Here is a 51,066-nt window from a genome sequence, read left to right as displayed (position 1 = left end):
AGTACGTTTGACATAATTGCTTCTTTCTTCCATAATAACGATTTCTTTTTTGTATCGCTATTTCAGGACGGGACAAATAATAGAATAAAAAAGGTCATCAAATAAATTGACAACCTTTTTTATTTTAGAAGTGATTAAAAACTCACTTTATCTTTTATGTAATTTCCGTTTTGACAGAATTGTTTTAATTCATTTTTGATGAAGATTTCAATCGCTTCCGCATCTTGGTCAGGATATAGTAAATGTACATTTGCACCAGCATCTAAAGTGAAATACAAATGATTTCCTGTTTCACGACGGAATTCCCACAATTTTTCTAAAGCTGCAACTGTATTTGGTTTCATCAAAATAAACGCAGGATTCGACATCATCATCATGGCGTGCAACGTTAGGGCTTCGTGTTCCACTAATTCTCCAAATGCTTTCACATCACCAGCTTTCAGAATAGCTAATAATTTTTCTAAATTTTCATTTGCTTCTACAAAACGACGTTCCGCATATGGATGTCCATTCATCAAGTTATGACCAACAGTAGAAGAAACTGATTTTTGACCTTCGTGAATCAATAAAATGGTATCATGAAAAGTTTTGAAAACATCATGAATTTCTGCATCAGGATATTTTGTTCCAAATAAATCTGAACTTCCTTCAATGAAGTCATTTTCTCCCCATTCAACCAAACCTTTGTAAACCGAACGACAAGCACTTCCAGAACCTAAACGTGCTAAAAAAGAAGCTTTTTTCAAAGCATTTTCTTCAGATAAATTTGCGCCTAATAAATTTTCTATTTGCACTAAACATAACGCCAATGCAGACATTCCAGATGCCGAAGAAGCAATTCCAGAGCTGTGTGGGAAAGAGTTGTGCGTATGGACTTCAAATTTATAATGCTTTAAGAATGAAATATAAGCGGTAATTCGTTCAAAAAAAGTAATGATTTTTGGTGCAAAACTTTCTTTTAATTCACCTTCCAAATAAACGTCTACCTCAAAAGTATCTGAAGTTTTTGGAGAAAATCTTAATTCAGTTTCCGTGTAACTATTCGTTAATGTGTAACTGATAGAGCTATTGGTTGGAATTTGATTTTTCTTTTTTCCCCAATATTTAACCAACGCAATATTTGATGGACTTTTAGCTGAAACGCTTCCTGATGTTAATTCTGAAGCAGTTATTGAAAGTGTTGAAATGAATTGTTGTTCCATAAAACAAAAGTAAACTATTTTGTAGAATTTAGTTTTTGAAAACGAGTATAATGATAATCCACGGCATCTTTTACCGAAATGAAATTGTAATCTAATGCTTTTACGACTTTGGAATTATCGTAATTTGTCACAGATGTTAACGAATAATAATTGGCTTTCGTCATGTATTTTCCTCCAAAAATGCGACTGAAAATAGAAAGGTTTTTAATGATTTTTAACGTTAAATTCGAAACATTTTTTACAGATCGCTTGCTATTGATTGCGACATAATCAAATACTTCTTTGTATGTTTTATTTTCAGAAATTACAATGAATTTTTGATTAAAAAGTTGCTTGTCAATCAACTGAAATAAAATATTGACAACGTCTCGTACATCAACAAAAGCTGTTCCGCCAGAAGGAGCATAATCATTTTTCGAGGAATTTTGTTGGAACAAACTTTCGCTTGCGCGTTTTGTATCTAACGTCCCGATGATGACACCTGGGTTAATAATAATTACCTTAACACCTTCTTGTGAAGCGCGCCAAACTTCCATCTCAGCTCTAAATTTTGAAATAGAATACGACGAATGCGTTAAGCTATTGTTCCAAGGAGAAAGTTCATCAATCATTTTTGTAACAGGATTAATATCATCCATGGAAGCAATCGAGCTGATAAAGAAAAACTCCTTTATTCCGGTATCTATCGCTTCGTTGACCAATGCTTCTGTTCCTAAAATATTGGTATTAAAAATCTCTTCTTCTTGACGTTCATCAAATGAAACAAATGCAGCAGCGTGGTAAATTGTTTCGATTCCTTCTAATAAATTCGGAAGTTCTGTGACGTCTAACAAATCACCATCAATCCAATTGATATAGCTATAAAATTGCGATGCATTTTGTTCTGCAAAGAAATTTTCGATGGCTTTTGTGTTGGATGTTTTTCGTTTTAAAGCACGAATAGGCTGTTGCTTTTTTGCTAATTCTACCAACAAATGCGCACCAACCAAACCTGTTCCTCCCGTTACGAAAATCATACTGAATTATAAATATCTCTTTTTCTTGAACCAAAAGTAAATAAAAATTACCACTAATAACATGATAAGTAAACAAATTGGATAACCTAATTTGTAATTCAATTCGGGCATAAAATCGAAATTCATTCCATAAATACCAGCGATAAATGTTAAGGGTAAGAAAAAGGCCGAAAAAATGGTTAAAGTTTGCATGATTTCATTCGATTTCTGACCGTTAATCGAAAGATAAATAGATAGTAAACTTTGGACATCATCAACAATTTGTGAATGTAAATGCAGCATTTTTACATTCTCTTCGATTAAATCTTGAGAGGAACTTGTACGTTTATGATCTAATCGATATTCTTTCAACGCTTCTAATGTATAATCTAATATTTTTTTACAAGCGGTTGCTTCTCGTTTAATTTGATAAAGGTTTTGAAGTTTGATTCTTCTAAAATCATCCGAAAAAATCATTTGTTCTAATAAATCAACACCTTCATCCATTCTGTAAGCCGGTTGTTCGTAAGTTTTGATTGTTTCAGAAATGATTCGATACAAAATTCCTTTAATCGTTATTTTGGATAAATCAGGATTTGAAAGATATTTTTCCTGAATACGATCAAACATATCCGTTTCTTTTTGATGAACAGTCACGATAAAATCAGTTCCTATGTAAATACTGATTTTGTGACTAAATTCTCGAATGATGTTTTTCAACATGCGATGTTCTTTATCAAAAAACCGAATCAATAAAAACGAAACATTTTGATCATCTGATTCGTATTTTGGTAAATGGCCAGGTTCTAAACTATCTTCTATCGTTAATTTCTGAAAATTATATTTTGTTGCAATTTCATCTAATTCTTCTTTAGTTGGATTATGTAAATTAATCCATTTGAATTTTTCGTTTTCAAAAAGCGTTTGCATTGAAAGTGTTTTTTAATGTGTTAAATAACAAAAGATTATATTGAATAATTAAAAATATGTAATTATAAGTGGTTTTTTGTGTTAAAATTATGATTTTTTTGGAAATGTGTTAAAAAATGTTAATATTGCATTAGATAAATCAAAAACACATGAGAAAAAAAATGACTTCTTTATCATTGATCGCTTTTCTTGGGTTAAGTACACTTGTATTTGCTCAAACAAAAGGGACAGTGAATGATGCAAATGGTTTTCCAGAGTCTGACATTGAAGTTTCTGTAAAAGGAACTCAGAATATTGTGTATACAGACGAAAATGGAAATTTTGACATTGATGCTAAAGTTGGAGATATTTTAGTTATTAATGGCGAAGAGTATATAGTTACAAGTAATAATTTAGGAGTAATCAATCCTAAAAAAACTAGTACTGTAGATTTACAAGAAACTGTAGTTACAGCTTATGGTGTTCAAAAGAAAGAAACCGTAGTGGGTTCTAATGTTCAGATTAAATCTGAAGTTTTTGAAGATCGTGCATTAACTAATGTTGCAAAAGCCTTAGAAGGTGGAGCTCCTGGAGTTCAATTTTCAACTTCTACAGGACAACCTGGTTCTGGTGCTAATATTCGAATAAGAGGTATTTCTTCTTATAATTTATCAAATTCACCATTATTTGTTGTTGACGGTGCTATTTTCACAGGGTCTTTGTCTGATATTAATCCGAATGATATCGAATCGTTTAGTGTTCTAAAAGACGCTTCATCTACTTCATTATACGGATCTGCAGCTGCAAATGGAGTTGTAATGATTACGACAAAAAAGGGGAAGAAAGGAAATAAAGGGAAGTTCACATTTAGCTCGAATACCGGAGTTGTAACAAGAGGGGTGCCTGAGTATGCTAAGGTAGGAGCTGAAGATTATTATAAATTGACTTGGACATCAATGCGTAATGGTTATTTAGAATCAAACCCAAATGCTACAGTAGAACAAGCGAATCAATGGGCATCAAATAATTTGATAACTCAGAATTTGAAAAACAACATTTATAATGTTCCAAATAATGAGGTAATTATTAATGGTGAGTTGAACCCAAATGCGTCAATGTTGTATAACGACTTTGATTGGATGGATGCTGTGACTAGAGTTGGATCTCTTCAACAATATAACTTGAGTTATGCTGGTGCTTCTGATGATACAAATTACTTTGCATCTTTAGGTTATAATAATGAAGAAGGTTATATTATAAAATCTGACTTCGAAAGATATAACGCTCGTGTAAATGTAGATTCTCGTGTAAGTAAATGGTTGAAAATTGGTACAGATATAACGGGTGCATTAACAAAATCTAAACAAGCAGAAGATGGAGAAGGTTCGTCTTATATTAATCCATTTTATACTGCACGTTTTATGGGGCCAATATATTCACCGTATTTATACGATGATGAAGGGAAAAGAATGTACGATGAAAATGGTAATGTAAGATATGATGGTACTTTTACAAGAGGTCGTGGAGCAGGAGCAGGAGTAGGACGTAATGTTTTGCAAGAAACATTATTAAACGATCGTTTTCGTGAAACGAATGCTGTTTTTACCAGAACTTTTGCAGAGTTTAATTTGTTGCCAGGATTAACTTTTAGAACGAATGTTGCATATGATATCCAAAATTATAACTTCAAATCTTATCAGAACAAAGAAATTGGAGATGCAATTGGTACAGCTGCATTAGGGATTACAAGACAAAAAACAACATCATTAACTTTAAATCAAATTTTATCTTATCAAAAATCATTCGGACTACATAACTTACAAGTAGATTTAGGACACGAGTCTATTGATCGTAATATACAATATGCTTATACGAGAAAAACACACGAAGTTGTTGGAGGGATTAGAGAATTATCAAACTTTATCGTAAATACAAGTAATACTGGATACTCAATCGATTTAAGAAAAGAATCTTACTTTGGACGTGTTAATTATGATTACAATAGTACTTACTCTTTATCGGCTTCGGTAAGACAAGACCAATCTTCTCGTTTTGCACAAGGTAGAGATAAAGGAACATTCTGGTCAGCAGGTGCAGCTTGGAATATCCATAGAGAATCATTCTTGAGAGATTCAAGATTTGTTAATCTATTAAAATTAAGAACATCTTATGGAGAAGTTGGGAATGATGGAGGAATGTCCGAAGCACCAGGATATCAAGCTGATTTGAATTTATATGATTTAGGATACAATAATGGGATGAATGGAGGTATTTATTTATCTCAAATGGGTAATCCTGATTTAACATGGGAAACAAATAAGCAATTTGATGTTGCATTAGAATTTGGTTTCTTTAATAATAGAATTTCTGGTAGTGTTGAATATTACAAACGTAAAACTGAAGATTTAATTTTCGCAGTTCCAACACCAAACTCATCAGGAGTACCAGGGAATAGTTTTAACAAAAACATTGGAGATCTAGAGAATTCAGGAATTGAGATTGCTTTACAATTCGGTATTATTCGTAACGAAAACTTCCGTTGGGATTTAAATGTAGATGCATCTACAATCAAAAATGAAATCTTAACAATGCCAAATGGTCAAGAAGAAATTATTAACGGAACAAAACGTTTGGCAGTAGGTCGCTCTTTATACGATTTTTGGTTAAGAAAGTATCATGGTGTAGACCCTTCTGATGGTCGTGCATTATATGTGCAAGATCCTGAAAAAGCAAACGATACAAGTACTCGTATCATTGATGGGAAAGCCTATACTGTGAACCATAATAACGCAGAGTATGGATATGTAGGATCTTCTATTCCAGATGTATACGGAAGTTTTTCTAATAACTTTTCGTACAAAGGTTTCTTCTTGAATACATTGTTTACTTATCAAATTGGAGGACAAACTTACGATGGAAATTATGCTAACTTAATTGACACAGCACCAGATGGAGGAGCAATCCATACTGATATGCTAAATGCATGGTCAACTCCAGGACAGGTGACGAACATTCCTAAATTATCAACTAATAATGTGAGCCAAAATTTAGCAGCTTCATCACGTTGGTTGGTAGATTCAGATTATTTAGCATTTAGATCAGCAACATTTGGATACTCTTTTAAGAAAGATCAAATTGACAGATTTGGATTGTCTTCTTTAAAACTTTTCTTAAGTGGAGAAAATCTTGTAAGCTGGACAGCTAGAAAAGGTTTAGAGCCTGTGCAGTCATTTAATGGAACAACATCATACCGTTATACACCATCAAGAATTGTGAGTGTAGGGTTAAATGTTCAATTTTAAAAAAATAAACAATGAAAAAAGTAAAATATATATTAGCAGCAATAGTTTTAGGGACTTCTCTATCCTTAACATCATGTGCTGATGATTTCTTAGATACAATTCCTACTTCAGAAATTGGAGATGAAACAGCATATTCTACAGGAGAAAACTTGATGACGATTATTAACGGGATGCATAGAAATATGTATGTTAGACAAAACTCTTCACAAGGTCAAAATGGATATACAGCCCAATTAATTGTAAGTGATGTATTAGGTGATGATGTTGTGTTTCCTTCTACAGGTAACGGATGGTTCGTTTCTACATTGAGATGGTTAGATATTAACAACGAATCTTCAGGAAATATCGCTTATCCATGGAATTTTTGGTACTCTATGATGCGTAATGCAAATAATGTTATTACATATGGGCAAGATGCAGGAGGTAATCAAACATTAAAGAATAATGCAATTGGACAAGCATATGCTTACAGAGCTTTTGGCTATTTTCAATTAGTTCAATTGTATGCTAATAGATACGAAGCAGGAAAAACGAATTCTCAATTAGGAGTAGTTATTCGCTTAGATCCTTCACCAGAGTTAATGGAAGATCCTAAAGAAAGATCTACAGTAGAAGAAGTGTATAAACAAATTTGGTCAGATTTAGATCAAGCTGAAAAACAATTAACAGGTATTTCTAAATTACACAACTCACATTTTTCTTTAGATAACGTACAAGGACTTAAAGCTCGTGTCGCATTGGTGCAACAAGATTATGCGAAAGCAGCACAATATGCGGCTTTAGCAAGAAAGAATAAAACATTGATGCCATCAGAAGATTATCTGAAAGGTTTTAATGATTTTACCAATAAAGAATGGATGTGGGGAATTGCAATTCAAGATGATCAAACTGATTTCTTTGGAAACTTTCATGCATATATGTCTCGTAATTATAACTCAACACAAATTCGTCAAGCTCCAAAAGTGATGAATCATAAGTTATATGCTGCTTTTCCAACATCGGATGTTCGTGCGCAAGTAGTTGATCCAACAGGAAATCATCCAGACTTAGGTTTGCCATCGAGTTATTCAAAATACCCATATACATCTCAAAAATTTTTAACAAAAAATAAAGATAATAATGTTGCGTTGGGTGATGTTCCTTTTATGCGAGTAGCAGAAATGTACCTAATAGAAGCCGAAGCAAAATATTATTTAGGAGACGAAGCAGGTTCTAAGAGTGTTTTGACTGAATTAGCACAAGCAAGAGATACAGAATTTACATCATTTACAACATCGGGACAAGCTTATTTAGACGAGTTGTATTTACACCGTCGTATCGAATTATGGGGAGAAGGATTCAGATTCTTCGATTTAAAACGTACAAAATCTGCCCTTAATCGTCGTGATACTGGTGCTGTGGCAGCTGTTATAAACAACGTATGGGAAGTTCCGGCTACAGATTTAAGATGGACTTGGGTTATTCCTCGTTCAGAATTAAATTCTAATCCTTTATGTGAACAAAATCCTTCATAACATTTTTTTAATATAATTTTATCCTCATATAATTATATCTCAAATCAAGGTTTTCCATTTGGAAAACCTTGATTTTTTTTATCTCTTTATTCACTATTAATATTACTGAAAAATAGTAACTTTGTAACTCGTAAAATTTAGATAAAAAACACATTAAATATACTATGAATCCATTAATTGAAGAATTGACTTGGAGAGGACTGGTTCACAATATAATGCCAGGGACAGAAGAACAACTAAATAAAGAAATGACTTCTGGTTATGTAGGTTTTGATCCTACTGCAGATTCTCTTCATGTAGGAAGTTTGGTTCCGATTTTCTTATTGGTTCATTTACAACGTCACGGACATCGTCCAATTGCTTTGGTTGGTGGTGCAACAGGATTTATTGGAGATCCAACAGGTAAAGCTGCAGAAAGAAGTTTGTTAGATGAAGAAACATTAAATAAATATGTAGCTGGAATTAAAGCGCAATTATCTCGTTTCTTAGATTTTGATACGAACAATGGTAACTCAGCTTTATTGGTGAATAACTACGATTGGATGAAAAATTTCTCTTTTATTGATTTCGCTCGTAACGTAGGGAAACATATTACAGTTAACTATATGATGGCGAAAGATTCAGTAAAATCGCGTCTTTCATCAGAGTCTAATGTCGGAATGTCGTTTACAGAATTTACGTACCAATTAATTCAAGGTTACGATTATTTGCATTTATACAAAGAGTTAGGTGTTAAATTGCAAATGGGAGGTTCTGATCAATGGGGAAATATTACGACAGGAACAGAATTAATTCGACGTACAGTTCAAGGAGAAGCGTTTGCGTTTACTTGTCCATTAACAACAAAAGCTGATGGTTCTAAATTTGGTAAATCTGAAGGAGGAGAAAATATTTGGTTAGACAAAAAAAGAACATCATCGTATAAATTTTACCAATTTTGGTTAAATCAAGCAGATGCAGATGCAGAACGTTACATCAAAATTTATACTTTCTTAGAAAAAGAAGCGATTGATGATTTGATCGAACGTCACCGTCAAGAACCGCATTTACGTGAATTACAACGTAAATTAGCAACTGAGATTACGATTTTAGTTCATGGTGTCGAAGAATTGAGAAAAGCAGAAAAGGCTTCTCAGGTTTTATTCGGAAAATCGACTTCTGAAGATTTAAAAGAATTAGATGGAGAAACATTTTTATCTGTTTTCGAAGGTGTACCACAAGCAACTGTAGCGATGACAGATATCGAAGCAGGATTAGATATTGTAGCTGCGTTAGCGGATAAAACAGGTTTCTTGAAATCGAATTCTGAAGCGCGACGTGAGTTAAAAGCAAATGCAATTTCAGTTAACAAAGAAAAAGTTGCAGATGATTTTGTATTGACAACAGAAAATTTAATAGCAGATAAATACGTGTTATTACAAAAAGGTAAAAAGAACTATTTTATCTTGATTGTAGAATAAATAGAAAAACATGTTTCAAATATAAAAGCAAGCCTTTACGAGGGCTTGCTTTTTTGTTTGTATGTTTTTTCGTAGGAAATGAAAGGAATATAAAAACCTAAATAATAAACTTGATTTTAGGTTTGAAATTTATCTCAAACTCGAAATATAATTTTTAATCGCTTCAGAATAATTGCCTTCAGCTTTTTCTAAAACACGTAAAAATGCACTTCCGATAATTGCACCATTTGCAAATTCCCATGCTTTTTCTACATCTTGTTTAGTCGAGATGCCAAATCCAATTTGATGAGGTTTCGTTAACCCTAAATTCTTGATGTTTGATAAAAAATCTTCGTTATAATTAGAAGTTGTTGCTCCTGTTGTCGCAGAACTTGATACAATGTAAACAAAACCAGAAGTAGCATCGTTGATCTCTTTTACACGTTTTTCGGTTGTTAAAGGCGTAATTAAGAACGTAACATTTTGATCATACTTTTCGAAAAGTTCTTTGTGTTGAGTCAAGTAAATCTCGTAAGGCATATCGGGTAATATCAATCCAGAAACACCACTCTCTTTACAATGCTGTAAAAACTTCTCTAATCCAAATGTCATCACTTGATTATAGTAACCCATTAATACAATAGGTGCAGAAATTTCATCCTTTACATCTTTTAATTGTTCGAATAAAATATTCAATGTCATTCCATTGGCCAAAGCTTTTTCGCTCGTTGCTTGAATTGTTGGACCATCTGCTAAAGGATCAGAATATGGAATTCCGACTTCTATAATATCAACTTTGTTTTTGTCTAATTCTCTTAAAACAAATGGGGTATCCGATAAATTTGGATACCCAGCAGTTGTGTATATTGTAAGAAGACGATTATTTTTTTGACCAAATAATTGTGCTAATTTATTCATATTATTTCACTTGTTTTAATAAGATTGTGTAAACAGGGAAGTGGTCAGAGTAACCATTTGCACGATATGTATCACCACTCCACATACGATTTGGAAAACCTTTGTATGCACCTTCTGTTGCAATTAGATAATCTTTGTTAAAAACCTCTGTTTTAAAGATTTTATAAGAAGAATAATCTTTGTTTTTTGTAACCAATGATGAAGTAGATATAAATTGATCAAATAAATTCCAAGCATCACGATAAGCTAAAGTCCCAATTCCTTTTTTGTATAAAGGTAACATTGGATTATAGTAGCCGTTTTCTGTTGATTTAGAAATTTCTCCAGCAGGATTGAATGTGTTTTTGATACTTGGTGAAATAGGATCATCATTAAAATCTCCCATTGCAATTACTTTTGCATTCGGATTTTGAGCTTTTAAATCTTCAAAAATACCTTTCATCACTTTTGCAGCTTCCATACGAGCTGGCATCGAAGCTTTTTCTCCTCCACTACGAGATGGCCAGTGGTTAACTAAAAACGTAATTTCTTCTCCATCTAATAATCCAGTCACTTGTAAAATATCACGTGTGTATCGACGTCTACCATCTGCATTATAATTAAAAATAGGATGAGGTTTTGCTTCAATTACTTTGAAACGAGATTTTTGATACAATAAACCTGTGTCAACTCCTCTGGCATCAAATGAATTAAAATGAACAACACCATAATCGTATTTTTTTAAAGCCGAACTGTTTGCTAAATCTTCTAAAACTTCTTTCGTTTCAATTTCGCAAATCCCTACAATTACAGGTGCGGTATTTGTAACATCAGCGCCTAATTCGCTAATTACTTTTGAAATATTATTGATTTTTTGAAAATATTTTTGCGTATTCCATCTTTTATTCCCATTTGGTAAAAACTCTTCTTGAAGAATTAAAGGACGAATAATTTTCTTTCCTTTTATGTTTTCGTAGGTGTAACTTTGTTTGAAATCTTCTGTTTCGTACTTTGAAATGTCAGATTCTGCAATCTGGATATGATAATTTTTATCATTAAATGGTAATGTTCCGTCAATATATCCCACCGATTTTATGGTGTCAAAAATATTTTCAACATTATAAAAAGCGACTGTCGCACTCGCATATTTAGTTTGAGCTTGAGTAGTTAACGTTAAAAATAAATTAAAGATTATTAATAAAGTTAAAGATTTATTAATTTTAAACATATGTTATTAATTATGAATTTACTAAATTTGTTGTCCTATTTTTTTTAGATAGCTAATTTATAAATAAAAATTCGTTTGAATGAACAAATTATTGTTAAGTCTTTCGGTCTTTGCTGCAACTGTCGCTTTTGCACAGGCGCAGACAAAGGTTACTGGGGTGGCTAAAAATGCTGCAACTGGTGAAGAGGTTTATAACCTCACTGTACGATTAGACGGAGGCGCAGTGAATGATGCTGCGATTACTGATCGTATAGGTTATTTTCAGTTTGTTGATATTCCAGATGGAACATACAAATTACAAGTTTATGGCGTAGGGTACGACCCTTTTGAAAAAGAAATCACTGTAGCAGGACAAAAAGAGCTTGACTTAGGTGAAATTAAATTAACATTTAATCCAAATACAGCAGAAGTTGGTATTATTACATTAACAGATGATGAGTTATCTGATGATGAAAGTTCTACAGCTTCAAATTCAGGACTTTTACAATCTTCACGCGACGTTTTTGCTCGTGTATCTGCATACGAATTAGGTTCGTATTGGTTTAAACCAAGAGGTTTAGATAACAAATATAATGACGTACATTTTAATGGAGTTCGTATGAACAAAATGGATAATGGACGTGCAACCTTCAATAACTGGGGAGGTCTAAATGATGTTACTCGTCGTCCAGAAGAGTTAACATACGGATTAGAGCCTTCTAAATATGCTTTTGGAGATTTAGGAGGAGTAACAAATTTTGATACTCGTCCTTCGACAATGCGTAAAGGAGTAAGTTTAGCTTATTCTAACACCAATCGTTCGTACAGAAATCGTGTAATGGCAACCTATAACACAGGTTTGATGGATAATGGTTGGGCATTTATGGTTTCAGGAAGTAGACGTTGGGCTGAAGAAGGAATTATAGAAGGTACTTTTTATGATGCTTATGCGTACTATTTAGGTGTAGAGAAAAAGTTTAATGAAAAACATACCTTAAACTTGACAAGTTTTGGTGCACCTACTCGTCGTTCTACTGGTTCTCCAAATACACAAGAAGTGGTAGATATGAAAGGAATTTACTACAATTCGTATTGGGGATGGCAAGATGGTGAAAAACGTAACGAACGTGTGAAGAAAACCTTCGAACCAGTAAATATGTTAACGCACCATTGGAATATTAATGAAAAATCTAAATTGACAACAACACTTTCGTATCAATTTGGTAAAGAAAGTGGTTCTCGTTTAGATTGGTTTAATGCAAATAATCCATCACCAACGTATTATGGAAACATGCCAAGTTATTATCTTTTTGATCGTAACAATATCAATGGAATTCCAACAGATTTTCAGCAAGCAAACTACAATAAAGTACTTGGTCAATGGAGAAATGGAGAGATTTCTCAGTTAAATTGGGGTAATTTATATAGAGCTAATGAAAATAGTGCTACAGGAAGAGCAGCATATTGGTTGACAGCTGATGTTAACGAAGATCAAACAGCTACTGCTTACACAAATTTCCAAACAGAGTTAGCACCAAATATCGATTTGACAATCGCAGCATCTTACCAAAATACAAAATCTAAATTGTATCGTGAGATCCAAGATTTAATGGGTGCGCAATATGTGTTGAATACAGATGATTATAACTCTATAGTAGATAATGGTGTAGCACGTTATTATCGCTTTAATCTTTTAGATAACCGTGATGCTTCTGAAAGAGATAGAGTTGGAAAAGGAGACAAACAAGAGTACTACTACGAAATTAACCGTGATTATGCAGATTTATATATGCAGTCTAAAATCAAAGGAAAATTTTTAGATGTAACGATTGGAATGAAAGCTGCCTTAACGAAGTTCTATCGTGATGGTAAATTTCAAAACGAAATGTACAAAGATCGTTCTTATGGAAAAAGTAAAACGTATGATTTCGTAGATTTTGGAGTTAAATCTAATTTCTTGGTAAAATTAGACGGACGTAATTTTGTGCAATCAAATGTAATGTATCAAACAGAAGCACCAACTTCTGATGAAATTTTTCCAAATGCTCGTATGAATGATGTAACTGTTGATGGAATAGAAAGTGCGAAAATTTTCTCAAGTGATCTATCATATATTTTAAGAGCGCCACGTATCAAAGCTCGTGCTACTGCATACTATACAAGAACAAAAGATGAAATTGAAAAATCGTTTGGTTATATCGATGGAACAAGTGACGAAAGTAGATTATTTGTATCAGAAGTAATGACTGGTGTTGGTAAAGAATATTTAGGAACTGAGTTGGCTGTAGAAGCACAAGTTTTACCCGTTCTTACTTTATCAGCAGTAGCATCTATTGGTCAATATATTTACAAAGATAATCCAAGCTATAATTTATATTCAGACGAATTTGGTGTACAAGGTATTCCTTACAAAAATTTCGGAACAGCTCATATCGAAAATTATAAAGTAGCGTCAGGGCCTCAATCAGGATTTTCTTTAGGAGCAGAATATCGTGCACCTAAGTTTTGGTGGGTAGGTGTTTCAGGGAATTATTTAATGAATAATTATGCTGATATCGCTCCATACCGTAGAACAAACGGTTTTGTTACAGGTGCTCAAGGTGCAGTTGTGCCTAATGTAACTGAAGAAGGATTGAAACAAGTGTTAAAACAAGAAAAATTTAGTGATGAATTTATGTTGAATATCAACTTAGGAAAAACATTCCGTATTGGTAAATATTCTGCAGGAATTTCAGGAACGATCAATAATGTTTTAAACAATAAAAGTTATGTCACTGGAGGATTTGAACAAATGAGAATTGGTAACTACAACAATGCAATCGATAAAAATTATCAACGCATGTTTGGACCAAAAATGTTCTATGGAATGGGAACAACTTATTTTGCAAACATTTATTTCAGATTTTAATTAAAGACTAAAGAAAATATAACAATGAATACAATATCAAAAATAACATTAGCTACAGCCTTAAGTTTAGGCTTATTTACAGCACAGTCGTGTGTACAAGATGACGACTATTCAACTCCTCCAATCGAGTGTAACTTACCTACAGCGAATATTACTTTACCAGAGTTAATGCAAAAAGTGAATTCGAATCAATTAAACGTTGATGAGAATAAAGCAATTCTTGATGATTTAATTTTAGAAGCGTATGTTATTTCAAGCGATGAAACAGGAAATATCTACAAAACAATTTCTATTCAAGATGATCCAGTAAATCCAACTGTCGGAACTCAAATAGAAATTAATGCAGGTAATCTATATACAAAATACCCTTTAGGTTCTAAGATTCAAATTCGTCTTAAAGGCTTAAGAGCTCAACAAGATACAAGAGCAGGTATTGTAAAAATCGGATCAGTGGACCCTTCTTTTGATATAGGTCGTATAGGTCTTACAGAGTATGAGAAATATGTAGTTAAAACATGTGAGCCTATTCAAGCTATTCAGCCAAAAGAGTTCAATAGTTTAGCAGAGGCAATGAGAAATGAGAATGTGAACACATTAGTTAAGATTAACAATGTACAATTCTTACAACCAGATGTTGATAAAACATATGGTACAGCATCTCAAATAGAGAACAGAGAATTAGTTGATAAAACAGGAAGCCGTTCAGGTGTAGTATTAAGAAACTCAAACTTTGCAGATTGGAAAGACGAGCCATTACCAACAGGAAGTGGTTCTATTACAGTTGTAGTTTCTAAATATGGGTCTACTTGGCAAGTATATATCCGTGATACAAAAGATGTCAACTTTGATCAACCTCGTTTTGATGTAGGTGGAGGACAAAATCCAGGTGGCGGAAATGATACAGAAGCTGCTAACTTGTTATTTAAAGGATCTGATTTTAACGTTTGGGCTGACTTTTTATCTTCTATTAACTCTTTTGGCTTAGTGAAAGATACCTATGCAACTAGCGGAGTTGGTGTTGGTAGAGATAACACAAATGCATTACTTTTAAAAGGAACACCAAAAGCAAATGATTATGTATTTACAACTATTGTAAATAATACAATTCCTGCAACTCCAAAGAAAATTACATTTTATGTAAAAGGAACATCTGGGAAATCATTGTCACTAAATGTGTATAAATCTGATAAAAAATACGTAGTATATAATGTAGGAGATTTATCGAATGCAAATGTATCTTTATCACCAATTGATGCAAATCAATATACAGGTAAAATTGATACTAAAGGCGAATGGGTTCTTGTTACTCTAAATATTGAAGGAGTAGATATTCAAAAAACTGCTGGTGAAAATATTTTTGCACTAAAAGTAGGAAAAGATGAAGCTTATGATTTAGTTATCGATAATATCAAAATTGATTAATTGACTAATTAATTGATTTAACTTTAAGACGGCTATTTTAGCCGTCTTTTTTATTTTAAAAATTATTTTTCCATTAAGAAAAAGATAATTTTTAGTGTCATTTTTTAACGGTTCTTCGTATAAAAAAATAATTGTAATTAATTGTTTTTTTAATATTATGCAATATTGATTTTAGTGTAATTGAAAATAATTAACATAAAAACAGATAGATGTTTATCATATTTGTTAAAAATGTAATCTTTCTAAAATTATCATTCTCTCAAATTTTAAAGCTGATAAATAAAATCTTTTTTGTCTTGATTTAATAAAATATTAAATATTTATCAATTTGTTTTTTTAGCTAAAATTTAATTTGCAGATTTGTTCCCCTATTTTATAAAAATAAGACTATGAGGAGAAGAATCACATCTTTGAGTTTATTGGCTTTCCTTGGTTTAGGAACAGCTGCATTTGCTCAAGTAACAGGTGTTGTAAATGACGCAGATAATTTTCCGGAATCGGATGTAGAAGTATCTGTAAAAGGTACGGACAAAGTTGTCTATACTGATTTAGACGGAAAATTTGATATTGATGCTAAAATTGGAGATGTTTTAGTAATTAATGGGAAAGAATTCACAGTAACAAGCAATAGCTTAGGAACTTTAAAGTATGCTGCTACAACAAGTAGTCCAGTTGATTTAAGTGAAGTAGTTGTAAAATCTATTTTCAACGCTCCATCTAAATCAGGTGTAACAACTGTTAAGGCAAAAGATTTAGAACAGATGAACCCTTCTGTTTCTATTGACCAAATGTTAGGAGGTAAAGCGGCTGGTTTGTCATCTCAAGCAATGAGTGGTGCTCCTGGTGCAACTGCTAACGTTACAATTCGTGGAGCAATTGGTTTGAATGGTGGTGTAAAATCTCCATTATATGTTGTTGATGGTACGTATATGACAGCTTCTGATGTTAATGCAATTAACCCTGCAGATATCGAAGAAGTGAAGGTATTGAAAGATGCTTCTCAATTAGCAATCTTTGGATCTCGTGGAGCGAACGGTGTAATCATCATGAAAACTAAATCTGCGAAAAAAGGTGAAGCAATTGTAAGCTATTCGTCTCGTATTGGAGTTAACGATATGGTTGACTTGCCAAATATTAATTTGATGAATGCCGAGCAATTGTTAAATTACCAAAATAGTTTAAGTACTATTCCTAATTTAGGATTAGGGCAAGCTCGTACTTCAGAAGAAATAGCACGTTTATCTAAGAATGACCACAAATGGTCTGATGATTTATACAAAAATGGTTTAACATCATCTCACTTTGTTTCGATTAGTAAAAATGATGGTGAATCATCAAATAATTTTTCTATTGGATATGATAAGAACGAGGGTGCTGTACAGTATTATAATGGTTTAGAAAGAATTTCTGCAACATTTAATAATACAACTAAAGTAAAAGATTGGTTACGTTACGGTGTTAATGTAAATGGATCTTATACAACTTTAGATTCTCCTCGTGACCGTGTGAATGCACAATCACCTTTCTTTAATACATTAATGAATCGCCCATACGAAACATTCTATCAAATGGATGCAAACGGTGATTATGCATTAGATGAACAAGGAGATCGTATCTACAATCCAAATGCAAACTACATGGGATACCCTGTTGCAGATGAGATGGAAAATACTGATGCTGAAACAAGATATTTACGTATTTATGGGACTGGATTTGTAGAAGCTGATATTACAAAAAATGTATCAGCACGTACAACTTTTGGTGCAACATATAACCGCACACAATATGAAAACTTCCTAAAACCATCTGCGTTATTATCTGAATTATTAGGTGATGCTGGTGCTAAAACAGATAGAAGTACAGATCGTTTCGATTACAACTGGCGTAATGAGGTTTCTTACGAAAATAGTTTTGGAAAACATAACTTACGCGTAACAGCTGCAACAGAATATATTAACCAAAGTTTATATTCGATGACATTGTACGGACTTGGATTCCCTAACGACTATTTACAAACACAAGGATTGGCAACTTTAATCGAACAAGATTCGAAATCAGAAAGATGGAGAGTGTCTAAATTTGGTTATTTAGGAGCTGCATCTTATGACTTTGCAAATAAATATTTTGTAGATGCTTATGTTCGTCGTGACGGTACTTCTTTAGCAGGGTTAGATAATAAATATGGAACATTCTGGGGTGTTGCTTTGGGTTGGAATTTAGCAAAAGAGAACTTTTTACGTGATGCAAAAGCAGTTAGTAATTTAACACTTAAAGCATCATACGGTGAAGTAGGAGATGACTCAGGTTTGGCACGTTATGCAAATATGAACTTGATGAATATCTTAGGAACTTATAATGGTAATCCTGCAAGTTTTCCTACAACTAACTTAGCTGATGTTAATGCAACTTGGGAAACTAACAAGAAATTTAATGTAGGAGTTGATTTCGGATTCTTTGGAAGTCGTTTAACAGGTTCTGCTGCATATTTCAATGAATTACGTTCAGACTTTATTTTTAACAAACAACTATCTGCAGAAGCAGGAGGATATATAACAACTGTTAATGCTGGAGAAATTAAAACAGAAGGTGTTGAGTTAGAGTTAAACTATGATGTAATTCGTTCTAAAAACTTTGATTTATCTTTCTACGGTAACGTAACAAACTTAAATTACAAAGTTAATGAATTAGCAGATGGTCAAAATTCATTGATCATGTCTGATTCTTACGAAAGTATGATTCATGTATCAGGTGGTAAACCTTACCAATTCTATTTAGTAAAACATGCAGGTGTTGACGCAAATACGGGTAAAGATTTGTACTTTGATAAAGACGGAAACATAACGGATGTTTATGATGGTGGTGACGCTGTTGCAACAAATAAAACGCCACTTCCAAAATTAATGGGAGGTTTCGGATTGAATGCAAAATTCTACGGATTTGACATTAATGCAGACTTTACATACTCAGCAGGTGGATACATGTACAACAACACATACGCATACTTAACAGATCCAACATCTTTAGATAACCACGTGGTAGAAGCAGCAAATTACTGGAAACAACCAGGTGATCATGCAGCATTTGCAATGCCTAATACAACAGGGCCAGAATATTCTACAAAATATTTAGAGAGCTCAGATTATATCGCATTCCGTAGTTTATCATTAGGATACAATTTCTCTAAGTTAGTAGAAGGTACTTTTGTTAAAAATTTAAGAATGTTTGCTCAAGTACAAAACTTAGCATTGTGGACAAATTACCATGGTAACCCAATTGCTGGTACAGGAACAAGTGAAAGTAGTGCAGCAGGATCATCAGGATATGTATCTAACTCATTTACAGCGTTCTCTTATCCGTTAGTTCGTTCTTTTTCAATCGGATTTAATGTATCATTCTAAAAAATTGTAACAAAATGAAAAAAAATATTTTAGTATTATCATTATTAGCTTGTGCATTAAGTTTTACATCATGTAGTGATGATGATATCAATCAAAAACCATTCGACGCTATTGAAGTTTCAGATTATTACAAAACAGAATCTGATTTTACCAATGCATTAAATGGAGTATACAAAGGTTTTGGTCAAGCAGGTTATTATGCAGGATTAAGCAATGCAAGTGATATTATCGCAGTTGGTGATATTATGTCTGACAACTTAATCTTAGATCCTAATGGACGTCGTTCAGGACAAAGAGCGCATACATGGGCATATAATTCTAACTCTGTACCAACAAGTATTTATTCAACATCATACAATATTATCTCAAGAGCCAATATTATTTTAGCTAATGCAGATAATTTACCTGATGGTGATTTCAAGAATAATGTTGTCGCTCAAGCAAAAGCTGTTCGTGCATTAGCACACTTTGAGGTAGCTCGCACGTATGCCGAAATTCCTACACAATCTGCAGATGCACCTACAACTGTAGGTATTGCATATATCGATCAATATGATCCAAAAGCAATGCCTAAACGTGATGCTACAATTGCAGAAACGTACGATAAAATGATTGCAGATTTAGAAGCAGCTATTCCAAATTTGAAAGCAACAAAAGAAGCGTCTGTAATTAATCAATATGCAGCTCAAGCTTTATTAGGTAAAATATATTTATACAAAGGAGATTACAAGAAAGCAATCGAATTTACACAACCTGCTGTTGATGCAGTAGCACCAGCTAATCCTTCTGAATTAGCAGCGTTGTGGACATCTAATAATAGCAATGGAGTATTATTCGAAATTCCATTTGTTAATTCTGGAGATCCTACAATTGGTACAAATTTTAGTCAAGGAGCAACTGATGAAAATATTGTAATTGAATACGCGGTAGACAAAGATTTTTATGCTTTATACAATCAAGAAACAGAACCTGAGCGTGTTAATGCATATTTCAAAGTTTTTACCCCTTCTAATCATGATTATCAACAAGTAATTGCTGTTAATAAATACATCAATGGTAAAGTTAAATTAGGATTAAATAACGGTCGTTATTTACGTGTTGAAGAAGCAATCTTAAATTTAGCGGAAGCTCAGTATTTAGCAGGAGACAGTGCAAGTGCATTAACAACTCTTAATAAATTGAGAGATGTACGTTACTCTTCATACGAAGGAGGAGAAACAGGAGCTGCTATTTTTGATGCAATCCAATTAGAGCGTCGCAAAGAATTAGCTTTCGAAAACGGTGACCGTTGGTTCACATTAAAACGTTTACAAGGTGTTAGTGGAATTTCTTCAGCTTACACAAGTGGTATCCAAAGAAGTGGAAATGGATATTTAGCAGATGGTACTGGTACATCTTCTTCTGAATTAACATTAAAAGCTGGTGATTTCAAATGGCAATTTCCAATTCCTCAATCTGTATTAAATTTAAATACAAATATGACGCAAACTCCAGGTTATTAATATATAAAGATTTTTAATAAACTTGTTAAATACCAAAATGGCTATCTTTTTAGATAGCCATTTTTTTGTAAATATTATGAAGCTTTAAGATTAAATTAATGGTAAAGTTAAAATCAATAATGTAAAAAAGAATATTAAAGATAAGTTTTATTTATTAACGCCATGCAATTAATTTAATTTAGTGATATTTTTTGAATATAATTGTTGTTATTTAGTATAATATAGCTATTTTATATTATATACTTGATAAATAAAAAAAAACCTTAAGTTTTTGGAAATCTTAAAAAAAAGTTAGAGTTTTGTCCAAAATGTTATAAAATATAAAACTATGAGGAGAAGATTAACATCTTTGGGCTTATTAGCTTTCCTAGGGTTAGGAACAATGGCTTTTGCTCAAGTAACGGGTGTAGTTAACGATGCGAACAATTTCCCAGAGTCTGACGTAGAGGTTACTGTGAAAGGTACTGATAAAGTTGCATATACAGACGAGAATGGGAATTTTAACATTGACGCTAAAGTAGGAGATACATTAGTAATCAATGGAAAAGAATTTAAAGTAACTTCTACTAATTTAGGAGCTTTAAAATTTGCTGATGAAACAAAAGATTTAGACGAGGTTGTTGTTATTGGTTTTGGTCAAACAAAAACTGTAAAAGAAATAACAGGTGCTACAAGTACAATGACATCAAAATCTATTGAAGACCTTCCAGTTGCTTCTGTAGATAAAATGTTACAAGGACGTGTGTCTGGGGTACAAACAGGTAATGCTTCAGGGCAACCAGGAGGTATGGCTAATGTACGTGTACGTGGTATTTCTTCTATTAACGGTAGTACAAACCCAATTTGGATTGTTGATGGAGTACGTGTTTCAAGTGGTGATTTAACAAGAAATAATACTACAAGTAACATTTTAGCAAGTATGAATCCTGATGATATCGAAAGTGTAACTGTTTTAAAAGATGCCGTTTCAACAGCTGTATATGGTGCAGATGCTGGAGCAGGGGTAATCATTGTTACAACAAAATCAGGGAGAAAAGGAGCGGCTAAGTTTAATTTCTCTTCTTCTATTGGTTGGAATGATAAAGCAGTTGATACTCATAGAGGTTTTTCTTCAGATGAATATAGAAATTATTTATCTGAAGCATTTGCTAATGGAGTTGAAAGAGGAGGTTCTTACGCTAATTACTTTGCTACAAAAGAATTAGCTATGGAAAGTCTTAAAAAAGGAGTATTATCTTCTTTAACAGGAGTTTTCAACTCTCCATATTCTACAAATTGGCAAGATGAAACTCAAAAGAAAGGGTTTCAACAAAATGTAGACTTTAATGTTTCTGGAGCTAATGATAGATTATCTTACTACGCTTCTGCTAACTATTTTAAACAAGAGTCTGTAATTAAAAATTCAGATTATAAACGTTTAGCTTTTACAAACAAAGTAGCATATCAAGCGACAGATAAATTAAAATTATCTACAGATATTCAAATGTCTTATAGTAATTTAAAATCTTTGCCAGATGGAGGAGGATTTGCTAACCCTATTTTATCTCAATATTTTAATAGACCAACAGATCCAGTAAGAAACGCAGACGGTTCTTATTACTGGGATCCTTCAAGTGGTCGTTTATCAAATGGACAATTCAATCCAGCTGCTTTATTAGATTTAAACTACAGTAAAGCTCAGACTGCAAGAGTTTTTGCAAACTTTAAGGCTGAATATGATATTTGGAAAAATATTAAATACACATTAGTATTTGCCCCTGAATATATTAATATCGAAGAAGATAGATACTATAGCCCTTTACACGGAGATGGTTTTTCTAGAAACGGGATGAGTAATGCTTATGTAAGTAGATATTTCAATTTCAACGTACAGAATATTGTTAGTTGGAACCAAAAATATGATTTACATAATGTAGGTGTTTCGTTAATTCAAGAAGCATATAAATCTGATTCTAAATTCTTAAATGCGAGTGCTCAAAACGTAGGTTCTCCTAACTTAGAGACATTAACTAACTTTGTTGTGCCATTAGGATATGGTGGTACTAGAGGTGTTTCATCTCGTTGGGGATATGCAGCTACTGCACACTACGATTATGACAGATTAATTTTAGTAGACGCTTCTTATCGTCGTGATATTTTATCTCAATTTATGCCAGGTCAAAAAGAAGGAGATTTCTGGTCTGCTGGAGTAGGTGTTGATTTAGCTAGAATTGGAATGCTTAAAGGTAGCCGCGCTATATCGATGATGAAATTAAGAGCATCTTACGGTAAAATTGGTAACCAAGTATCTGCAAATCCTTATGGATTATATTCATTTAATTCGAATTACAATGATGCAGCAGGAGCAAATTATTCAGGAGTGTTTAATCCAAACTTGTCATGGGAAACTGTTAACCCATTCAACGTAGGGATCGATTTCGGATTCTTAAATGATCGTATTAAATTATCTGCTGAATACTTTAACAAGAAAACAAAAGACTTAATCACGAGTATCCCTATTTCAGGATCTCAAGGTTTAACTTCTTATGTTGATAATATTGGTTCATTAGTTAATGAAGGGTTTGAATTCTCTTTAAATGCTGATATCTTTAGAGGTGATCGTAACCAATTTAATTGGAATTTAGGATTTAACTTATCGACACTTAAAAATGAAATTACTGAATTATATGGAGGAGATGTAAAAACATCTACAACAATTATGACAGAAGGTGAGGGTGTTCGTACATTCTATTTAAGAAAATGGGCAGGAGTTGATGCAGCAAATGGAGATCCATTATGGTACATCAATGGAAAAGATGGTGCTACAACAAATGACTATAATAAAGCTCAACAAGCAATCCAAGGATCTTTCTTAAGTGATGTATTTGGAGGTCTTAATACAACTTTAGCTTATAAAGGATTCTCATTAGACTTACAATTTACTTACGGTTTTGGAGGGAAAATTTATGACGATTGGGCTAATTATTCTTACAGTGATGGACAATACTCACTTAACTATCCTGGTTATGGTGATGTTATGGGAAATTATTGGACACCAGAAAATACAAATGCATCTAACCCTGCTCCAGTAATAAAAGTTACATCACAAGGTCAAATTGTTGGAGGTAACTTAAGATCGAATCAAGCATCTACTCGTTTCTTGTATGATTCAGATTACATTCGTTTAAGTAATGCAAGATTAGCCTATACATTTGACTCTAAAATGTTAAAAGGAACAGGTCTTAATTCAGTTCAAATGTATGTAATGGCAAATAATGCTTGGACACATAACTTTGATAAAGATTTGAAGTTTGACCCAGACACTAACATTTCTGGATACACTAATTTAAGTTTACCAGTATTGAAGTCATTCTTATTAGGTGTTAACGTTAGTTTCTAAAAAAAAAAATAAAATGAAAAAAAGATTATTAAGTATAGCATTCATAACGGCATCGATATTATCATTCAATGTATCGTGTAGTGATGATTTCGTTGAAAGAGAATTTTACCAAGATGTTGAACAGGCTCCTTTAAAAAGTTTACAAGAAGTTCAAGCTTTCGTAAGAGGTGCATATGTATCGATGAGAGCAAACACATATTATGGAGCAGATTTCTTAGCATACGGAGAAGTAAGATCAGACAATATGTATAGTAATTTAGCTGGAGGATACTACCAAAATGTACAAAACTATACAATGTTATCAACAGATGCTTACGCAACAAGTACATGGAATCAAATCTATGCAATGGTGGCGAAAACAAACATTGTTATTAATACTGATATTGCAACATTAGATGGTACAGATTTAGATCGATCAAAAGCTTCTTTCTCTCAAGGACAAGCTTATGGTTTAAGAGCAATTGCATTCTTCGACTTATTGAGACTTTATGGTCAAAAATATACAGGTGGAGACTTAGGAATTGTTATTCCAACAAAATTTGATCCAAAAGCTAAAATGGCTCGTGCAACAATTGCTGAAACTGAAGCACAAATCGATGCAGATTTTACAAAAGCTTTAGAATTAATGACAAATAATACAGGATCAGGATTAACAAAAACTGATTTAGGTGTTCCTGCTTTGAAAGCTTTAATGTCAAGATTCTACTTATACAAAGGTGATTACGCTAAAGTTAGAACTTTAACAAATGAATTGGCTGCAGCGGGTTATACAACTCCAATTGCTTCAGGTTTATTAAAAGAATCTTTTAACTATACGTTAAATGGAGCAGCTTCAAATTCAATTTTCGAATTAGCAGTTGGACAAGTATCGTCTTTAGGAACTACATCTTATGGATATAGATTAAACCCAAGAGGGTACGCTAATATTCAACTTAAAGCAGGCGTGGCTGATGAGTTGTATCAAGCATCTGACATTAGAAAATCATTAATTAATGAAAAAGGATTCATTACTGGTAAATACACAAATATTTCAGGAAATGATAACATCAAAATGATCAGAAATGAAGAGGTTTTATTAAACGGTGTTGAAGCTGAATTAAACGGTGGTGATGTTGCTAAAGCTGTAACATATTTCAATACGTTAATTACTCAACGAGGTTTAGAACCTGTTACAACAGTAACAATGGACGATCTTAAAGATGAACGTGCACGTGAGTTAATGGGAGAAGGACAAAGACAATGGGATTTATTACGTTGGGGAGATAAATCTTATGTTCCAACAACGGTAGATCCAGCACTTATTGCTTTCCCTATTCCAAGAGCGGAAATCAATATTGATGGAACGTTAATTAAACAAAATCCAGGGTACGAGTTATAATAACTCCATACCTATAAATAACAAAAACCTCGAAGTTTACTTCGAGGTTTTTTTATGCGTATTATTTTACAAACTCTTTATAAATTCCCAAGCCCTTATCTCAGACCAAGAGTGAGAATTATCCTTTAAAGGAAAACCACAATGACCACCATATTTTGGCATTTCGAAAGTGCAGTAGGAATGATTTTTTAATCGCTCAATAGGATAACACTCATCCCCCAAAAAAGGATCATTTGCAGCATTTACAATCAAACAAGGTGTTGTGATACGGTTCAAAACAGTTGCTGGAGAAGCCTTGGTATAATACTCTTCTTTGTTTTGATAACCATGCATTGGCGCTGTAAAATAATCGTCGACTTCATCAAAAGTTTTGATTTTATCAATCATTTCTTCATTCACTTTTCCAGGAAATTGTTTGGCTTTTTCTGCAAATTTTTGTGTAAGTGTTCTCTTGAAGTTTTTGAAATAAACAGTATTTGGAAATTTCTTTAATTCATCTGCACAAGACTTCAGCGAAATTGGAGCAGAAAAAATAACCCCACATTTTATACGTTCATCGATGGTGTAATTACCCAAATAATTTAACACCAAAGCTCCTCCCATCGAATAGCCAATCAAATAAATATTTTTATAATTTTCGTTTATTGCTTTTTCAATCACACAATGAACATCGTCAATCGAACCATGATGATACAAACGCAATGTTTTATTCATCTCACCACCACACGAACGATGATTCCAAGCCAAAATATTGAAGCCTTTTTTATAAAAGAAGTCTGAACACGAATTTAGATAGGTTCGTTTCGAATCGCCTTCTAAACCATGAAAAAGTATGATTAATTGATCTTTATTTTCTTGAAAACGCCAATCCAAGTTCAAAAAATCACCATCTTCTGTGGCGATTTTTTCTCGTGTATAGGTTGGAACGGGATATTTTTTAAATTTAGCAGGATAGATCGTAGAATAATGCGAATTTCGATTCAGAAAACTGGGTTTCGGATAGTTTGAGTGTTCTATGTAAGGCATTTTCTAATAAATTTTTACATCAACCAAAAAATCTTTTTTGATTTCCTCATTAATATTTGCAATGATTTTAGATTTTCCCATCATCAATTCATGACGCATTGCAGGGGAATTAATTTTAACATATAAAGTACGTTGTCTTACTTCAACACGATCGGTATATTTTTCAAAAAATTTGCCCATAACAGCTCGCCAAGCTTCTTCAGCCTTCACTTCCCAAATCAATTCTTCTTTTCCATTTTGTTTAATGAAATGCTCTAAAGCTTGAACAGGCGTTTGTTGATTACTTCGTTTTTCATACTTTTTCATAGTCGGAAAACTTTACTTTCAGCGTTAATTTGTTTGATGATTTGTTCAGTTCTTTCGGGATGTGTATCGGTAATAAAAATTTGACCAAAACGTTCTTCGTTCACTAATTTAATCAATTGTGTCACACGATGTTCGTCCAATTTATCAAAAATATCATCCAATAATAACAAAGGTGTAATGTTGAGCGAATTTTTTATCACTTCTAATTGAGCTAATTTCAACGCAATTAAATAGGATTTTTGTTGACCTTGCGACCCAAATTTTTTGATGGGATAATTGGTGATCGTAAACAACAAATCATCTTTATGAATTCCAGCTGTCGAATATTGAGCTGAACGATCTTTGTATAAAGCATCTTTTAAAACCTTTTCAAAAGGTGCATCGTTTAATTGCGAAACATATTCGATATTTACTTTTTCTCGTCCTTCCGAAATTTCGTTATAATATTTTAGGAAAGCGTCTAAAAAAGTTTTTATAAATTCTTTTCGAGTTTCGTGTATTTTTTTACCCAAATGAATCAACTCTTCATCATAAATTTCTAACGATGAAGCGTCAAACGTATTATTGGCAACAAAATATTTTAGTAAAGCATTTCGTTGGACTAATACTTTATTGTATCGCATTAAATCAGCTAAATATTGCTTGTTCGATTGCGAGATAATATTATCCAAAAACTTTCGACGAACTTCACTTCCTTCCTTGATCAAATCGCTATCATAAGGCGAAATCATGACCAAAGGATATTGACCGATATGATCCGATATACGATCATATGACTTCGAATTTCGTTTTAGTTGTTTGGGTTGACCAGAACGAACCAAACAGAAAATAACATCATCTGCTTCATTCTTATCAAAAGTGCCTTCTAATGTAAAAAAATCACAATCAAATTGTATGTTCATCGCATCCGAATGGTTGAGATACGATTTGCTTAAAGCCAAATAATGAATCGCGTCCAACACATTGGTTTTTCCCTTTCCATTTTGTCCCACAAATGCATTAATTTTTGAGGAAAATTCGAAATTATTTTCATCAAAATTCTTGAATTGTCTTGCTTTAAGTTCTTTTAAATACATAAGGCAAAATTACGATTTAATTTACGAATTAGAATTACGATGGATGAAGTTTGAAGTTTACCTCTTTTTTATTAAAATCATCAATTCGAGAAAAGATTTTGTTCAAAAATGATGCAATAAAATGTGATGCATAGATAAATATTTTCTAAATCAATGATTTATTCCTAAAATGTCGGGTTAAAAATCAAAATGATGTATTTTTGTATCTTTATAAGTAAGATTTAGAAAAATGGCCATTCAAAAACCATCGATTCCAAAAGGAACAAGAGATTTCTCTCCTTTAGAAGTGAATCGTCGTCAATATATTATCAACACGATTAAAAAACAATTCGTGTTATTCGGATTTTCTCCGATCGAAACTCCATCATTCGAAAATTTATCAACCTTAACAGGGAAATATGGAGAAGAGGGGGACCGATTAATTTTTAAGATTTTAAATTCTGGGGATTATTTAGCGAAAGTTGATGAACAATTATTAACAGATAGAAATAGTCAAAAAATCACATCTCAAATCTCAGAAAAAGCGTTGCGTTACGACTTAACAGTGCCTTTTGCACGTTACGTAGTACAACACCAAAATGAGATTACATTTCCGTTCAAACGTTACCAAATTCAACCTGTTTGGCGTGCAGATCGTCCTCAGAAAGGGCGTTTCAGAGAGTTTTTTCAATGTGATGCGGATGTTGTAGGTTCAGATTCTCTGTTACAAGAGGTTGATTTTGTTCAGTTATACGATACTGTTTTTACAGAACTGAAAGCGCCAGTTGAAATTCATATCAATAACCGTAAAATTTTATCTGGTTTAGCAGAAGTAGCAGATATTTCGGCTCAATTGATTGATTTTACAGTTGCTTTGGATAAATTAGATAAAATTGGGGAAGAAGCGGTAAAAGAAGAAATGCGAGGAAAAGGAATTTCGGAAGCTGCAATCGAGATTTTGTCACCTTTATTCTCTATGAAAGGAGATTATAAAACGCAATTTGCGCAGTTAAAAGATATTTTAAAATCGTCTGAAACTGGATTAAAAGGTATCGAAGAATTAGAATTTGTTTTTGAGCAAACAGCAAATTTAGGATTACAATCTGCCGAATTATTCTTGAACTTAACTTTAGCACGAGGATTAGATTACTATACTGGAGCCATTTTCGAAGTAAAAGCAAAAATCGGAGAATTCTCATCATCTATTGGTGGTGGAGGTCGCTACGATGATTTGACTGGAATTTTTGGTCTGAAAGATATTTCTGGTGTTGGAATTTCGTTTGGTTTAGATCGTATTTATTTAGTTTTAGAAGAAAATAATCTATTTCCTGCTTTAGAAGATTCAACAAATATTCAGGCATTGTTCATTAATTTCGGAAAAACAGAAGCTACAGTTGCGATGAAATTGGTGAAACAATTACGTCAACAAGGTATTAATACGGAGGTTTATCCTGATGATGCGAAAATGAAAAAGCAAATGGGATATGCTGATAAAAAAGGAATTAAAAAAGTAATTCTTTTAGGTGAGAAAGAAATTGCAGAACAAAAAGCAACAGTAAAAGACATGATTTCTGGTGAACAAACAGAGGTTGCGTTTACAGATTTAGCTAATGCTTTATAAATATTTGTGATAATTTAATCGTAATTTTTTAATGGACAAGCAGTTAAGAAGGGATTAAATTAAAAATAATAAATAGGCATTATGCCTTAATTCAAATCAATTCAATACATTTGCAAACTATTTAATTTAGAATATACAAAATGAGTTTATTAACAGTTGGTACAGTTGCCTTTGATAAATTAGAGTCTCCTTTTGGGAAAACAGATAAAATCTTAGGTGGTGCCGCTACATATATCGGAATGGCGTCTTCTCTATTAGGCGTAGATACAGCTATTGTTTCAGTTGTTGGAGGGGATTTTCCTCAAAAATACATTGATTTATTACGTTCGAAAGGAATCAATTTAGATGGAATGGAAATCGTAAAAGATGGAAAAACATTCTTCTGGGAAGGAAAATACCACAACGATTTGAATACACGTGATACATTAGCTACAGAATTGAATGTATTAGAAACGTTTAATCCAGTTGTTCCTCAAACTTACAAATCTCCAGATGTTTTGATGTTAGGTAACTTACATCCATTGGTACAAAAAGGAGTTTTAACGCAGTTAGATCAACGTCCAGGTTTAGTGGTTTTAGATACAATGAACTTTTGGATGGATTGTGCTTGGGATGAATTAATGGATGTCATCAAAGATGTTGATGTGATTTCTATTAATGATGAAGAAGCGCGTCAAATGTCAGGAGAATACAGCTTAGTAAAAGCAGCTAAAAAAATTATGACATTTGGTCCTAAAACGGTTATCATCAAAAAAGGTGAACACGGTGCTTTATTGTTCCAAAATGAACAAGTTTTCTTTGCTCCAGCTTTACCATTAGAAGATGTTTTTGATCCAACAGGAGCAGGAGATACATTCGCAGGAGGATTCTCAGGATATTTAGCAAAAACAAATGATTTTTCTTTCGATAATATGAAACGTGCAATCGTTTATGGATCTGCTTTAGCATCTGTAACTTGTGAAAAATTCGGAACTGAATCTTTAGAAGCTTTAGATAGAGAAGGTTTAATCGATAGATTAAGAAAATTCCACGAATTAATGGATTTCTCAATTAACTTATAAGAATCAATTTCTTTAAAATATTTAAAAGCCTTGCATTTGCAAGGCTTTTTTTGATTATATTAGGATATAAATTATTTGTATGCAAGTGATTTTCGAAATTTTAGGATATATTCTTTTTGAATTTATTGGAGGTTTTATAGGATTAACAATAAGATTTATTATCATTAAAATCTTTAAACCTAAACTGAAATTTGATGAATTCTCAAATTCAGAATCTGTTACGAATGATTTTTATAATTTAATAATCGGAATTCCAGTTCTGATTGGTTTAATAATTGGAATAACTTATTTAATATTTTTATTACGATGATTTAGTCAGTTCTAGTGATTCTGATATGAATCGTATCGAGAACTTAGACGATATTTAAACAATTAATTTATTTAACTTTTTGATTTAAATCAAATGAAAAACAAAATTATACATTTACTAATCTTAGCTTTTTCTTCTTTGCTTTCTGGAATCATGATTTCGAAAATGTCATTCATCGGAAAAGTCGGAATCACGATTATTTACAACGAATACACTATTCTAAAATCGTGGTGGAAAACAGCACTTTTATTATTTGCGATTCAAGCGATAATTTTTGTGGTGTTATCTGTTTGGAAAATGAAAACAACCAAACGTTTGAAACAATTGTTATTGCCATTCATCTTTCTTTCGATAGGAATAATAGGATTAATTTATACATATTATGATTTCACAGAAACATCGCATCGATTACTAAAGAAAACATTTCATTTTGGATTTTATATTTTTTGGTTAACCTGGTTCGGGAATTGTATCTTTTTTATGTCAAAACAAAAGAAAAAATTAGAGGAAATTCCACAAGAAACAGAAGTGTATTAAAACAAAAAAGCTCATCAAATTTTGATGAGCTTTTGCTTTTGTGACCGAGACAGGATTCAAACCTGTAACCTCTTGAGCCGTAATCAAGTGCGCTATTCAGTTGCGCCACTCGGCCATTCCTGATAAGAAACGATTGTTCTTATTTTGGACTGCAAATATAAAGACTATTTTTAATTTTGCAAAGAATTTGTAATAAATTTTTAAAATATATTTCCTTCAAAATTATCTTCTTAAATACATCGAATAGATCAAAAGAAAAAAATTACGCTTATCTACTATTTTATTATAAAAAGAGAATGCTTATTTTTATGGTAAAAGCAAACGTGAATAGTGAATTATAAATGATTAAATTATTGATATAATGAAATTTAATTTTAAAGATAAAATAGTTTTGATTACTGGTTCTGCTTCTGGGATTGGAAAGATAATGAGCAGAAAAGTGTTAGAAAAAGGTGCGCAAGAATTGGTGATGCTCGATTATAATTTAGCTGGAATTAACCAAGTAAAAGAAGAGTTTTCTCATTTTAATATTCCAATTTCTGCTTATCAGGTAGATTTGTCAAATCAAGAAGAGCTTTTATCAACAATCGAAAAAATTAAAAATGATAATAAATCTATTGATGTGTTAATTAACAATGCGGGTATTGTTGTTGGTAAAAATTACATTGATCATACCTTAGAAGAAATTAACCGAACGATGAATGTTAATGCGGTTATGGTGTTGACGCATGCTTTTTTGCCCGAAATGGTGAAACGAAATACAGGTGTGATTTGTAATATTGCGTCGATGGCTGGATTAACTTCAACTCCAAAAATGGCTGCTTATGTAGCGAGTAAATGGGCAATAGTTGGTTTTACGGAAACGGTGAGTCTCGAAATGAAACAACAAAAAAGCAAGGTGATTGTAAATTGTGTCATGCCATTTTATATCAATACAGGAATGTTTGATGGGGTAAAATCTCGCATTGTCCCAATACTTGATCCTGAAAAAGCTTCAAGTAAAATTATTTCGAATATCGAGAAAGGAAAATTAAGAACTCCTATGCCACTTCCATATTGGTTTGTTCGGTTATCGCAAGCTTTGTTACCAAATAAGGTATATGATTTTGTGATGGGGGATGTTTTTGGTATTTATGATTCGATGGAAGATTTTAAAGGTAGAAAATAAAAAAAGGTTCAGAATTTTCTGAACCGTTGTATATTATAAATAATTTCTTACTTCATCCAAATGAGTAATCGTTGGAACGTCATCCATCGAGAAGTTTTCTTCTAATCGATCAAAGAAAATTGCTGACATTCCGTATGCTTTTGCACCAACCGCATCCGCAATCCAATCATCACCAATATAAATTGACTCATCTTTTTTAGCGCCAGATTTTTCCATTGCTAAAGAGAAAATACGAGGATCTGGTTTCAAAATTTTGATTTCATCAGCATAGGTAACTGTGTCAAAATAACCGTTTAAATCTGATGTTTCAATTTTACGTTTTGAGACTTCGATAAAACCATTTGTAATGATATGTAGGTTGTAATTTGGTTTCAAATAATCTAACAATTCCATTGCACCATCTACTACTTCATTATAATTGGTAATCGTTTCCATGTATTCTTCTTCGAAAATTTTCGCCAAAGCATCATTGTCGATACCTAATTTATCAAAAGCGTCTTTAAAACGTCTTGCTCTTAATTCTTCTTTTGTGATTTTTTTGTCACGAATTAAAGCCCAAAGACTTTCGTTACTATCGTGGTAAAAAGGGTGAAATTCTTCAAATGAAAAACCATATCGGTTTTCAACATCGTATTTTATATAAAGTTCTTTTAAAGCGAATTTTGCATTTTTTCTGAAATCCCAAAGTGTATTATCAAGGTCGAAAAAAACGTGTTTTATTGTGTTCATAAATGCAAAGCTAAGGATTTTATGTAGATTTGCTGATGAAGATTACATCAATTGAAAACAAGGTTAGAAAAATTTAAAACGAAGAATGCAAAAGGCGTTTTGTCCTTGCTTGCTGGGAACACGATTGCGCAAGCGATAATGCTTGTTGGAGGAATAATTTTGGCAAGAATTTATGGACCAGAAGCATCAGGTACTTACAATGCTTTTTTAGGTTTTGTAGCTATTCTTTCTATTTTGACAACATTTCGTTTGGAGAATATTTTTGTAATTTCGAAATCGTCTAAAGCAATTCGAAATTTGTTCACGACCTTATTATTAGTGAGTAGCGTTGTAACGATTTTATTCTTTTTAGGCTACGCTGTTTTAGAAAAAATTTTCACGTTCAAAACCTCCTTATTTATTGTTTTTCTAAGTTGCGTTGCAGGATTGTTTACAGCTTGGAACAATGTTCAAAATACGTTGTTTACTAAGTATAAATTATTCAAAAGCATTTCAACAGGAGTCGTGATTAATGCAGTTTTTTCAGTTGTTTTTCAGGCCATTTTTTATTGGATGGGCTATAAAGAAACAGGTTTGATTTATGGAACTATTTTCGGGACAGTTTTATCTTGTGTGTTTTATTTTTCGATTACCAAAGGGCGATTTTCTTCGATTGATTTTAATTTAGCAAAAAAAACAATTTCAAAAAATAAAGAGATTATAAAGTATACATTACCATCAGAATCTCTGAATGTGATTGCGAATAATCTAATGACGATTTTGTTGTTGTTTTATTTTACGAAAGAAGATGCAGGTTTTTATGGAAATGCATCTAAAGTTTTGGTTGTTCCATTGGTTTTGTTATCCAATTCGATTTCGAAGGTTTTCTTTCAAAAATCAGCTTCAATGATTGATCATAGAGCGCATCAGTTGTATGATTTGTCAAAAAAAGTGATTGTGTATAATGTTGCTGCAATTGCTGTTTTTCTTTTGTTGATGAATTTTATTGGAATTTTTATTCTCGAATGGATGCTTGGTCCAGAATGGCGAGGTTTGCATATTATGACGTGGATTCTTTCGTTTTGGATTTTATGTCGTTCGGCGATGAATCCTATTCAACAAATTGTAGTGGTTATCAAGAAAAATCATTACGCCTTATACTTTAATATTTACCTTGTTTTGGTCACAATTACAACTTGTGTGATTGGCGGTTTAAATAAAAATATACTTTTAACGTTATCCCTATATTCTTTCTTTGCTGGAGTAGGCTATTTAGTTCAGTTATACTTTGTAATGAAAGAACTTAAGAGATATAAAAAGTAAGGTGAATAATTTGCGAAAAGATATATTAGCTTTGGCTTCTTGGTACCCAAGTCGTGTACTTTTAGATAATGGAGATTTTATACAACGCCATTTAAGAGCAATATCTACTTTAAATAATGTAATACTTGTACATGCAATTAAGGACCAAAATTTGAAATCTGATTTTGAGATTACAGATAATATCAATGAAAATGTAAGAGAGATAATTATTTATTTTAAACCATCTTTTTTCGGTCCGTTTAATTTGATTAAACAAATTAGAGCATTTCTAAAGGGTATTGCTTTGGTTAATCATTTTGATGTAATTCATTTGAATGTTATTTATCCAGCGGGTTTATTATTAACCTACTTAAAAATAAAATATAAAAAACCTGTTATTTTAACAGAACATTGGACGAATTTGCATCCGAATAAATTTATTCAACTTCCGTTTTATAAGCGCTTGGCGATTAAGAAAATTCTTAATTTTGTTGATATAGTTTTACCTGTTTCCACTCATTTAGGAGAATCTATAAAAAAGATTAATCATAAAGTTTCTTATCAAGTAATTCCAAATGTTGTTGATTTAGAAAGATTTGATTACAAATTAGATTTAAATTCTAACGAAATTCGTTTTTTGCATTTATCACATTTAGGTGATCAACACAAAAATATCTCAGGCATGTTGAATGTGGCAAAAAGATTAGCAGAAAACAATTATTCGTTTAAATTTTATATAGGAGGAAATGGTGATTTAACTCCAATTATACATTTTATAAAAGAACATAAGTTAGAAAATTATATCACAACTTTTGGACGATTAGAACATCATGAAGTTAATCAGAAGATGAATGATGCAGATTGTTTTGTGTTATTTAGTCGATTCGAAAACCAACCTTGTGTACAAGCAGAAGCTTTTGCGACAGGATTACCATTAATTGCGACGAAAGTTGGTGGTATTGAAGAGTTTTTTCCGAATAATTTTGGAATTTTAATCGAATCTGAAAATGAAGATCAATTGTTTGAAGCGATGATTGAGGTTATAAAAGGGAAGAAATTTGCAGAAGCTGAAAAGATGAATGACTATGCAAGAAAGCTATTTGCTAAAGAAGAAATTGCCCAACATTATAATGAAATTTATACAGAAGTTTTGAAATGAAAGATTTAATCAAATTTATACAATCATTTTTACAGAACAACGGCTTCTATGTTTTTTTATCTTTTTTGATAGAAAAATTAGTCATGTTGATTAATATAATTTTTATTGTGAAAATGATTCCGCAAGATGAATTTGGTCGAATAACACTTATTGCTTCAATTGTAGCTTTTATGTCTCCATGGAGTGGTTTTGGCTCGTTACAGGTTCTAATGAAATTTGGTGCAGGAGAAAATGATGAGCAAATAAAACAAGATTTGAGTCGTAAGTTACTGAGGAATGGAATGGTTTATCAATTTTTATTAGCTCTAATTTTTATAGCAGTTGCAAATATTTATACGCTTAAATTTGAGCAATTAGAATGGATTATTTTATTGTTTGCAATACGTCTTTTTGGAATGTTTTTTCAATCTCATTTAACAATCGATTATCGAATAAATGGAAAAAATAAGAAGTTTGCATTTCTCAATATTTTTATCAATTGTATTGGATTGTTACTAACATTTATTTTAACGATTTATTTTGGCGCGATTGGATATATGGTTTCGTTAGCGATTGCTCCATTTTTGAGTTTGTTTTTTTATTCAAAAAATATAATTCAAAAAGCTGTAAATCAGATTACTTCAATGAATTGGAAAGCAATGTGGCGATATGGTAGAATGGAATCGTTAGCTTATTTTGCGTCTGAATTATTATTTTCGATTGATATTGCGATGATTGCATTATTCATGCTTGATAAAGATATTGCTTTATATAAGGTTGCGATTATTCTTCCGATGAATTTATTATTTCTTCCGACCATTTTATTTCAAACGGATTTTCCTCGAATTATTCAGAATTGTCACGATAAAAACTTTTTGAAGTTTTATATTAAAAATTATTACAAAATCTTTATCCCTCTTGGAGTTATCATAGTTTTCGGAAGCTATTTTTTAAAGGATTGGTTGATCAAATTATTCTTTAATCAAACCTATTTATTAGGTGATAAAGTGTTTTTTATTGTAACAATTGCTGTTGTATTAGGAATGCTTTTCAGAATATTATACATTAATTTGAATAGCACAATTGGTAGATCTGATTGGAATGTTAGAGTATCCTTACTTTCAATTATAAGTTTAGTTATTTTTGACGCATTTCTAATTCCCTCTTATGGAATTGAAGGAGCTGCTTTTGGCATGTTATTCACCTTTGTTATTTCAGGTTTGTATGCATGTTATTTATTTAGAAAGTATTTAAAAAGTATTTAAAATGTCATTTTCAAAAAAAATATTAAAAACAATAGATGGAATTTTACAGATATGTAAAAATCCATGGTTATTAAATGTTATTATCAATCAAAATGAAAACTGGGAAAAGAAAACGCCAGATTTTTATAAAAAAGGATTTAAGCAAGTTTCGTTGGATCAATTGTTTCCTAATTTTGATGGAAGATTAGAGACTGTTGCGTTTTTGGATGGAGGTTCACTAATCACAGATTTATTATTGTTGAAAAATGCATGTAAAGAATTTGAGCAATGTAAATATTTTGAAATAGGAACTTGGAGAGGAGAAAGTATAGCTAATTTAACTGATGTTGCAGCTGATTTGAATACGTTAGATTTGGATATTAACGATTATAAAACGTATAATTTTACAAAAGAATATGCAAATGCACATGGTTTTTTTATTCGAAATAATTCAATAATTAAACAACACTTAGGAGATTCTACAAAATTTAATTTTGCAGGTTTAAATAAAAAGTTTGACGTGATTTTTATTGATGGTAATCATCATTTTGATTTTGTAGTTTCTGATACTAAAAATGTTTTTGAACATTTAATTCATGAGAATTCAATAGTGATTTGGCACGACTATGGTTTCTCGCCAGAGGATATTCGATTTGAAATAGTAAATGCAATATTGAAAGGTGTTCCAAAGCAGTTTCATGATAATTTATATCATGTAGAGAATACTATGTGTGCAATTTACACACCCAAAAACTTTGATGGAAATGTCTTAAAACTTTATGATAATCCAAAGCGAATATTTTCGGTGGATTTAAAAATTAAAGTTGAACAATAGAATTACTTTTTTTATGAATGTAATTTTTAAAATCATTTCCATTTGGATAAATAATCTTTCCTTTATTTTCGAAAATAATTTTTGAATTGTTTCCAAAGATAATTGTTGCTTGTGGAGAAATAACTATAGGTTCTGTAATCGTTAAGGTAATATTGTTTTCAAGTTTTAAATTAGAATAGAAACGTTGCGTTTTATTCCAATCGGTGTTTTCATTCATGATAAACGTATTTCCTAAAAAAGAATCTTCTGTTACAAATTGAATTAAATTGGTTTCTCTCAAGTTTTTATGAACTTTTAAAATTTCAGTTGGTTGAAGGTAATTTCTTGGATCTAGACCAACTTGAGACATAATTGTATATTTACAAGCATTTGCATTATGGTACTGGTTGTGATGTCCTAAACCAAGACTATGTCCAATTTCGTGAGCTAAACCGCGGGCATCGTTTACATCCCAAGACATGGTCTCTTGAACGGTTTTATTAAATCGAATAGGATCTTGGTATCTGTGCGATAAATATTTTAGGTAGCGATTGGGTATATGAATACTTGTGCTTTGCGATAAATTATTACTTGGAGATTCTGCTGCAGCTACACCATTTAAGTTATAATCTTTACTTTTAACTTTATATAATCGATCATAATTATCTCCGTCCATTGTCAAATAAACATTTAAACCTTTTGGAATAGTTTTATCTTGCGCAATTTTGTCATCTAAGTAAGTCAAATACCAACCTCTATATGGTGTAATACCACTGTATTTCTTTTTCTCTAAATCAGCACCGCTATTTCTATAGTTCCAAGCATAATTATCTTTAATTTCAATATAATTATATTTAAAACGAACTTTCGTATCAGGATAAAAGTCATTTCCGGTATAGCATCCTGTTAAATCTTCTGGCTGTTTAAGGTTCATCCAAACATCATTGCTATAATTCATGAAATTTTCTAAGGCTTTCTTTTCTTCAGGATTTTTTAAATCATAATTCCCCGTTCCGTCTTCACGTTTTAATACAATAACATTTATTTGTAAAGTAATAGGTTGTAAATCGTTGGTTATTGTAAAATTTTTTATTGATGATTCATCTGTAATATGAACAACTTTTGCATTTGTGACTATTTGAGAATCTGGATAAATTAAACCACCTTGTTGAGCAGTACAAGAAAATATAGAAATAACAATAAATAAACTAAATAATGTTTTCATAAATAAAAAATTGTATGTTAAGTTACAACTTTTTAATTTCTTCAATTGTCATCGTTTTAGATTTTAAATCAATTAATTGTTGGGCAGACTTTTTCATCCATTCAATATCTTCATTCGTTTCCTCGTTGTTTAAAATAACTTCTATTATTCCTTTATTGTTGTTCATCCATGGAAGTAAATAATAATTCAAGACATCTTTGTAAGATTTTTGATGATGAAACTCTTGCCCTTTATTAGTTTTTAAAACAAGTTGTTTTGCTGTATAATAATAGAATGGTGTTGAAAATATAAGCACTGAAACAATAGTTGTATGCTTCGGGAATCTTGTAATAAAATAATTTAATCCAATGCTCGAAATAATCAAAAAACTAAGATTGAAATTTAAGAAGAAAACATAGTTGTCACTTACAGCATAAATAGTAGAAAATCCAAAAACAGGCAGCCCAAAAATAATTAAAAAAAGTAATATTTTATTTTTGAAATAATCTCTAATAGGTATAAATAATAAGAAAATATTCATCCACCAAAAGTTGTAAATTAGATAACCAAAAGCTTTAACGAAGTCTTTTATGTAACTTAAAAAATCTTTTTTCAAAGAATCAGAAACCCATGATTTATCTGAGGAAGATAAAACGTTTTTAATTGATTCGTTATGAACGATTGGATAAATGTATAAAGATGCTAAGAATATAATAGGAATAAAAAGGTAATAACCAAATGTCTTATTTTTTGTATTGTCATAGGCTAAATAACATAAGTAAAAGTATGAAGGAAGTAATAAAATTCCTTGTATATGCGCAAAAAAGCTAATTCCTAAAATTATACCAGCAAATAGAATATTTATAGGTTGTTTTTGTTGAATAAATTTTAAAGAGAATAAACAATATAAAGTTATCCAAATTAAGCAAAATGTATATACTTCGATATTTTCTGTATTTTTCCAAAACGTAAAACTAAAACCGAATGCAATCGTTCCTAATAAAGCAATCCATTTTTTTTTAGTAATAATTTGAAGGATTATGAATAAAATATTTAGAACCACAATTGCTGAAATAATATTTACCCAACGTCCAATTTCTATTGTACTAAAATCAGGAAATAGTTTGTAAATAAGAATTGTAAAGTTTTGATATAAAAAATGTATAATGGAATACGTCTCAAGATTGAATTGATTGGCTTCAATGTCCAAAATTTTTCCTGCAGAATCTCCGAAAGTAATTTTACTAAAACTTCCTAAACGGTAAATAATCAAGAAGAATAAAGTTACAAATAAATGGTAAAAAATTTTTATCATAGAAAGTTTTTATAACAAGTGAAATAATGTGTTGCCGCTCTAAAACTTTCATTAAATTCTTGAACACCTTTCAAACTTGAACCTTCGAAATCTAAATAAATATTTTTATTAGAATATTTTTTTATAATAAAATCTACAATAAATGTATTGTAATTTATCTTACCATTAGGAAGTTTGGCGTTACATAATTGTATTAATCTTTTATCAGAAATAAGATAAAAAGAGCTGGCTAAAACTTGTTGATTTTCTTCTATAGAAATTGTAATTGATTTTTCCTCTTCTTGTAGTTTATTAACAAGTTTTACTAATTTTTTGAGTTGTAATTCTTTCTTTATATGCGAATAGTTTTTATCAAGTAAGTCGATAAAATCTATGTTTTTGGAATGTTGACAAATCTTATAATTTTCAGGTAAACCAGTTTTTATTTCTTGTTTTCTATTTTTACGAATAGTTTTGAAATAAATGTTATAATCAAAATTTAAATCCAAAACCTGATTCACTCTTTTTTCTCCCTTCGGTTCAAACATTTCTGTATTTTCTTCATTAAAAGAATAAGCTCTCACTAAATTTCGGTGTAATTTATTTTCAAAAAGTTGAAAGGTTTCTTTCGATAAATTTTCTTGATGAAAAACACCTAATTGTTGACAATAAATAGGCTGTGTAATAAATTTAAACCCAATTTTTTTCACAAAAGGCAAAGGCATTATTGCTTCATAATCATTCAAAACATAACAATCCCAATTGTTTTCAACCAAAGCATCTAAATAAAAAACTTCCGCATAAATACGATAGTTCACCGATTTATTTAAACATTCGGTGTATTTATTAACATCTAATTTTTTTCGTGAAACTCGCTTTATCATTTGAAAATACTTTCATAAACTTTTCGCCAATCAGCCCAATTTTCAGTTAGATTAGATTGATGAAACAATGTTATAAACGTACCGTTGACGTTTTTAATTGTTTGCTTCAATGTTTTTAATTCATCAATAGCTTGTTGTGGTGTTAATAGTAAATAGTTTTTCAACGTAACATCCATAGCAACAAAAGGATAGATTGTTAACATTGTTTGTTGATTTGTTGATAAGTCAAACCATTTGAAAGGAGTAGAAGTCCCAGCTCTAAACCCAATCTGATGCGGGAATCCCATCGTATAATCTTCTGAAATTTCATTTATTAACAATTGTTGATAAGTGTAAGGAAAGCTCAATTTGATGAAATGTTGGCGAGATGATTTAACGGAATTATTTGTAATCGATTTTAAACGAGAAATTTCTGCTGTTAATAACTTAGCATCTACATTGGATTGATAAGACGGGTGAATCCCAATTTTGGCCCAATTCGAAATAGTGCGGATTAATTCCTGTTGTGTTTTATTTTTCCAATGATGATTTTTATCAAAAGAAGAATAATCGCCCAATAACCAAAAAAAGATGGTTTCGATTTCATGTTTCTTAGCTAACCCTTTTAAATAATTATAGGTGTCATACGGATCTTTTTCTTGATGTGTTAAAACATTGATTTGCTTCTTGGCTTCATTGATATTTCCCTTAATAATCTTTTTGAAAAGCGAACCATATTTTATCGTTGAATTATGGTGCAAATACTTCCATGCATAATCAACATCATGTGTAATGATTTGTTTAAAAACTCTTTTTTTAAAAGAAATTTCAGGATATTTAGTTTGTATTTTTTGTTGAATATCAAGACAAATTTCATCAACAATTGGTCGAGAATAATCTAAATCTGAACCTAAAAATCGATTATGTTGATCAAATTGTTCAGTTTTCGCATTATATTCTTCGTAACGTGAAAGCCAGTAAAATGATTTTCCAATTTCATTCAATTTAGAATAATCAACATTTTCTTTAATATTAGTTTCGAGAAAAATATCATTTACGTTGAAATTGATTTCGTCTTCTAAAGTTTGATTCGAAAAATTAATTTTGGGTAAAAAAGAATTGGAAAATTCTTCAAAATTGGTTGTTATGTTGTAGTCAATTCCAGAAAATTTACGAAAAATGAAATCAAATATGTAATTGATTCGATTAGTGATTTTTTCAGTATATATGATGACTTTTGAATTCAAAATAGTGATGCAATAATCCTTAAAGATATCAAATTAAGCCTTCATCCGCAAACGAATAAAAATCTTTTTGAGAAACTATAATATGATCCAGTACTTGTATATCCAATAACGTAGCGCCTTCTTTTATTTTTCGAGTGATTGATTGATCCGCTTGGCTTGGAACGAGATTTCCTGAAGGATGATTATGAGAAAGTATGATTGCGGTTGCCATTAATTCTAAAGCACGTTTAAAAATTACGCGTACATCAACGGCAGTTTGTGTAATTCCACCACGAGAAATCTGTTCTGTTTTGATGATTCGATTTCCTTGATTAAGAAACATAACCCAAAATTCTTCGTTTGGTAAATCGCCAATTTGTTGTTGAAGAATGGTAGCGGCATCTTTGCTTGATGTTATTTTATCTCGTTCCAAAACTTCTTGCGAATTTCGTCTGCGTCCAATTTCCATTGCTGTGATAATTGAAATAGCTTTTGCTTCGCCTATACCTTTAAATTTGCATAAATCTTCAATCGAATATTTAGCTAATTCATTCCAGTTTTTATTAGCGGAGTTTAAGATGCGTTTTGCTAACTCTACGGCTGATTCATCACGGTTTCCGCTCCCCATGATAATCGCTAATAATTCTGCATCAGACAAAGATGAACGTCCTTTTAAAGCTAATTTCTCTCGTGGTCGGTCATCTTCGTTCCAATTTTTGATGGAGTTTTTATTCTCTAAGTAATCCGTCATCGTTTTCGCCAATTTTTATATAGGTATAATAAAAACCGTCATTAAATTCTTCGTTAATCCCAAGTGTATTTTGATCTACCTGAAAACTTTTACCCATCGAAGGGTTTCCATTTGTGTAAATCATGGGAACAAGTTCTGTCGTATGAATACTTTTGCCTTTCGCTATAGTGTATGTTGTACGATTGGTTTCTTTACCATTAATTATTGTAATCATTTCGGTTGGTGTGAATTCTAAAACTGTAACCATATTAGTTGGTGGAAGTTGTTCGCGACCTATTATTCCTCCCGAAAGCTTTACAAGTTTCCACCTTCCAATTAAATCTGAGTGCTGTATATGTTCTATTTCTTGTGTGTTATTTGTGGTTGCATTTTTAGATGATTGACAACTGTATAAGGCAATAAATGCAGTAAATATGATGAAATAGAGTTTATTATTCATGTTTTAAATTTTATTAAATATAATAAAAAAAGCTCGAACATAATTGTCCGAGCTTGATATTTAATGAAATAGATTTATTATTTGTTTACTTTTGCCCAAGTATCTTTTAGGGTTACAGTTCTGTTGAAAACTAATTTATTTTCAGAAGAATCACGATCCAAAGCAAAATATCCAATGCGTTGAAATTGGAATTTATCTTCTACTTTAGCGTTTTTCAGCGCTGGTTCAGCGAATCCATTTTTAACCGTTAATGAGTTTGGGTTAACAAATTGTAAGAAGTCAACATCTTTCTCTGCATCCGGAGATTCTACTGTAAATAAGCGATCGTATTCGCGAACTTCGATTGGAATATTTTCTGTTGCAGAAACCCAATGTAATGTTCCTTTTACTTTACGTTTAGACGCTTCAGTTCCACTACCAGATTTTGTTTCAGGATCATAAGTAGCGAAAATTGTTGTAATGTTTCCTTCAGCATCTTTTTCAACTCGTTCTGCTTTAATAAAGTAGGCACCTTTCAAACGAACTTCGTTTCCTAATGATAAACGGAAGAATTTTTTAGGCGCTTCTTCCATAAAATCTTCACGTTCAATATAAATTTCACGAGTAAAAGGTACGATGCGAGATCCCGCAGTTTCATCTTCTGGATTATTCTCAATTTCTAATTCCTCAACTTGTCCTTCTGGATAGTTTTCGATAATTACTTTAACTGGATCAATTACAGCAAAAACACGTGGTGCGATTTTATTTAAATGATCACGAACAGAGAATTCCAATAACGAAATATCCAATACATTATCACGTTTTGCAACACCAGCAGTATTCCAGAAGTTCTTGATAGATTCTGGTGTGTACCCACGACGACGTAAACCTGAAATAGTTGGCATACGTGGATCATCCCAACCTGTTACAACTCCTTCTTGTACCAATTTCATTAATTTACGCTTACTTGTAATCATGTACGAAACATTACCACGAGCAAATTCGCGTTGTTTTGGTTTTTGAGGTTGATTCGGTAACTCAACATTATTCGCATACCATTCATATAAATCACGGTGATTTTTGAATTCTAACGAACATAATGAATGTGAGATTCCTTCGATATAATCAGATTCTCCATGTGTCCAGTCGTACATCGGGTACATTTTCCATGTGTCTCCAGTACGGTGATGAGGACGTTTTAAAATACGATACATCACAGGGTCACGCATATTCATATTCGGAGAAGTCATGTCAATTTTTGCACGTAAAACATGTGTTCCTTCTTCAAATTCGCCTGCTTTCATTCGTTCGAAAATCGCTAAATTTTCTTCAACAGAACGGTTTCTATAAGGAGATTCGATTCCAGGTTCAAACGGTGTTTTACGTTGTTCATTAATTACTTCTGAAGATTGATCGTCGATGTACGCTTTTCCTTCTTTGATTAATTGAACAGCCCAATCGTAAAGCTGCTGGAAATAATCAGAAGCATAACGTTCTTCAGCCCACTCGAAACCTAACCATTTCACATCTTCGCGGATAGAATCTACGAATTCTTGTTCTTCTTTGTCAGGATTAGTGTCATCAAAACGTAAGTTTACAGGCGCATTGTAACGTTGTCCTAAACCGAAGTTTAAACAGATTGCTTTTGCGTGCCCGATGTGCAAATAACCATTTGGTTCTGGTGGGAAACGAAAACGTAAATTTTCTTTTGGCATCCCATTAGCTAAATCATCTTCAATGATTTGCTCGATAAAATTCAATGATTTTTTTTCTTCTTCCATTTTTAATTACGATTGAGTTTGCAAAGGTACGAAATTGACAATAAAAATAGAGGGATTGTTTTTTAATTAAGTCTTTTTGCTTTAAAATTTTCAGCAAGAATAAAAGCTTGTCCAAAACTGTAATTGTCAGGAGCGATTAAATCATTTCCAAAAAATAAAAGTTTTAGATTTGATTTAATAGGTTTGCTTATTTCTTCTATTTCATATGTTAAATTCTCTGATTCACAAAATAATCTAAATTTATGAAAGAGAGATTTCGGAAAAGTGATGTATGGTTTGTTTAAGTTATTTAGATTCATCCATAACCCAGTTTCTTTTTTGAGAAAATTATGAATTTTACCTAACAGAATTGGATTTTTATCAGGAATTTTATCTAATTTGATTGTAATTTGAGCTTCTGTATGATATTTAACAAGAAAATGATTAGTATATTCTTTAATTCGAAAAAAAGGGGTTAATGAACAATGATTAAAATTTTTATAATCAATGACATTTTCTGCTTTTATTTCCCACAAGTGATCATAATTATCGTATCGGACTTGAATAATTAGTTCTATTTTAGAGTTAAAAGCATCGAACTGTAAAGACATCAAATGAATATGTCCGTGGAATGGAGTGGAATTAGTAAAATGAATAAGTTCTTCCATTTATTGAAAATATTAATAAATGAAAGATAAGGATTTACCCCAAATAAATTTCTAATAAACCATCAGGAATATTAATAAGCATTGCTTTTTCTTCACGATTTACTTCAAGAATCCATTCGTCAATCATCGGAATTAGGATTTCTTTTCCGTTTGCATCCACTTCGAAATAAGCTTGAGCAGCAGAATCGTTGACAGATTTTATCGTTCCAACTTCTGTATTTGTTTGGTCGTAAATCGTAAAACCAACAATTTCGTGGTAATAAAAGTCTGTTCCAGAAAGTTCTGGTAACGATTTTAGAGGTAAATAAAGTTCACGATTGATTAACTTGTCGACTTCTTCGTCTTCAATATCTTCAAACTTTACTAATAATTTTGTACCTTGATAAGGCTGAGAGGTTTCAAAAAAAAATGGAACCAGTGTACCATCTTTCTCGATGAACACTGCTTCCAAAGTATCGTATAATTCTGGTTCGTCGGTGTCCAAATGAATGATTAAATTACCCTTGAAACCGTGTCTCTTTGTAATTTTACCTAAATAGTAGCAATCATTTTTTGTCATCTGGAACTTCTCTGAACTTAAAAATTATTCTTCTGTAGCAACTTCTTCAGTTGTACCTTCTGCTTCTTCAGCAGGAGTTTCTTCCGCTTGTGCAGCAGCTTCAGCTTCCTGAGCAGCTTTTACACGCGCATCATTAACAGCTTTTTCAGCTTCTAATGCAGCAGCTTTAGCAGCAGCAGCACCTGAAGTTAAACCGTCTTTTTTAGCTTGAACTTTTGCATCTTTAGCTTCTAACCAAGCTTCAAAACGTTTTTCAGCTTCTTCTTGAGAAAATGCTCCTTTAGCAACACCACCTAATAAGTGTTTTTTCATGTAAGCACCTTTGTAAGATAATAAAGCTTTAGCAGTATTAGATGGCTCAGCACCTGTTTGTAACCATTCTACAGCTGAATCAATGTTTAATTCAATTGTTGCAGGGTTAGTAATTGGGTTGTAAGTACCTAATTTTTCGATGAAACGACCATCACGTTTTGCTCTTGAGTCAGCAACTACGATGTGAAAGAATGGTTTTCCTTTACGACCATGTCTTTGTAATCTAATTCTTGTAGCCATAGTATAACTAATTATTTGGGGAACTCGTCCCGTTTTACAAATTTGAGGTGCAAATATACAATTTTTTTATAAATAATTCTTTTAAAAGTGATGATTAAATTAATTCTGAAGATTCAAGTTTGTTGAATAACGATTCTGATGTACTTTTAAACTCGAAAATATATTTTAGCATGAATAAAAAAGACATACTTGCTCAAACACAAGCTTATATCAAGAAAACCTTTTTAGATGAAGGAACTGGACACGATTATTTTCATATCGAACGTGTAGTAACGAACGCTAAAAAGATTTTAGAAACTGAAGATGCAGACCCTTTTTTAGTCGAATTAGCTGCTTGGACACATGATATTGGTGATTATAAATTGCATGATGGAGTAGATAAATCTGAAAAGTTAATTAAAGCGTTTTTAGCATCTATTCAGGTTGAGGAAGAAACGATTGTACGTATTTTAGAAATTGTTTCGCAAGTTTCGTTTAGTAAAGGAAATAAACCAACAACAATAGAAGCAGAAATAGTGCAAGATGCTGATCGTTTGGATGCAATTGGAGCTGTCGGAATTGCACGTTGTTTTGCTTATGGTGGGAGCGTAGGCAGCATTTTGTATAATCCGTATGATAACTCGAAAGATGCATCAAGTGTACAACATTTTTATGATAAATTATTTAGATTAAAAGATTTGATGAACACTAAAACAGCAAAACAAATTGCAGAAAAACGTCATCTATACATGGAAAATTTTATTCAAGAATTTTATCAAGAAGTTAAATAAATCAATAATGAAACAAATAATTACAACGTTTTTAATGGTGTCATGTTCTTTCGTAGGATTTGCACAAGAAACATTTCAATTCAAACTGAAATATCACCCAGAATCATCCTATCAAATGGACATGGATATGCAGATGAACATGCAGATGCAAATGGCAGGTGACGAAAAACTTTCGAATGAATTGAGTCAAGTGGAAACTAAAATGGACATGAGTTTTCAAACTTTAACGGTTACAAAAGAAATGGATAAAGAAGGTGATTTACCTTTCGAAATTTTTTACAAAAAGTTAGATTCTAAAATGAATGTCAATGGACAAGAAATTCCAATGGATCAAGATGCTATAACAAAAGAATTGTTAAAAATCAAGATTAATGGTATTGAGAACGAGAAAGGAAGACAATATTCATCGGATGAAATGACAGGGGATTTATCGAACATGAAAGATTTGTACGATAATATGATGAATTCGATGTCTATGTTTATGATTTTTCCAAAAGAAACTTTTAAGATTGGGGATATGCACGAAGTGATAATTCCTTTCAAAATGCCTTTGCAACAAGGTGTTGATATCGAGATGAATATTAAAGGAGTGTATAAATTACTAAAAATTGCAGATGGAAAAGCTTATTTTGATGTAGAAATGACTTCTGTTGGTAACATAAAAATGCCAAGTCAGTTAAATATTAACTTTGACGAGTACAAATTAAACGGAAGTTTAACGATGAATGTTTTCGATCAAAATATTAACGAATCAACTTTTTCTGGACCAATGAGCATGACAATGGACGTAAATAACATGAAAATTAAAATGATTTCTCAAAATAATTACCGAACTAAAACATCAAAATTGTAACTTTCTATCTTTTATTAGAATACCGAATGAAATTAACGTCTCTTTTTACTTATTTGTTTCTCTTTTTAATGTGTAGTTGTGTTTCTGTGGAGAAATACAATGCACATATTGATAAAAAAATCCCAGCAAATAAGCTAAAGAAAGACGTTGATTTTGCCTACAAAAAACTAAAAAGATATCATCCAAAATTGGATATGTATCTTGCTCAAAATGAATTAGATTTTAAATTTGATAGCTTAAAAAAGACCCTTACAAAATCATTGAAACCAAATGATTTTTACATTAAGTTTTTTCCGATTTTTGAAAGTTTAGAGCACGGACATACATATATTTATCCGATTTATAAACGATTGAATAAAAAGGAAATAAAGCAATACAAAGATTCAAAGTCAGCGTTTAATGATTATAGTTTCTTTTGGAAAAATGATTCAGTTTTTTTGGTACATGATCAGTCTAAAATAAATCCAATAAATCCTGGTTCAGCATTAGTTTTTATAGATAATATTCCAACAAAATATCTATACGATAAATACAAAAAAAGCATTTTTGGCGATGGGAAAAACACCACTTTTACAGATAATGTATTCAACCGAACATTTTTGAATTATGTTACATTAGAGCAGGGGATTAAAGATTCAGTCGAACTTACTTTTTTAATGGGGAATAAACCAATCCGAAAAAAAACATTTAGGACTTATCCCAAATCAAAAGAAACTGAGAAAAAGAAACTTCCAAAAATCACCAAAGAACAAAAGCAAATCGACCGAAAAGTTCGAATTAAGCAAAAAACATATGGATACTCCAAAAATTCGGCAGCTTATTCCAAAGATTTATCTTTTCCTACGAACGACAGTACGATTGCAGTGCTAAAAGTAACCGATTTTAGAAAAGGTAAGATACAAGAACTATATAAAGAAGTTTTTACAGATATCAAAAATCATAAAGTTCAAAACTTGGTATTGGATCTTCGCAATAATGGGGGAGGATTCATCAAAGATGCACATTATTTGTATGCATATTTGGTCGATGATTCGAAGTCTTTTTTAGGTGAAAAAATTGTTGCCAATAAGACTTCATTTGGAAAATCATTGTACAATATTTTTCCCACTTATACCTACCCCTTACTTTGGTTGGGGTCTGGTTATACCTACTTTGCAACATCCAAAAACTCGGACAATGAATACGAATTGCACATACCTTTCTCGTTTGTAAAAATAGACAAATCGCTTATTTACAAAGGGAATTTGTATGTGATGATCAATGGAGGATCGTATTCCGCTTCTTCGCTTATTTCGGCGAATCTTCAACTCAAGAATCGTGCATTTTTTGTTGGAGAAGAAACTGGAGGCGATTTTAATGGAACGGTGGCTGGTTTGATGCCTAAGTTTACGTTACCTCATTCAAAACTACAAATGTCGGTGGGAACAGTTTATCTTTCGCCTATCGAAAAGCGAGAAGAAATGGGACATGGTGTATATCCTAATCAAGAGATTAAACCAACTTTAGAACATAAAATAAAGCGAATTGATCCCGAATTAAACTGGATTTTGAACGATATCAAAAAAGAAAATGCAGTATACAATAAGGTATTACAAATAGAAAATCATCTACTTAATTAAGCAGATGATTTTTATGTTTTGGGCGTTCGAGCGGGCTTTCCGTTTCAATCTTTGCTCTACAGCAAAGGATTTCCACTGCAATACCTAACGCATTTTATTTTTTGTTGAAACTACAAAAAATAAAATTTTGTATCGTATCAAATGGCGTTATGTGATCTATCGTAAAACATTCTATTTTTTCAAAATCAGAAGCAAAGGTAGATGTTAACGAAATTTCATCGTTTTGCTTAATTTCTAAACCGCTACATTTCAAAGGTCCATTTGTTGAAAAAGTTCCGATAACCATTTTACCTTTCACCGCTTGCGAAACTAAATCTTGGTATTTTTTGATGTCATTATCTTCTGTTAAAAAATGAAAAACAGCTCTGTCGTGCCATATATCGTATTGTTCTGTAGGTTCGAATTCGGTGATATCCGCAACAATCCAATTCACTTTTTTAGCTTTATCGCCCAAACGTTTTTTAGCTTTTTCTAATGCATTTGCAGAAATATCCAAAACCGAAATATTTTCGTATCCTTCTTCCAATAAAAAATCAACTAATTTACTTTCTCCACCGCCAACATCAATAATTTTTGCTGTTTTATCCACCGAAAATGATTGAATAAAATTTAAAGAAGTTTCGGGTTTTTCTTGTGTCCAACTAACTTCTTGTGGAGTTTTTACGTCATATATATGTTCCTAATGAGCTTTTTTATCGTTATTCATTGTTTCTAAGTTCAACAAATAAGTGCAACTCAAATTAAATCATTGGGGGCTAGCCCCCAATGATTAGCCAAGTGCTAAATT

At 31.7% G+C, this 51,066-nt stretch carries 41 protein-coding genes and 1 tRNA gene; 21 read left to right on the top strand and 21 right to left on the bottom strand.

Annotated features, from left to right (window positions below; translation table 11 throughout):
• Positions 1-134 precede the first annotated feature (134 nt).
• Genes mvaD through HX088_RS08105 form a run of 3 tightly spaced genes read right to left on the bottom strand, consistent with a single transcriptional unit; the run spans position 135 to position 3,127 of the window.
• A complete protein-coding gene (gene mvaD, locus HX088_RS08115; RefSeq protein WP_286483890.1) occupies positions 135-1,202 on the bottom strand; it encodes a diphosphomevalonate decarboxylase in 1,068 nt (355 codons plus the stop codon).
• Between the two features lie 14 nt (positions 1,203-1,216).
• Entirely contained in the window at positions 1,217-2,218 is a 1,002-nt protein-coding gene (locus HX088_RS08110) for an NAD-dependent epimerase/dehydratase family protein (protein WP_286483888.1), read from the bottom strand.
• A gap of 6 nt (positions 2,219-2,224) precedes the next feature.
• A complete protein-coding gene (locus tag HX088_RS08105) occupies positions 2,225-3,127 on the bottom strand; it encodes a CorA family divalent cation transporter (protein WP_225542297.1) in 903 nt (300 codons plus the stop codon).
• 149 nt (positions 3,128-3,276) lie between these two features.
• Here HX088_RS08105 and HX088_RS08100 point away from each other — a divergent pair, with 149 nt between their 5' ends.
• From HX088_RS08100 to tyrS, 3 genes are all read left to right on the top strand, one after another.
• Positions 3,277-6,408, top strand: a complete 3,132-nt coding sequence (locus HX088_RS08100) for a SusC/RagA family TonB-linked outer membrane protein (protein WP_286483887.1) — start codon at positions 3,277-3,279, stop codon at positions 6,406-6,408.
• Between the two features lie 11 nt (positions 6,409-6,419).
• A complete protein-coding gene (locus HX088_RS08095; protein ID WP_171623277.1) occupies positions 6,420-7,922 on the top strand; it encodes a RagB/SusD family nutrient uptake outer membrane protein in 1,503 nt (500 codons plus the stop codon).
• A 164-nt stretch (positions 7,923-8,086) separates the two neighbouring features.
• The gene (gene tyrS / locus HX088_RS08090; RefSeq protein ID WP_171623276.1) at positions 8,087-9,382 is read left to right on the top strand and encodes a tyrosine--tRNA ligase; all 1,296 of its coding nucleotides are present in this window, start codon (positions 8,087-8,089) and stop codon (positions 9,380-9,382) included.
• A 129-nt stretch (positions 9,383-9,511) separates the two neighbouring features.
• Here the strand turns inward: tyrS and trpA are convergent, their stop codons facing one another.
• Positions 9,512-10,279 carry a tryptophan synthase subunit alpha gene (trpA, locus tag HX088_RS08085; protein WP_284583123.1) on the bottom strand — a complete coding sequence of 256 codons (768 nt, stop codon included), beginning with the start codon at positions 10,277-10,279 and terminating at the stop codon, positions 9,512-9,514.
• Position 10,280: 1 nt separating this feature from the next.
• Entirely contained in the window at positions 10,281-11,486 is a 1,206-nt protein-coding gene (locus HX088_RS08080) for an endonuclease/exonuclease/phosphatase family protein (RefSeq protein WP_286483885.1), read from the bottom strand.
• Positions 11,487-11,565: 79 nt separating this feature from the next.
• Between HX088_RS08080 and HX088_RS08075 the strand changes: the two genes are divergently transcribed.
• The 6 genes from HX088_RS08075 (at position 11,566) to HX088_RS08050 (ending at position 25,452) form a co-directional block, all read left to right on the top strand.
• On the top strand, positions 11,566-14,373 hold the full coding sequence (locus HX088_RS08075; RefSeq protein ID WP_286483884.1) for a carboxypeptidase regulatory-like domain-containing protein: 2,808 nt from the start codon (positions 11,566-11,568) through the stop codon (positions 14,371-14,373).
• Positions 14,374-14,397: 24 nt separating this feature from the next.
• Positions 14,398-15,795 (top strand): DUF5689 domain-containing protein, encoded by a 1,398-nt coding sequence (locus tag HX088_RS08070; protein WP_286483883.1) that lies wholly within the window; start codon positions 14,398-14,400, stop codon positions 15,793-15,795.
• A gap of 389 nt (positions 15,796-16,184) precedes the next feature.
• A complete protein-coding gene (locus HX088_RS08065) occupies positions 16,185-19,193 on the top strand; it encodes a SusC/RagA family TonB-linked outer membrane protein (RefSeq protein ID WP_284583125.1) in 3,009 nt (1,002 codons plus the stop codon).
• A gap of 14 nt (positions 19,194-19,207) precedes the next feature.
• Positions 19,208-20,695 (top strand): RagB/SusD family nutrient uptake outer membrane protein, encoded by a 1,488-nt coding sequence (locus HX088_RS08060; RefSeq protein WP_260541828.1) that lies wholly within the window; start codon positions 19,208-19,210, stop codon positions 20,693-20,695.
• Positions 20,696-21,023: 328 nt separating this feature from the next.
• Entirely contained in the window at positions 21,024-24,074 is a 3,051-nt protein-coding gene (locus HX088_RS08055; protein WP_286483881.1) for a SusC/RagA family TonB-linked outer membrane protein, read from the top strand.
• A gap of 13 nt (positions 24,075-24,087) precedes the next feature.
• The gene (locus HX088_RS08050; protein ID WP_286483880.1) at positions 24,088-25,452 is read left to right on the top strand and encodes a RagB/SusD family nutrient uptake outer membrane protein; all 1,365 of its coding nucleotides are present in this window, start codon (positions 24,088-24,090) and stop codon (positions 25,450-25,452) included.
• A gap of 66 nt (positions 25,453-25,518) precedes the next feature.
• Here the strand turns inward: HX088_RS08050 and HX088_RS08045 are convergent, their stop codons facing one another.
• From HX088_RS08045 to recF, 3 genes are read right to left on the bottom strand one after another with little or no spacing between them, the layout of a single operon-like run.
• Positions 25,519-26,478, bottom strand: a complete 960-nt coding sequence (locus HX088_RS08045) for a YheT family hydrolase (RefSeq protein ID WP_286483879.1) — start codon at positions 26,476-26,478, stop codon at positions 25,519-25,521.
• Positions 26,479-26,481: 3 nt separating this feature from the next.
• A complete protein-coding gene (locus HX088_RS08040; RefSeq protein WP_286483878.1) occupies positions 26,482-26,784 on the bottom strand; it encodes a DciA family protein in 303 nt (100 codons plus the stop codon).
• On the bottom strand, positions 26,781-27,860 hold the full coding sequence (recF, locus tag HX088_RS08035) for a DNA replication/repair protein RecF (protein ID WP_171623266.1): 1,080 nt from the start codon (positions 27,858-27,860) through the stop codon (positions 26,781-26,783). The genes HX088_RS08040 and recF overlap by 4 nt, the downstream gene beginning before the upstream one ends.
• A gap of 229 nt (positions 27,861-28,089) precedes the next feature.
• On the opposite strand from recF, the gene hisS reads away from it, so the two are divergent.
• From hisS to HX088_RS08015, 4 genes are all read left to right on the top strand, one after another.
• Complete coding sequence (hisS, locus tag HX088_RS08030) at positions 28,090-29,460, top strand: histidine--tRNA ligase (protein WP_171623265.1); 1,371 nt, start codon at positions 28,090-28,092, stop codon at positions 29,458-29,460.
• A gap of 140 nt (positions 29,461-29,600) precedes the next feature.
• Entirely contained in the window at positions 29,601-30,521 is a 921-nt protein-coding gene (locus tag HX088_RS08025) for a PfkB family carbohydrate kinase (protein WP_286483877.1), read from the top strand.
• 79 nt (positions 30,522-30,600) lie between these two features.
• Positions 30,601-30,831 carry a hypothetical protein gene (locus HX088_RS08020; protein ID WP_286483876.1) on the top strand — a complete coding sequence of 77 codons (231 nt, stop codon included), beginning with the start codon at positions 30,601-30,603 and terminating at the stop codon, positions 30,829-30,831.
• Between the two features lie 93 nt (positions 30,832-30,924).
• Entirely contained in the window at positions 30,925-31,368 is a 444-nt protein-coding gene (locus HX088_RS08015) for a hypothetical protein (protein WP_225540583.1), read from the top strand.
• 41 nt (positions 31,369-31,409) lie between these two features.
• Here the strand turns inward: HX088_RS08015 and HX088_RS08010 are convergent.
• Positions 31,410-31,483, bottom strand: a tRNA-Arg gene (locus HX088_RS08010).
• Between the two features lie 246 nt (positions 31,484-31,729).
• Between HX088_RS08010 and HX088_RS08005 the strand changes: the two genes are divergently transcribed.
• The gene (locus HX088_RS08005) at positions 31,730-32,536 is read left to right on the top strand and encodes an SDR family NAD(P)-dependent oxidoreductase (protein ID WP_286483875.1); all 807 of its coding nucleotides are present in this window, start codon (positions 31,730-31,732) and stop codon (positions 32,534-32,536) included.
• A 33-nt stretch (positions 32,537-32,569) separates the two neighbouring features.
• On the opposite strand, the gene HX088_RS08000 is transcribed toward HX088_RS08005, so the two are convergent.
• Positions 32,570-33,265 carry a YjjG family noncanonical pyrimidine nucleotidase gene (locus HX088_RS08000; protein WP_171623815.1) on the bottom strand — a complete coding sequence of 232 codons (696 nt, stop codon included), beginning with the start codon at positions 33,263-33,265 and terminating at the stop codon, positions 32,570-32,572.
• Positions 33,266-33,316: 51 nt separating this feature from the next.
• Between HX088_RS08000 and HX088_RS07995 the strand changes: the two genes are divergently transcribed.
• From HX088_RS07995 to HX088_RS07980, 4 genes are read left to right on the top strand one after another with little or no spacing between them, the layout of a single operon-like run.
• Positions 33,317-34,567, top strand: a complete 1,251-nt coding sequence (locus HX088_RS07995; protein WP_171623814.1) for a lipopolysaccharide biosynthesis protein — start codon at positions 33,317-33,319, stop codon at positions 34,565-34,567.
• 10 nt (positions 34,568-34,577) lie between these two features.
• Positions 34,578-35,705 carry a glycosyltransferase gene (locus HX088_RS07990; RefSeq protein ID WP_286483874.1) on the top strand — a complete coding sequence of 376 codons (1,128 nt, stop codon included), beginning with the start codon at positions 34,578-34,580 and terminating at the stop codon, positions 35,703-35,705.
• On the top strand, positions 35,702-36,949 hold the full coding sequence (locus tag HX088_RS07985; RefSeq protein ID WP_260541842.1) for an oligosaccharide flippase family protein: 1,248 nt from the start codon (positions 35,702-35,704) through the stop codon (positions 36,947-36,949). Before HX088_RS07990 ends, HX088_RS07985 begins: the two co-directional genes overlap by 4 nt.
• Before the next feature lies 1 nt (position 36,950).
• Complete coding sequence (locus HX088_RS07980; RefSeq protein ID WP_286483873.1) at positions 36,951-37,763, top strand: class I SAM-dependent methyltransferase; 813 nt, start codon at positions 36,951-36,953, stop codon at positions 37,761-37,763.
• Here the strand turns inward: HX088_RS07980 and HX088_RS07975 are convergent.
• The 10 genes from HX088_RS07975 to HX088_RS07930 all read right to left on the bottom strand — a co-directional run bounded on the left by HX088_RS07975 (position 37,747) and on the right by HX088_RS07930 (position 47,037).
• The gene (locus HX088_RS07975) at positions 37,747-38,967 is read right to left on the bottom strand and encodes a zinc metalloprotease (RefSeq protein ID WP_286483872.1); all 1,221 of its coding nucleotides are present in this window, start codon (positions 38,965-38,967) and stop codon (positions 37,747-37,749) included. The two genes, HX088_RS07980 and HX088_RS07975, sit on opposite strands and share 17 nt — an antisense overlap.
• Before the next feature lie 22 nt (positions 38,968-38,989).
• Entirely contained in the window at positions 38,990-40,261 is a 1,272-nt protein-coding gene (locus tag HX088_RS07970) for a protein O-mannosyl-transferase family (protein WP_286483871.1), read from the bottom strand.
• Positions 40,258-41,124, bottom strand: a complete 867-nt coding sequence (locus HX088_RS07965) for a hypothetical protein (protein WP_286483869.1) — start codon at positions 41,122-41,124, stop codon at positions 40,258-40,260. The genes HX088_RS07970 and HX088_RS07965 overlap by 4 nt, the downstream gene beginning before the upstream one ends.
• The gene (locus tag HX088_RS07960; protein WP_286483867.1) at positions 41,121-42,350 is read right to left on the bottom strand and encodes a polysaccharide deacetylase family protein; all 1,230 of its coding nucleotides are present in this window, start codon (positions 42,348-42,350) and stop codon (positions 41,121-41,123) included. Before HX088_RS07960 ends, HX088_RS07965 begins: the two co-directional genes overlap by 4 nt.
• Positions 42,351-42,378: 28 nt before the next feature.
• On the bottom strand, positions 42,379-43,080 hold the full coding sequence (radC, locus tag HX088_RS07955) for a RadC family protein (protein ID WP_260541850.1): 702 nt from the start codon (positions 43,078-43,080) through the stop codon (positions 42,379-42,381).
• On the bottom strand, positions 43,058-43,519 hold the full coding sequence (locus HX088_RS07950) for a hypothetical protein (protein ID WP_171623806.1): 462 nt from the start codon (positions 43,517-43,519) through the stop codon (positions 43,058-43,060). Before HX088_RS07950 ends, radC begins: the two co-directional genes overlap by 23 nt.
• A 77-nt stretch (positions 43,520-43,596) precedes the next feature.
• Positions 43,597-45,279: a glutamine--tRNA ligase/YqeY domain fusion protein gene (locus HX088_RS07945; RefSeq protein ID WP_188319292.1), complete on the bottom strand. Its 1,683-nt coding sequence runs from the start codon at positions 45,277-45,279 to the stop codon at positions 43,597-43,599.
• Between the two features lie 62 nt (positions 45,280-45,341).
• A complete protein-coding gene (locus tag HX088_RS07940) occupies positions 45,342-45,926 on the bottom strand; it encodes a hypothetical protein (protein WP_286483866.1) in 585 nt (194 codons plus the stop codon).
• Positions 45,927-45,960: 34 nt separating this feature from the next.
• Entirely contained in the window at positions 45,961-46,485 is a 525-nt protein-coding gene (gene rimM, locus HX088_RS07935) for a ribosome maturation factor RimM (protein WP_286483865.1), read from the bottom strand.
• 24 nt (positions 46,486-46,509) lie between these two features.
• Positions 46,510-47,037 carry a 30S ribosomal protein S16 gene (locus tag HX088_RS07930; protein WP_171623802.1) on the bottom strand — a complete coding sequence of 176 codons (528 nt, stop codon included), beginning with the start codon at positions 47,035-47,037 and terminating at the stop codon, positions 46,510-46,512.
• Positions 47,038-47,207: 170 nt separating this feature from the next.
• On the opposite strand from HX088_RS07930, the gene HX088_RS07925 reads away from it, so the two are divergent.
• The 3 genes from HX088_RS07925 to HX088_RS07915 are packed head-to-tail and all read left to right on the top strand — an operon-like array spanning position 47,208 to position 50,279.
• On the top strand, positions 47,208-47,807 hold the full coding sequence (locus HX088_RS07925) for an HD domain-containing protein (protein ID WP_286483863.1): 600 nt from the start codon (positions 47,208-47,210) through the stop codon (positions 47,805-47,807).
• A 7-nt stretch (positions 47,808-47,814) separates the two neighbouring features.
• The gene (locus HX088_RS07920; RefSeq protein ID WP_284583139.1) at positions 47,815-48,660 is read left to right on the top strand and encodes a hypothetical protein; all 846 of its coding nucleotides are present in this window, start codon (positions 47,815-47,817) and stop codon (positions 48,658-48,660) included.
• 26 nt (positions 48,661-48,686) lie between these two features.
• A complete protein-coding gene (locus tag HX088_RS07915; RefSeq protein WP_286483861.1) occupies positions 48,687-50,279 on the top strand; it encodes a S41 family peptidase in 1,593 nt (530 codons plus the stop codon).
• Positions 50,280-50,373: 94 nt separating this feature from the next.
• On the opposite strand, the gene HX088_RS07910 is transcribed toward HX088_RS07915, so the two are convergent.
• The gene (locus HX088_RS07910; RefSeq protein WP_353619297.1) at positions 50,374-50,868 is read right to left on the bottom strand and encodes a class I SAM-dependent methyltransferase; all 495 of its coding nucleotides are present in this window, start codon (positions 50,866-50,868) and stop codon (positions 50,374-50,376) included.
• Between the last annotated feature and the right edge of the window lie 198 nt (positions 50,869-51,066).

It is taken from the genome of Empedobacter sp. 225-1, from assembly GCF_030328185.1.
Lineage (GTDB): Bacteria > Bacteroidota > Bacteroidia > Flavobacteriales > Weeksellaceae > Empedobacter > Empedobacter stercoris.
This window is presented reverse-complemented; position numbering and strand designations above follow the sequence as displayed.

Excerpts from the sequence above, each read along its gene's own strand:
- HX088_RS07925 (WP_286483863.1), top strand. The coding sequence starts at position 47,208 with ATGAATAAAAAAGACATACTTGCTCAAACACAAGCTTATATCAAGAAA.
- HX088_RS08045 (WP_286483879.1), bottom strand. The coding sequence starts at position 26,478 with ATGCCTTACATAGAACACTCAAACTATCCGAAACCCAGTTTTCTGAAT.
- HX088_RS08065 (WP_284583125.1), top strand. The coding sequence starts at position 16,185 with ATGAGGAGAAGAATCACATCTTTGAGTTTATTGGCTTTCCTTGGTTTA.
- HX088_RS07975 (WP_286483872.1), bottom strand. The coding sequence starts at position 38,967 with ATGAAAACATTATTTAGTTTATTTATTGTTATTTCTATATTTTCTTGT.
- HX088_RS08040 (WP_286483878.1), bottom strand. The coding sequence starts at position 26,784 with ATGAAAAAGTATGAAAAACGAAGTAATCAACAAACGCCTGTTCAAGCT.
- hisS (WP_171623265.1), top strand. The coding sequence starts at position 28,090 with ATGGCCATTCAAAAACCATCGATTCCAAAAGGAACAAGAGATTTCTCT.
- HX088_RS07920 (WP_284583139.1), top strand. The coding sequence starts at position 47,815 with ATGAAACAAATAATTACAACGTTTTTAATGGTGTCATGTTCTTTCGTA.
- HX088_RS08005 (WP_286483875.1), top strand. The coding sequence starts at position 31,730 with ATGAAATTTAATTTTAAAGATAAAATAGTTTTGATTACTGGTTCTGCT.
- HX088_RS07950 (WP_171623806.1), bottom strand. The coding sequence starts at position 43,519 with ATGAATAATAAACTCTATTTCATCATATTTACTGCATTTATTGCCTTA.
- HX088_RS08070 (WP_286483883.1), top strand. The coding sequence starts at position 14,398 with ATGAATACAATATCAAAAATAACATTAGCTACAGCCTTAAGTTTAGGC.
- HX088_RS08050 (WP_286483880.1), top strand. The coding sequence starts at position 24,088 with ATGAAAAAAAGATTATTAAGTATAGCATTCATAACGGCATCGATATTA.
- tyrS (WP_171623276.1), top strand. The coding sequence starts at position 8,087 with ATGAATCCATTAATTGAAGAATTGACTTGGAGAGGACTGGTTCACAAT.
- HX088_RS08015 (WP_225540583.1), top strand. The coding sequence starts at position 30,925 with ATGAAAAACAAAATTATACATTTACTAATCTTAGCTTTTTCTTCTTTG.
- HX088_RS07945 (WP_188319292.1), bottom strand. The coding sequence starts at position 45,279 with ATGGAAGAAGAAAAAAAATCATTGAATTTTATCGAGCAAATCATTGAA.
- HX088_RS07970 (WP_286483871.1), bottom strand. The coding sequence starts at position 40,261 with ATGATAAAAATTTTTTACCATTTATTTGTAACTTTATTCTTCTTGATT.
- HX088_RS08060 (WP_260541828.1), top strand. The coding sequence starts at position 19,208 with ATGAAAAAAAATATTTTAGTATTATCATTATTAGCTTGTGCATTAAGT.
- radC (WP_260541850.1), bottom strand. The coding sequence starts at position 43,080 with ATGACGGATTACTTAGAGAATAAAAACTCCATCAAAAATTGGAACGAA.
- HX088_RS07940 (WP_286483866.1), bottom strand. The coding sequence starts at position 45,926 with ATGGAAGAACTTATTCATTTTACTAATTCCACTCCATTCCACGGACAT.
- HX088_RS07930 (WP_171623802.1), bottom strand. The coding sequence starts at position 47,037 with ATGGCTACAAGAATTAGATTACAAAGACATGGTCGTAAAGGAAAACCA.
- HX088_RS08105 (WP_225542297.1), bottom strand. The coding sequence starts at position 3,127 with ATGCAAACGCTTTTTGAAAACGAAAAATTCAAATGGATTAATTTACAT.
- HX088_RS07915 (WP_286483861.1), top strand. The coding sequence starts at position 48,687 with ATGAAATTAACGTCTCTTTTTACTTATTTGTTTCTCTTTTTAATGTGT.
- HX088_RS08080 (WP_286483885.1), bottom strand. The coding sequence starts at position 11,486 with ATGTTTAAAATTAATAAATCTTTAACTTTATTAATAATCTTTAATTTA.
- HX088_RS08095 (WP_171623277.1), top strand. The coding sequence starts at position 6,420 with ATGAAAAAAGTAAAATATATATTAGCAGCAATAGTTTTAGGGACTTCT.
- HX088_RS08025 (WP_286483877.1), top strand. The coding sequence starts at position 29,601 with ATGAGTTTATTAACAGTTGGTACAGTTGCCTTTGATAAATTAGAGTCT.
- mvaD (WP_286483890.1), bottom strand. The coding sequence starts at position 1,202 with ATGGAACAACAATTCATTTCAACACTTTCAATAACTGCTTCAGAATTA.
- HX088_RS07965 (WP_286483869.1), bottom strand. The coding sequence starts at position 41,124 with ATGATAAAGCGAGTTTCACGAAAAAAATTAGATGTTAATAAATACACC.
- recF (WP_171623266.1), bottom strand. The coding sequence starts at position 27,860 with ATGTATTTAAAAGAACTTAAAGCAAGACAATTCAAGAATTTTGATGAA.
- HX088_RS08000 (WP_171623815.1), bottom strand. The coding sequence starts at position 33,265 with ATGAACACAATAAAACACGTTTTTTTCGACCTTGATAATACACTTTGG.
- HX088_RS07980 (WP_286483873.1), top strand. The coding sequence starts at position 36,951 with ATGTCATTTTCAAAAAAAATATTAAAAACAATAGATGGAATTTTACAG.
- HX088_RS08020 (WP_286483876.1), top strand. The coding sequence starts at position 30,601 with ATGCAAGTGATTTTCGAAATTTTAGGATATATTCTTTTTGAATTTATT.
- HX088_RS08100 (WP_286483887.1), top strand. The coding sequence starts at position 3,277 with ATGAGAAAAAAAATGACTTCTTTATCATTGATCGCTTTTCTTGGGTTA.
- HX088_RS08055 (WP_286483881.1), top strand. The coding sequence starts at position 21,024 with ATGAGGAGAAGATTAACATCTTTGGGCTTATTAGCTTTCCTAGGGTTA.
- trpA (WP_284583123.1), bottom strand. The coding sequence starts at position 10,279 with ATGAATAAATTAGCACAATTATTTGGTCAAAAAAATAATCGTCTTCTT.
- HX088_RS08075 (WP_286483884.1), top strand. The coding sequence starts at position 11,566 with ATGAACAAATTATTGTTAAGTCTTTCGGTCTTTGCTGCAACTGTCGCT.
- HX088_RS07985 (WP_260541842.1), top strand. The coding sequence starts at position 35,702 with ATGAAAGATTTAATCAAATTTATACAATCATTTTTACAGAACAACGGC.
- rimM (WP_286483865.1), bottom strand. The coding sequence starts at position 46,485 with ATGACAAAAAATGATTGCTACTATTTAGGTAAAATTACAAAGAGACAC.
- HX088_RS08110 (WP_286483888.1), bottom strand. The coding sequence starts at position 2,218 with ATGATTTTCGTAACGGGAGGAACAGGTTTGGTTGGTGCGCATTTGTTG.